Here is a 51,872-nt window from a genome sequence, read left to right as displayed (position 1 = left end):
GCACAGGATGCCTTGACCCGAAAAGTCGTGGCGCCAACCGCGCATGACTCCTTTCAGCAGTTCACACCGGCGATTTCCCCCGGATTCCGCGGGGTTCCCGTCGGTTCACCTCGGGTTCCACCCGGCTTCGATCTTCTCCCCCGGGTTCCCGGCGACTCGCCCGCCATGGTCGTGCCTGTCTCACAGCCTCCCTCGGCGAGCGATGAGCCGTACCAGGAGTGACGCGAACATAGACTTTGGCGCGTGAGCGACATGCCGCCTGTGGCGAAGAAGGTCCCGGTCGAGCGCACGCACCACGGTGACACCGTGGTGGACGATTACGCCTGGCTGTTCAGCAAGGACGATCCCGACACCATCTCCCACCTCGAGGCGGAGAACGCCTACACGCAGGGGATGACCGGACACCTCAAGGATCTCCAGGAGACGGTGTTCCAGGAGATCAAGAGTCGCACCCTGGAGACCGACCTGTCGGTGCCCAGCCGTAAGGGCGCCTGGTGGTACTACTCGCGCACCGAAGAGGGCAAGCAGTACGGCATCCAGTGCAGGGTCGCGGTCGACGGCGACAATCCGCCCGAGCTGACCCCGGGCGTGCCGTTGCCCGGTGAACAGGTCCTGCTCGACGGCAACGAACTGGCCGGCGACAGCGCGTTCTTCTCCATCGGGACAAGCGCGATCAGCCCGGACGGCACGAAGCTCGCCTACTCCACCGACTTCACCGGCGACGAGCGGTTCACCCTCAGGTTCAAGAACCTCGACACCGGGGAGCTGCTCCCCGACGAGATTCCCGGTGTCTTCTACGGCGGCGCCTGGTCGGCCGACGGCTCGACGTTCTTCTACTCCACCATCGACGAGGCGTGGCGGCCGTACCGCATCCACCGCCACACGCTGGGCTCCGACGACGACGTGCTCGTCTACCAGGAGGACGACGAACGGTTCTGGGTCGGGATCGGGCTGACGCGCAGCCAGCGCTACCTGATCGTGAGCGCCGGCAGCAAGATCACGAGCGAGATCCGCGTCCTGGACGCCGACGACCCCACGGGTGAGTTCAAGGTCGTCCGTCCCCGTCGCACCGGCGTCGAGTACGGCCTCGACCATGCGGGCGACCGCTTCCTCGTCCTGCACAACGACGGTGCGGTGAACTTCGAACTCGCCACCGCGCCCCTCGACGACCCGGCCACCTGGACGCCGCTGATCGAGCATCGGGACGACGTCCGGCTCCTCGACGTCGACGCGTTCAAGGACCACATCGTCGTGCACTTCCGGCGGGACGGCCTGTCGGGCATCCGGATCCTGCCGGGTGACGGGCGGGAGCCGTACGAGATCTCCTTCCCCGAACCGATCTACGACGTGGCGCCCTCGGGGAACGCGGAGTTCGAGACGGCCAGGCTCCGCCTCGGGTACACCTCGATGATCACGCCGACGTCCGTGTACGACTACGACCTCCGGACGAACGAGCTGATCCTGCTCAAGCAGAAGACCGTGCTCGGCGGTTACGACCCCGCGGACTACGAGCAGTTCCGCGCCTGGGCGCCGGCTGAGGACGGGACGAAGGTGCCGATCTCCATCGTGGCCAGGAAGGGCACGAACCGGCCCGCTCCGACCCTCCTGTACGGCTACGGCAGCTACGAGTCCTCGATCGACCCGTACTTCTCCGTGGCCCGTCTGTCACTGCTCGACCGGGGATTCGTCTTCGCCGTCGCGCACGTCAGGGGTGGCGGCGAGATGGGCCGCCGCTGGTACGAAGACGGCAAGCTGAACAAGAAGAAGAACACCTTCACCGACTTCGTGGCCTGCGCCCGGCACCTCCGGGCCGACGGCTGGTCCAGCCAGATCATCGCGCGTGGCGGATCCGCCGGAGGCCTCCTCATGGGCGCGGTCGCCAACCTCGCGCCGGAGGAGTTCGCCGGCATCGTCGCCGAGGTCCCGTTCGTCGACGCGCTCAACACGATCCTCGACCCGTCGCTGCCGCTCACGGTCATCGAGTGGGACGAGTGGGGCGACCCCCTGCACGACCCCGAGGTCTACGCGTACATGAAGTCGTACTCGCCGTACGAGAACGTGGACAGCCGGCCGTACCCGCCGATCCTGGCGATCACCAGCCTCAACGACACCCGCGTGCTCTACCACGAGCCCGCCAAGTGGGTCGCCAGGCTCAGGGAGGCCGCCCAGGGCGGCCCGTTCCTGCTGAAGACCGAGATGGGGGCGGGACACGGCGGGCGCAGCGGCAGATACGACGCATGGCGCGAGGAGGCGTTCACGCTCTCCTGGATTCTCGACCAAGTTGGAGTTGGCGAATGACCTACGTGGCGGCAGACGACAGGTACGGACCCATGCCGTACAACCGGACCGGCAGGAGCGGGCTCAAGCTGCCCGCCGTCTCGCTCGGCCTCTGGCACAACTTCGGCGACGACAAGCCGATCGAGACGCAGCGGGCCATCCTCCGCCGGGCGTTCGACCGGGGAGTGACCCATTTCGACCTGGCCAACAACTACGGCCCGCCGTACGGCTCAGCCGAGATCAACTTTGGGCACATCTATCAGCAGGATTTCGCGAAATATCGGGATGAGCTGGTCCTGTCGACCAAGGCCGGATACGACATGTGGCCGGGGCCGTACGGCGAGTGGGGGTCGAGGAAGTACCTGCTGTCCAGCCTCGACCAGTCGCTCAAGCGCATGGGTGTGGACTACGTCGACATCTTCTACAGCCACCGGTTCGACCCGGAGACTCCGCTCGAGGAGACCATGGGCGCGCTCGACCACGCGGTGCGCTCGGGCAAGGCCCTCTACGCGGGCATCTCGTCCTACTCGCCCGAGCGGACCCGGGAGGCCGCCCGGATCCTCCGCGAGATGGGGACGCCGCTGCTCATCCACCAGCCGTCCTACTCCATGCTCAATAGGTGGATCGAGAACGGGCTGCTCGACGTCCTAGAGGACGAGGGCGTGGGCTGCATCGCCTTCTCCCCGCTCGCGCAGGGCATGCTGACCGACCGCTACCTGGACGGCATCCCCGGGGACTCCCGGGCCGCTCAGGGCAAGTCGCTCGACCCGAGCCTGCTCACCGACGAGGCCCTCCACCACATCCGCACGCTCAACGAGATGGCCGGGCGGCGCGGCCAGTCTCTCGCGCAGATGGCCCTGGCGTGGGCGCTGCGCGACCGGCGGGTGACCACGGTCCTCATCGGCGCGAGCAGCGTCAGGCAACTCGACGACAGCCTCGACTCGGTGAACCGGCTCGACTTCTCCGCCGACGAGTTGGCCGCCATCGACAAGGACGCCGTGGATTCCGGCATCAACCTCTGGGCGGCCTCCAGCGACGGCTGATCCGTCAGATCGCGTCGTGCCGTTGGAGATAGGCGAAAGAGGCCCAGCCCGGGAGCACCGGCAACCAGAAGGTCAGCAGGCGGAAGAGCAGCACCGCCGACGTGGCGACCGTTCCGGGCAGGCCCGCCACCGTGAGGCCGAGGGACAACGACGCCTCGACCGCCCCCAGCCCGCCGGGTGTGGGGGCGGCCGAGCCGATCGCGTTGCCGGCCAGGAAGACGATCGCGACCGTCGTGAAGTTCAGGTCGCCGCCGAACGCGCGCACGCACGCCGTCAGGCAGGTGACGAAGGCGACGGTCAGCAGCAGTGTTCCGCTCACACCCTCGAGGATCTTGCGGGGTGACTGCACCACGTCGAGCAGCCGCGGGATCACTCCGGAGAACATCGCGCGGACGCGGGTCGTCAGCATCCGCCGGAGCGGCCGTACGGCCAGGACGATCAGGAACAGGACGGCCACGCTGAGGAGGGCGATCAGCAGTCCGCGCGACGGGGTGAGGGACGGCGCGGCCTGGGTGCCCGTGACATACCCGAAGAACAGCAGCAGCAGGATGTGCGAGGCGAGGCCGACGAGTTGCGAGGCCCCCACGCTCGCGACCGCGGGCCCGGGCGGGATCCCTCGCTTCTGCAGATATCGCGTGTTGATCGCCACCCCGCCGACCGCCGCGGGCGCGACCAGCTTCACGAACGAACCGGCGAACTGCGCCAGCACCGTCCGCCCCAGGGGCAGCGGCTCGGGCACGAAACCCCTCAGCATGATCGCCGCGGCGAGGTAGCTCGCGGCGGCCGTGACCAGTGCGACCCCGGTCCAGGCCCAGTTGGCGGTGGTGACGACCGAGACCAGGTTGATCTTGCTGAGCTGGGAGAGCAGGAAGTACACGGCGAGGGCGCCCGCGATGATCGTCACCAGGGTCCGCGGGCGGAACCGCTCGAGACGGACCTCCTCCACCGCGACCTGCGGCTTCAGCGCGACGATGTGCTCGCGGATGGCGGGAAGGAGTTCCCTGTCCTTGCGGGCCGCGGTGCGTGTGTCGCGGCTGAGGGCGATCCGCTGAAGCAGCGGCAGCGCACCGGCGAGCGCGTCGGCGCCGAGCACGGCCGCGGCCGACTTCACCGAACGCTCGGGCCCCACCCGGGTGGCGAGATAGGTCAGCAGCTGGGCGATGTCCAGCCGCAGCAGCAGGTCGCCCGCCGCGATCTCACCGCTGCGGGCGTCGACCAGGAACACCTGGCCTGCCGTGTCGACCTGGATGCTCTCCCCCGTCAGGTGACGGTGGGCGAGCCGGTGGGCGTGGAGGAGCCTGACCTGGCCCCACAGCTGGGCCAGCAACTCGTCGTCGAAGTCGTCGTCGGACAGGTCCTGCACCGGCCGGCTGTCGATGTGCTCGTAGGCCAGCATCGCCGCCTCGGTGCCGATCTCACTGGTGCCGAGCAGGCGCGGCAGGCTCGCCCCCGCGGCCTGTGCGGCGTAGGCCATCAGGGCCTCGCGTTCCAGCTCCGCCCGCAGGGACCGGATGGCACGGCGCCGCGTCTCGGTGTTGAGCCGCAGCCGCCGCCACAGGCGGTAGACGATCCCGGCGACCTGGCGGTCCCGGTCGAGCACGGTCACGTCCATGCGGCGCTGGTCGGCGAGGCCGATGAGGTAACGACGGCTGCCCGAGCTGTCGTCCTCGACCCGCCGGGCACTGACCGGCGAGAAGCCGAGCCGCCGCAGGGCCGCCAGCACCGCGCTGCCCGGCGGCCGGGTGTTCGCGCTGCCGATGCCGTACAACGTTCCGAAACCGACGGCCATGCCGACGAGATAGGTGAGGATCACGCCGAGTGCGGTGACCTTGGTGGCGGTGAAGAGCGCGAGCACGTCGAGAGCGAGCGCCGTCCACATGAGGGCCCGCCACTGCGGCCTGCGCGACATCCGCACGGCCGTCGCGTAGGCGATGGCCGGGGTCAGCACGCTGTTGAGCGGCTCGACGTCCCTGCTGCCGGTGAGCAGTTGCACGAGCTCGGCCGGGCCCGCGGTGACGAGCCACTCGTCCAGCGTGTAAGCGATCAGCAGGGCCAAGATGGCGGCGATGAGGCCCTGAGCGACGCGCATGCCGTCCCGGTGGAAGACCCGCTCGACGGCGAAGGCGACGGGGACGACCAGGACGGCGACCCCGCCGAGGAGCCCTGAGACGGCCGACAGCAGGGCGGGCGCCCTGCCGGTGCCGGCCTGCACGTCGGTCTCCAGGCCGTTGAGCGTGCGCTGCAGGGCGAGGGCCATCAGCACGACGGCGGCCAGGGCCAGCAGGGTCAGCAGGAAACGCAGGGCGTCGGAGGGGCGGCGGATCCGCTGCGGAAGCAACGGCTCGACGACAAGGACCACTCCCTGCTGTGGAGTGTCCAGCGCGTCCTGCTCCTTGATACCTCTCACCACCAGCGATTCTGTGCGATCTTCGCGCTCGGTGTCCACAATTGACGACATGCGTCTCTCTCTGGCCTCGGACAGTCTCGACGGGATTGCGGCCCGCCTGGTCGCCGAGGTGCAGCGGAGAGGGCATTCAGTGACACTCTATGGAGCCTTGGCCCCTGGTGGCCGTGCCGATTGGGCCTGGTGTTGCTCAGCCGCTGCGAAAGATGTCTCATCCGGACAATCCGATCTGGCCATCGTGTGCTGCTGGACGGGGACCGGCGCCTCGATCGCGGCCAACAAGATCGCCGGAGTCCGGGCGGCGCTCTGCGCCGACGCCGCCACGGCGGCCGGCGCACGTAGGTGGAACGACGCGAACGTCCTGGCCCTCAGCCTGCGCCTCACCTCGGACCGGCTTCTCGAGGAGATCCTCGATGCCTGGTTCGCCACCGCGCCGAGCGCGGACGACGAGGACCTGGCCAACATCGCCCACCTCACACATCTGGAGTCGTAGCCGAACCGTATGGTTGCGCCCATGGAGTTGCGGATTCTGGGGGCATGTCCGCTGGACTGCCCCGACACGTGCTCGTGGGAAGTCACCGTGAGGGACGGCCAGGCCGTCGGCCTCCGGGGCAACCGTGACCACCCGTACACGCGCGGGGCCTTGTGCGTGAAGGTCAACCGATACCTGGAGCACACCCGCGCGCACGACCGCATTCTCCACCCCATGCGTCGCGTCGGCCCCAAGGGGTCCGGCGAGTTCGAGCGGATCAGCTGGGATGAGGCGCTGACCATCGTCTCCGACCGCCTGACGGAGATCGTCCGTGAGCACGGCGGCGAGGCGATCTGGCCGTACCAGGGCACGGGGACCCTGGGGTACATCCAGGGTTCGGAGGGTGCGGCGGGCCGCCGGTTCTGGAACGTCCTCGGCGCGTCCAGGCATCATCTGAACATCTGCTCGACCGCCGGCAATGACGGGCTGCGCCTGACCAACGGGACGCCGGCCGGCATGGATCCCGAGACCTTCGCCCTGTCCCGGCTGATCCTGCTGTGGGGCACGAACACGCTCACGAGCGGGCACCACCTGTGGAAGTTCATCCAGGACGCCCGGGCGAACGGCGCGCACGTGGTGGCCATCGACCCGATCAGGACACGAACGGCCGACCAGGCCGACACCTTCCTGCCCATCCGGCCGGGGACGGACGCGGCGCTCGCCCTCGGGCTGCTCAACGTCGTCCTGGAGGAGGGCGCCGAGGACACCGCCTACCTGGAGGAGCACACCCTCGGCTGGGAGGAGTTCAAGGCCGAGATCCTGCGGTATCCCCCGGCCCGGGTCGCCGAGATCACCGGCCTCGCCGAGGAGGACATCCGGGCCCTCGGCGTACGGCTCGCGCACACCCGGCCGACGGGCATCCGGGCGACCATGGGCCTTCAGCGGCACGAAGGCGGCGGCGCCGCGCTGCGGATCATCGCCTGCATCCCGGGCGTGACCGGAGACTGGCGCCACCCGGGCGGCGGCGTCGCCTACTCGACCACCGCGCACGTCCCGCTGAAGGTGGACTCGGGCGATCATCTGCTGCGCGAACCTGTCCGCACGCTGACCATGACCCGGCTGGCCGGGCAACTCGACGAGTCGGTCAAGTGCCTGTGGGTCTACGGGGCCAACCCCCTGGGCTCCACCCCGGACCAGAACCGCATCCGCGCGGCGATGCGCCGGGAGGACCTGTTCACGGTGGTCATGGAGCAGTTCCCCACGGACACCGTCGACTACGCGGACATCGTCCTGCCGGCCACCATGCAGACCGAGCACATGGACCTCCATCAGGGCTACGGCCACATGTACCTGATGTGGAACGAACCGGCCGTGGAGCCCGCCGGCGAGTGCCTCTCGACGACCGAGACCTTCCGGCGGCTGGCGCGTCACATGGGCCTGACCGAGCCGTCGCTCTACGACTCCGACCTGGAGATCGCCGAAGGGCTTCTCTCGGGTACCCCGGGAATCACGCTGGACCGGCTGCGTAAGGAGGGCTGGGCCAGGCTCGACGTCGCCGACCCCTTCGTCCCCTTCACCGACGGCTTCCCCACGCCTTCGGGCAGGCTGGAGTTCGCGTCCGACCACGCCGCCGCGGCCGGGCTGCCACGCGTCGCGGGCTACGTCCCCTCCCGCACGGCCCGTACGGCCCGGGCCGACCGCGAGTACCCGCTCATGATGATCACACCGGCGTCGCACACGTCCCTGAACACGACCTTCGGCAACAACCCCGAGTTGCTCAGGCGGTCGAAGGGCCCCCGGGTCCTGGTCAACGCCGCCGACGCCGAGCCCCGCGGCCTGGTCGACGGCGAGCCCGCCCAGGTCTTCAACCGCACCGGCCGGTTCACGGCGTACGTCGAGATCAGTGACCGGGTCCGGCCCGGCGTCGTCGCCGCGCCCAAGGGCCACTGGCCCAAGCTCAGCCCCGGAGGCGCCAACCCGAACGCCACGGTGGACGAGCGTGACGCCGACATGGGCCGGGGAGCGATCTTTCACGACAACCTCGTGGACATCGCGCCCCTGTGATCAACCGCTGTGCTTCGCCAGGAACGCCATGATCGCGTCGAGCACCATCGCCCCCTGAGCGGTCCCGAAGAGCGCGGAGGCGTGCGCGAACTCGCCCTTGGCGACGATGAGAGAGCGGTCCGGTGACTTGACGGCGGCGTCGCCGGCCGCCTGGAGGGTGATCGGGGTGGCCCCCTGGTCGTTCTCGGCGGTGATCTGCAACAGCGGCGCGGTGAGCGGCGCCGCCTCCTCGGGGATCACCGTGCCCGCGAGGTTGACGACTCCCAGGGGCGGCTCCTTGAGCCTGGTGGCGGCGACGATCGACTCCGACCCGCCGATCGACCCGCCGACCAGGAAGATCCGCTCGGCGCCGTCCTTCCTGAGCCGCTCGGTCATCTTCACGATCACGGGGTTGACCGGACCTGAGAGGCCACGTTCGTAGAGTAGGACGCGGTAGCCGGCGGACGTGAGCCGTTCGGCGAGCGGCCGCCACGTGCAGGCGTCTCCGCCCCGCTCGTACGACACCACCACTCCGACGGGGCCGTCTCCCATGATCAGGCCGCCGAAAGTGACGCCGCCGCCGTCGTAGGTGAACAGGCGGCCGTCGGCCGGGCCGTAGCAGCCCTGGAGGTTCGGGCCGGTGAGGCTGGGTGACGGCGTGGCGGTCGCCGCGGGGGTGCCGGGGAGGCCGGGCGGACTCGAAGCGCCCGCTGCGCCCCCGACCGTGCCCCCGCAACCGGTCAGCAGGAGTAGTAGGGCGATCAGGGCTCGCTTCCCCGACATCCGCGACTCCTTTAACTATGTAAGAACTGACATAGTGGTGGGAATCGAAGAGTGAGTCAATAGGCTGGGTACACCATGAGCTCCACGATCCCCACGCTCGGGTTCGCGATCCTCTCCGTACTGGCCCGGGCCGACAGCACGGGCTATGAGATCGCCGGTCGGATGCGCAACCCGGTGGCCCGTTTCTGGACGGCCAGCCACAGCCAGATCCACACCGACCTCCGGCGCCTGCTCGCGGAAGGCCTGGTCGGGTACACGACGGCTCCCGGACCGGGCCCTCAGGAGAAGAAGATCTACTCGATCACCGGCGAGGGCCTCGAGGCGCTACGGGAGTGGGTGACGGAACCGCCGCGGCCCCAGCCCGAGCGGGACGAACTGGTGCTCAAGACCTACGCCGCCTGGCTGGCCGACCCCGCCGCACTGACCGAGATGTTCCGTACGGCACTGCGCGGCCATGAGAAGCGACTGGCCGAGTACGAGGCCGCATGGGCGTCGGTGGAGAAGGACGCGCCGGCCTTCGGAACCCCCCGGTTCGGGAACATGGCCGCGCTGCGCTGCGGCCTCACCTACGAGCGGCACCGCGCCGACTGGTGCCGCTGGATGATCGATCAGTTGAGCCGCAGTTTGAAGCCCTCGTGCGACGCCTCGTATCCGAGTGAGGAGTAGAAGCGGTGCGCGTCGGTGCGCGCCTTGTCCGAGGTGAGCTGGAGCAGCGTGCATCCACGCTCCCGGGCCCGGCCGGCGGCCCATTCCATCATCTTCCCGCCGATGCCCTGACTCCGATGTGTCGAGGCGACCCTGACCCCCTCGACCTGGGCCCGCTCGGCGCCACGCCGCGACAGGCCGGGGATGAAGGTCAGCTGCATCGTGCCCACGATCTCGCCGCCCGACTCCACGACGATCAGCTCGTTGCGGGGGTCGGCGTCGATGGCCGCGAAGGCGTCGTCGTAGTCGAGTCCCGGAGCGGTGTCGCGGCTCGCCGAGATCGGATCGTCGACCAGCAACGCCACGATGACCGGAACATCCTCACGCCGGGCCGTACGGAATGAAAGGGACATACCGGAGACCCTAGCGGGGCCGGGTCAGGGAGCTGTCAGGGACTTCCCCGATGCCTGCGACCCCCTGCGGAACACAGCATGTAAGCATGAAGGAACTCAGCAGAAGCGACGAGATGTCGCTGGCCGGAGCCGCCCTGCGCGGCGCCCCCTGGAAGCCCGCCGCGGTCTCCGGCGGCGCCGTGGCGGCCACCAGCCTCATCATGGGCGTGATCCTCCCGGGGCCCCCCGACATCAGCTGGGCGCTCTGCGTGGGCATCACCATGTTCGCCCTGGTGGCGAGCATCGGTGCGATAGCCCAGCCGCACGCGGGCGACCGGGTGACCCAGCAGGCCAGGGTGTGGGCCCTGGGCCATCCCTGGCGGTTCTCCCTCTACCCCGGGCTCGCGGCCGCCGCGCTGATGTACCCGGTACAGCTGATCTTCGACGGCGAGGGCATCTTCGGCGCCGCATGGGACGCGCTCTGCGGAGGCGCGCTGGTCTTCCTCATCACGGGCGTGCTCGCACTCGCGATGCGCAGCCGCGCCAGGACGAGGTGACTGTTCACTCGTCAGCGGTGCGGTCCCACCACATCGTGACGAAGGTCCGCCGGGGGGCGGGCCAGACCCCGAGTTCGGTGGCCACCTTGATCACCTCACCGGCCCTGCCGGGGTCGAGGCACAACCTCCGGCAGGCGCTCGCCGCCATCTCCTCGGCCGACGCGAACGGAGTGTCCGGGGACGGGTACCGCTCGGCGGCCACGTCGAATCCCAGCGCCTCGGCGATGGATACGGCGTCCGCCGCGGTCGGCGCCACCGGCCGCGGCAGACCATGGAAGTGCTCCCAGAGCGGGTTCAGCCAGCTCGTGGGATGAATCTCCGGCAACTCGAGCACGACCCGCCTGCGGGCGTGACGATCGAGGGCGACGAAGAACTCCGCCAGGTCGGGCACATTGAAGACGACATGCGCGCACACGACGACATCCGCCACGGGTGTGCGATCCGCGACGTCAGGCCACCGGCCCTCGACCGTCTGAACCGCCGTCCCTCGGGCCTGCCGGCCGAGTTCGGCCAGCATCCCCGCGTTCTCGTCGACGGCCACCAGCAGCGCGGGCTCCAGCGGCAGGCTCGCCGCTCCCGTTCCCGCGCCCACGTCGAGCACGGAGCCGCCGCGCGGCAGGGCCTCACGCGCCCGTTCGTAGGTCGGCCCCTTCGGATCGGCCAGTAGCGCGCCGGTCCTGCGCGCGAAGCGCTCCACCTGATGCGTCCAGGGATTCGCCGGCGCCTTCGCCAGGATCTCGTCCGGAATCGCCCAGGACTCCAGGTCCGCCCGCCAGCCCGCCGTCAGATCATCAAGGCCCATCCCGTAACGCTACGGCGAGCGGCCATTCCCCACCAGCCCATCCAGTGCCGGATGTGTCGGGTAAAAGATGCATGTAGGTGGTTACCGGCGGGTAGCATTCAGATAGAGTTACTGGCCAGTACGTAACCCCCGGGTCTGGTCCTAGGAGTGCACAGATGGGTCACTACAAGAGCAATCTCCGCGACCTGGAGTTCAACCTCTTCGAGGTCTTCGGCCGCAAGGAAGTCCTGGGCACCGGCCCGTTCGCCGACGTGGACGAGGACACGGCACGCACCGTGCTCGACGAGGTGAACCGGCTCGCGACAGGACCGCTCGCCGAGTCGTTCGAGGACGCCGACCGGCATCCCCCGGTGTTCGACCCCGCGACTCACAGCGTGACCATGCCCGAGAGCTTCAAGAAGTCCTACCAGGCGTGGGTCGACGCCGAGTGGTGGCGGCTGGAGTTGCAGCCCGAGCTCGGCGGCACGACCGCGCCGCGCAGTCTGGTGTGGGCGATGGCGGAACTGGTCCTGGGCGCCAACCCGGCCGTGTGGATGTTCGCCTGCGGCCCGGCCTTCGCCCACCAGCTGTACGAGTTGGGCACCGACGACCAGAAGCGGTTCGCCGCCATGGCCGTCGAGCGGCGCTGGGGAGCCACCATGGTCCTCACCGAGCCGGACGCGGGCTCCGACGTCGGCGCCGGCCGTACCAAGGCGGTCGAGCAGCCCGACGGCACCTGGCACATCGAGGGCGTCAAGCGCTTCATCACCAGCGCCGAGCATGACATGGCCGAGAACATCTTCCACCTCGTGCTGGCCCGGCCCGAGGGTGCCCGCGCCGGCACCAAGGGCCTGTCGATGTTCCTCGTCCCCAAATACCTCGTCGACCTCGAGACCGGCGAACTGGGCGAGCGCAACGGGGTCTACGTCACCAACGTCGAGAAGAAGATGGGCCTCAAGGTCTCCACGACCTGCGAGCTCACGCTCGGCGAGCGGCACCCGGCCGTCGGCTACCTCGTGGGCGGCGTCCATGAGGGCATCAAGCAGATGTTCATGATCATTGAGCACGCCCGGATGATGGTCGGCGCGAAGGCCATCGCGACGCTGTCCACCGGCTACCTGAACGCCCTCGACTACGCGCGCAACCGTGTCCAGGGCGCCGACATCACCCGTTCGGCCGACAAGGCCGCCCCGCGGGTCACCATCGCCCACCACCCCGACGTTCGCCGCGAACTGATGCTCCAGAAGTCGTACGCCGAGGCCATGCGGGCGCTCGTCATCTACACGGCGACCTTCCAGGACACGATCCAGATCGCGGAGTCCGAGGGTCGCAAGGACGCCGCCGCCGAGGCGATGAACGACCTGCTGCTCCCGCTCGTGAAGGGCGTCGGCTCCGAGAGGTCGTACGAACTGCTCGCCCGCTCCCTCCAGACGCTCGGCGGCTCGGGCTTCCTGCAGGATTACCCGATCGAGCAGTACATCCGCGACTCGAAGATCGACTCGCTCTACGAAGGCACGACCGCGATCCAGGGCCTCGACCTGTTCTTCAGGAAGATCCTCAGGAACCAGGGCGCGGCGCTGGGCACGCTGCTCGGCGACATCAAGGCCTTCGCCGGCTCCGAGGCGGGCAACGGCCGCCTCAAGGTCGAGCGTGCGCTGCTGGACGAGGCCGCCGACGAGGTCAAGGCCATGGCGGACACCATGGCGGGCTGGGCGATCTCCTCGATCGAGACCCCGAACGAGGTCCGCAAGGTGGGCCTCAACACCACGCGTTTCCTGATGGCCCTCGGCGATCTGGTGCTCGGCTGGCTGCTGCTCCGTCAGGCCGAGGTGGCGCTCAAGGCCCTCGGCGAGTCGGACGCCGACCAGGCGTTCTACGCCGGCAAGGTCGGGGCGGCCGCGTTCTTCGCCCAGACCGTCCTGCCCCGGCTGGCCGCGGAGCGGCGTGTGCTCGCCGCGACCGGCGACGACCTGATGGAACTCCCCGAAGAGGCCTTCTGAGGTAGTGGCAGCCGTGCGGATCTCCCTCCCGGAGATCCGCACGGCTTTCCAGTACTGTGATCTCGCGCGGCCGGGTATTACCGATTGCGCACGGGCTGTTTACCTTGCAACTACCAGCCTCCCGGAGGTCACGCGATGGGCATCGGGGTCAGCATCTTCTTCATCACGCTCGGTGCGATCCTGAAGTTCGCCATCGAGCCGGACGTCCTGGGCGACACCGTGCACATCGACGTCATCGGCGTCATCTTCATGGCCGTCGGAGTCGTGGGTCTGCTGCTGAGCATCGTGTTCGCCACCCGGCGCGGCCAGACCTCCGACAACCACCTGATGGAGCACGAGAACAAGCCGGACGCGTAACCCGCCCAGGCGTAAGGCCGATACCGCCGAACCGGCTCAGAACGCGTACTGGACGGCCGCCCGGGAGGCCACGATGGGCGCGATGAACTCGGCGATGACCGCCCGGTGCGTCGGGTGGTCGCGGTAGACGAGATAGTCCTCAGGCGAGTCGAAGTCGGCGACCACGGCGAAGTCGTAGTTGCCCTCGTTAATCCCGGCGTCCGCGCCGACCACGTAGTCCCGCAGTTCGCCGATGACGGCCGGCAGCTCCCGCAGGCGCGTGGCCACCTCGGTCTTCTGGTCCTCGGTCGCGGCCTCGGTCCAGGTGAACATGACGACGTGCCGGAACATGGTCTCCCCTTGTGCTGTGACGTTGCCCGCCACCTTCTCACAGCCCGCCCCGCCGACCTGACGCGGTGCCCGGCCTTCCCGGTCACCGCGTCCGATCGCGTACGGCTCAGCCCCAGGCGAGCATCTTGAGCGGGTCCTCGAGCATCGCGCCGATGTCCCGGAGGATGTACGACCCGATCTCGCCGTCGATCAGCCGGTGATCGAACGACAGGGCCAGCGTCGTCACCTTGCGTACGGCGAGCTGCCCGTCGACCACCCACGGCATGTCCCTGATCTGGCCGAGCGCCAGGATCGCGGCCTCACCGGGGTTGAGGATCGGCGTGCCCGCGTCGATCCCGAACACGCCCACGTTCGTGATCGTGATCGTTCCCCCGGTCAGCTCGGCCGGGGTGGCCTTACCGGAGCGGGCCCGCTCGGTCAGGTCGTTCAGCGCCACGGCCAGCTCGGGCAGCGACAGGGCGTGCGCGTCCTTGATGTTCGGGACGATCAGCCCTCGATCGGTCGCGGCCGCGATGCCGAGGTTCACGTAGTGCCTGACGATGATCGCCTCGTCGGTCCACGTGGAGTTGCCCATCGGGTGCCGCCGCACGGCGGTCAGCAGCGCCCTGGCGACCAGCAGCAGCGGGGAGACCTTGACCTCGGCGAAGTCGGGCAGCTGGCGCAGCCGCCTGACCGCCGCCATCGTCTCGGTCACGTCCACCTGGAGGAACTCGGTGACGTGCGGCGCCGTGAACGCGCTCGCCACCATGGCCTGGGCGGTGGCCTTCCTGACGCCCCTGACCGGGATGCGCTCCTCGCGGCCCGGCGCCGCCTGCCTGAGGGGAACCGCCTGCCCTGTCGCCGGCGCGGACGAGCCGACGGCGGACTGGACGTCGTCGCGGGTGATCGAGCCCTGCGGGCCCGTTCCTTCGACGGTCGCCAGGTCGACGCCCAGATCCCTGGCCAGCTTGCGCACCGGCGGCTTGGCCAGGACGCTGACGCGCCCGGCGGTCTGGGCGGGAGCGGTGACCACAGGGGCCGCGGGCGCCGGAATCGCCGCGGGAGCCGCGGTGACAGCCGCAGCGGCGGACTCGGTGACGGCCTCGACGGCGGACTTGCGGGGACGGCGCTTGGTGGAGCTGGCCATGACCCCGTAACCGACCAGGACCGGCTTGCGCTCCTGCTTCGGCGCCGGGCTGCCGTGGATTCCCGGCTCGACGGCGCCCTCGGCCGGCGGATTCGGCACGAGGTCCTCCGGGCCGCCCCCGGCCTCCTCCTCGGTCCGCACGGCGATGATCGGCGCGCCGACGTCGACCGTCTGGCCTTCGGCCACCATGAGGGCGGCGACGACGCCCTCGAACGGGCAGGGCAGTTCGACGACGGCCTTCGCCGTCTCGATCTCGACGATCGTCTGGTTGACCCTGACGGACTCGCCCTCGGCGACGTGCCACTTGACGATGTCGGCCTCGGTCAGGCCCTCACCCACGTCGGGGAGCTTGAACTCACGAAGCATGAGGATCCTCCCTCTCAGTAGGCGAAGGCGCGGTCGACGGTGTCGAGCACCCGGTCGAGGTCCGGCAGGTAGTACTCCTCCAGCCGGGACGGCGGGTACGGCGTGGAGAAACCGCCGACGCGCAGCACCGGCGACTCCAGGTGGTAGAAGCACTGCTCGGTGATCCGAGCCGCGAGCTCGGCGCCGTACCCGGTGAAGACCGGCGCCTCGTGCACCACGACGCAGCGGCCCGTCCGCTTGACCGACTCGGCCACCATGCCCATGTCCAGCGGGTTGAGCGAGCGCAGGTCGATGACCTCGATGTCGCGGCCGTCCTCCGCGGCCGCGGCGGCGGCCTCGAGGCAGGTCTTCACCATCGGCCCGTACGCCAGGAGGGTGATGTCCGCCCCGGGCCGGGCGACTCTGGCCTGGTCGAGGGGCAGGCCCGTCGCGGTCAGGTCGACCTCGGACTTGTCCCAGTAGCGGCGCTTGGGCTCGAAGAAGATGATCGGATCGTCGGCCCGGATGGCTTCCTGGATCATGCTGTAGCCGTCGGCCGGGTTGGAGCAGGCGACGACGCGAAGCCCGGCGGTGTGCGTGAAGTAGGCCTCGGGGGACTCCGAGTGGTGCTCCACCGCTCCGATTCCGCCTCCGCACGGGATGCGGACGACGACGGGCAGCTTCAGCGCGCCGAGCGACCTGAGCGGCATCTTGGCGAGCTGCGTGATGATCTGGTTGACGGCGGGGAAGACGAAGCCGTCGAACTGGATCTCGCAGACCGGCCGGTAGCCGCGCAGGGCCAGGCCGATGGCCGTGCCGATGATGCCCGACTCGGCGAGCGGCGTGTCGATCACGCGGTCCTCGCCGAAGTCCTTCTGCAGGCCGTCGGTCACGCGGAACACGCCGCCGAGCTTGCCGACGTCCTCGCCCATGACGAGAACCTTGGAGTCGTCCTCCATCGAGCGGCGCAGGCCCTCGTTGAGCGCCTTGGCGAGAGTCAGTGTGGTCATCGCTCGAATCCCGCCAGGTAGGTCAGGTACTGGTCGCGCTCCTCGTCGAGGAGGCTGTGCTGGGCCGCGTAGACATGCTGGAACAGCGCCTCGGGCTCGGGGTCGGGCAGCTCCAGGCACCTGCGCCGGACGTCCTTGCCCAGCGCGTCGGCCTCCGCGTCGACCTTGTCGAAAAACTCCTGGTCGGCGAGCTGGTTCTTGAACAGGTAGGCCTTCAGACGCTCGATCGGGTCCTTGAGCTTCCACGCCTCCAGCTCGTCGGCGACCCGGTAGCGGGTGGGGTCGTCGGAGGTGGTGTGCGCGCCCATGCGATAGGTGAACGCCTCGATCAGCGTGGGCCCCTGGCCCTCACGCGCGTTCTGCAGGGCCTTGCGGGTGACCGCCAGGCAGGCGAACACGTCGTTGCCGTCGACCCGCACGCCGGGGAAGCCGAAGCCGGACGCCCTCTTGTAGAGCGGGATCTTCGACTGCTTCTCCAGCGGCTCGGAGATCGCCCACTGGTTGTTCTGGCAGAAGAAGACCACGGGGGCGTTGAAGACCGACGCCCAGATGAACGACTCGTTCACGTCTCCCTGGGAAGTCGCGCCGTCGCCGAAGTAGGCGATCGTCGCCGCCTCCGCGCCGTCGCGCTGAATCCCCATGGCGTACCCCACCGCGTGCAGGGTCTGGGAGCCGATGACGATCGTGTAGAGGTGGAAGTTGTGCTCGGCCGGATCCCATCCGCCGTGGTTCACACCGCGGAACAGGCCGAGCAGCCGTACCGGATCGACGTCGCGGCACCAGGCCACGCCGTGTTCCCGGTAGGTCGGGAACGCCATGTCGGCGTCGGTGAGCGCACGTCCTGAGCCGATCTGTGCGGCCTCCTGTCCGAGGAGGGACGCCCAGATGCCGAGTTCGCCCTGCCGCTGGAGCGCGACCGCTTCGAGGTCGATGCGGCGGACCAGGACGAGGTCACGGTAGAGGGAGCGGACCTCTTCGTCGGTCAGCTCGATGTCGTAGTCGGGGTGCTCGACACGCTCCCCTTCGGGGGTGAGCAGTTGGACGAGCTCCGGAGGTGCGTCAACACCACGAGGGGCGTCGGATGTCACGTGCCACTCCTGTGCGTCGTGGGCCGTTCGTGGGCGGGGTCGCCACCGCGGTCGGGCCGGATCTTCTGGCATACGGCCGCTGGGGTGGTAGGCCGCACGCGTCTGCGGACATGGTGGCAGAGTCGGTACCCGCTTGCGCAAGACCCGCCATCACCGTCCACACCCTCCCCGATTCCCGCAGTGCCGGAGCCCAACACTCCCACTACGCGTTCCTTCGCCGGACACCCGGTCGGGGGCCTCGGGCCTGTCGCTAGGCTTGTCGCGAAGCGATCCCACCACCCAGCAGGAGGAACAACGTGGCGCGCGTCATCGTCGACGTCATGCTCAAGCCGGAGATCCTCGACCCGCAGGGGCAGGCGATCGCCAGGGCGCTGCCCCGTCTGGGTTTCTCCGGAGTCTCCGATGTACGGCAGGGCAAGCGGTTCGAGGTCGAACTCGACGGCCCGGCCGACGAAGCGGCGCTTTCGGATGTCCGGAAGATGGCTGAAACTCTCCTCGCCAACACGGTGATCGAGGACTTCACGATCCACGTCGAGAGCTGAAGTGGGATATTTCACACTACGAAAATTAGGACAAAATCCGCTATAGAGCACATCGTGCGAGCGTAAAGCCCCTCTTGGTCGAACCATGAATAACACGCACGTGATTACGTGGTTAGGCCTGATTCACCGGGGAAACCTACCTTGGTGACCTTCGACACCGGGGAGGGGTCCGGTGGATATTGAGTTTTCGCTTGCCATGCCGCGGGATGCCATCGGCATCCCCATGGTCCGCCGTGTGCTGGGAGACGCTCTCCGCTCACTGGGCGTGACCGAGGGGTGCGTGTCCGACATCCTGCTCGCGACCTCCGAGGCCTGCACCAACGCGGTGCGGCACGGGGGACCCGTGAACCGTTACGAGGTGATGGCCACCATCGGCCACGGCCGCTGTGAGCTGCGCATCGTCGACTGCGGACTGGGCCTGGAAACGATTCCCAAGCAGTACCCGCCGAGCGACGTCGAGAACGGGCGGGGCATTCTGATCATGCGGGCCGTCGTGGACGAGATCTCCTTCGACATCACGCCGGGCCAGGGCACCACCGTCCGGCTCCGCAAGGAGCTCGACTGGGACGAGGACGCCATCGCCCACCACCTCACGCTCGCCGGGCAACTCGCCGGCGTCTGATCGGCCGGTTCCGAGCGCTCCACCGAGCGGCCGATTTGGGTCCTTCGATAACCTGAGGTGTACCGCCACCGACCGCCATCCTCCAAGTAGATGGCGGTTCGAGCGTGCCTGTGCCCAGTTACGGCTTGGAGGGACCACTGTCATGAGCGCTGCCCGGGTGGGCGTCGTCACCTTCCCCGGAACACTCGACGACCAGGATGCCGCGAGAGCCGTACGGCTGGCGGGCGCCGAGGCGGTGCCCCTGTGGCACGCGGAGCGTGATCTCAAGGGCGTCGACGCGGTGTTCCTTCCCGGCGGGTTCTCCTACGGCGACTACCTTCGTTGCGGGGCCATCTCACGGTTCGCCCCGCTCATGGAGGAGCTCGTCCCCGCGGCCCGCGACGGCCTGCCCGTGCTGGGCACGTGCAACGGCTTCCAGATCCTCTGCGAGGCGCACCTGCTTCCCGGCGCGCTGACCCGCAACCAGGGCCTGCACTACGTCTGCCGCGACCAGCGCGTCCAGGTCGTCAACGCGGACACGGCCTGGACGGCCGAGTACGAGACGGGCCAGGAGATCGTCCTGCCGGTCAAGCACGGCGAGGGCCGGTACGTCGCCGACGCGCGGACGCTGGAGGCCCTGGAGAGCGAGGGCCGGGTGGTCTTCCGCTACCTGGGCGGCAATCCGAACGGCTCGCTCAACGACATCGCCGGGATCACCAGCGAGGCGGGCAACGTCGTGGGCCTCATGCCCCACCCCGAGCACGCTGTGGAAGAGCTGACCGGCGCGCCGAGCGTCGACGGGCGGGGTTTCTTCACCTCCATCCTCAAGAAGCTGGTGAACGCATGACCGTCGACAGCGTCAAGCTCGCCCTCGAGACCCCCGACGAGCGGCAGCCGTTCGCCGAGCTGGGGATGAAGGACGACGAGTACCAGCGGGTCCGCGAGATCCTGGGCAGGCGTCCGACCAGCTCGGAGCTGGCGATCTACTCGGTCATGTGGAGCGAGCACTGCTCCTACAAGTCCTCCAAGGTCCACCTGCGGCAGTTCGGCACCAAGGCGCCGAAGTCCGAGGCGCTGCTCGTCGGCATGGGCGAGAACGCCGGCGTGGTCGACATCGGCGACGGCTGGGCCGCCACCTTCAAGATCGAGTCGCACAACCACCCGTCGTACGTCGAGCCGCACCAGGGTGCGGCCACGGGCGTCGGCGGCATCGTCCGCGACATCATGTCGATGGGCGCCCGGCCGATCGCGGTCATGGACGCGCTGCGGTTCGGCGGCGCCACCCAGCCGGACACCCGGCGCGTGCTGCCCGGCGTCGTCGAGGGCATCAGCCACTACGGCAACTGCCTGGGTCTGCCCAACATCGGCGGCGAGGTCGCGTTCGACCCCTGCTACATCGGCAACCCGCTGGTCAACGCGCTGTGCGTCGGCCTGCTGCGCAAGGACCAGATCAAGCTGGCCACCGCTCCCGGGCCGGGCAACAAGGTCGTCCTCTTCGGGGCGCGGACCGGCGCCGACGGCATCGGCGGGGCCTCGGTGCTCGCGTCGGCGACGTTCGAGGACGAGTCGCAGGCCAAGCGGCCCGCCGTCCAGGTCGGCGACCCGTTCATGGAGAAGCTGCTGATCGAGTGCTGCCTGGAGCTGTACCAGGCCGACGTGGTGGTCGGCATCCAGGACCTCGGTGCGGCCGGCGTGTCGTGCGCCACGACCGAGCTCGCGGCCAAGGGCACCGGCGGCATGAGCGTCGACCTCAACCTCGTCCCGCTGCGCGACCCGACGCTGCGGCCCGAGGAGATCCTCATGAGCGAGTCGCAGGAGCGGATGATGGCCGTCGTCACGCCCGACGACATCGCGGCCTTCATGGCGATCTGCGAGAAGTGGGACGTCCCCGCGACCGTGATCGGCGAGGTGACCGACACCGGCAGGCTCGTCATGACGTGGGACGGCGAGACGATCGTCGACATCCCGCCGGGCACGGCGGCCGACGACGGCCCGGTGTACGAGCGGCCCTTCCACGAGCCCGCCGGCCAGGCGGCCCTCAACGGCGACGGCCCCGAGCGGCTGCCGCGCTCTTCTGATCTCCGTGAGACCCTCCTCACCCTGCTGGGCTCACCCAACCTGGCCTCCAAGGAGTGGGTGACCTCCCAGTACGACCGGTACGTCCGGGGCAACACCGTCCTGGCCCAGCCCGCGGACGCCGGGATGGTGCGGATCTCCGAGGTCATGCCCGGGGCCGAGGAGACCACCCGGGGCATCGCGCTGTCGACGGACGGCAACGGCCGCTACGCCAAGCTCGACCCGTACGCGGGGGCCCAACTCGCACTCGCCGAGGCGTACCGGAACGTGGCCGTGACCGGCGCCACGCCGCTGGCGGTGACCAACTGCCTCAACTTCGGCTCACCGGAGGACCCCGAGGTCATGTGGCAGTTCGCGGAGGCCACGCGTGGTCTCGCGGACGCCTGCCAGATCCTCGGCGTTCCCGTGACCGGCGGAAACGTCTCGTTCTACAACCAGACCGGCTCAGACGCGATCCACCCCACGCCGGTCGTCGGCGTGCTCGGTGTGATCGACGACGTCGCCAAGCGGGTCAGGTCCGGTTTCACGGCTCCCGGGCTGCGGGTCGCGCTGCTGGGCGAGACCCACGAGGAGTTCGGCGGGTCGGAGTGGGCGCACGTCGTCCACGATCACCTCGGGGGCCTGCCCCCGCAGGCGGACCTGATCGCCGAGCGCGGGCTGGCGGCCGTGCTGGCGGCCGCGGCGGCCGAGGGCCTGATCGAGGGCTCCCACGACCTGTCCGACGGCGGCCTGGCGATCGCCCTGGCCGAGTCGTGCATCGCCCAGGGGGTGGGCGCGTCGGTGAGCCTGCCGATCGAGGACGCCTTCGTGGGCCTGTTCAGCGAGACGGCCTCCCGGGCGCTGGTGTGCGTGCAGCCCGAGGCGTTCGACGCGCTCGCCGAGCTCTGCGGCCGCTTCGACGTGCCCTGCTACGGCCTGGGCACCACTGGCGGCACGTCGCTGACCGTCCAGGACGTCTTCGACATCCCCGTCGGGGAGCTCCGCGACGTCCACACGGGAGCCCTCCCGGCGATCTTCGGCTGACCCGCTTCACATCTGCCGCACGACGAAGGGCCCTCCCGGAGATGACCGGGAGGGCCCTTCGCTCATGTGACTACAGACCCACCGCGAGGCAGGTCGCGGTCGCCTTCTTGGTCGGGTCGCTCTCGGACGTCGCCGTCAGCTTGACGGTCGCCAGGTGGCTGGCACCCGCGGCCCGCTGAGCCGCGACCTCGACGGACTCGTGCTCGCCGAACTCCACGGCCGCGAGCGCGTTGGGCGTGGTGACGCTCCAGCCCTTGCCCGTGACCTCGGCCTTCAGCCGGTAGACGTCGCTGCCGAGGTAGGCCTTGACGTCCTCGGGGTGCTGGCCCTGGACGGCAGCCGCCTTGCCGGTGTTGAACAGCGGGAAGCTGCAGGTCGACACGCCCTTCTGCTCGGGCACTCCGACGCTGGGCAGGAGCTTGACGCCGCGCTTCTGCGGGCCCGAGCCGTCGAGGGAGCGGATTGCGACGGTGTAGGACAGGATGCCCTTCTTGTCGCGCACGACGTCGGTGATGTAGAAGTGCAGCCGGTTGACCTCGTCGACGTACTCGTACTCGCTGCCCGAGTCGGTGCCCGCGTGGAACAGGGCGTCGGCCAGCTGACGGTAGTCGCCGATGGTGATGGGGACCGCGGTGCCGTCCGGCAGGACGTAGTCGGTCATCCCGATGTCCTGCGGGTTGGCGTCGATCACCCACTCGAAGGGGGCGCTGTCGGTGTCCTTGGTCTTGGACAGGAGCACGCCGGAGTCGGACGTGAAGGAGTCGGTGCCCATCCGGTCGACGACCTCGACCGTGTAGTTGTTGTAGTTTCCGCCGTCACACATCGGGTCGGTCTGCGCGACGCACGAGCCGGTCGACTTGTCGCCCGCGTCGAGCACGACGTTGACGCCGGTCAGGCCGTTCTTGCCGGGCTCGACCTCCCGGGCGGTCACCTTGGCGACGACGAGACCCGACTGGGCGAGCGCGTCACGCGACAGGCGCAGGACGTTCTGCTCGTCCACCATGCCCAGCTTGATCTTGTTGCGGAGCATGTGCTGGGCGCCCATGGACGCGCCCGAGGTCGGCGGGATCAGCCAGCGGCTGTGCGGACCGCCCGGCCCGTTGAAGCTGCCGCGGCTGAGCATCTCCCACATGCCGGTGTAGTCCCGGCGCGCCGGGATGGAGTACGGGTTGTTGTAGTTGTCGCCGACGCCCATGATGTGGCTGAACTCGTGGGCGTAGGTCCCCATGCCGGAGCTCTCGGCCTGGACCGAGTCGACGCCGAAGCGGGCGTTGGGCCAGAACGTGGACCCCGCGGCCCAGGAGGTCCAGTCGACGTACCGGGTGCTGGCCCAGTTGGGGAGGTTGGGGTCCGGCGGGCCGAACTCGTCGGTGACGTCCTCCTTGTTCGGGAACTTCATCATGCCGAACTCCTGCCAGGTCGACGACTCGTCCTGGCCGGCGGTCACGTAGAAGACGAAGTCGTACTGGCTCGCCACGTCCTGACCGACGCTGTTGACCCAGGCGGCGTTGCCGTCCGTGCGCAGGTTCCTGTTGCAGGTGTCACCGGCCGGGCAGGCGGTGCGCTGGTACTCCATGCCGTACTCGTAGGACTTGCCCGGCATGGTGTAGGGACCGAAGCCCGTGAGGTCGACGCCGTAGCGGCCCCCGGAGTCCTCCATCCAGTACTCGTGGAGGGTGTGCCCCTTGTTGAGCTTGCCGGGGGTGTTGAGGAAGTCCTGGTAGAACTTGGCGACCTGGTCGCGCGGGATGTCGTGGGCCTCGGCGCTGGGGTTGCCGAAGACCGTCGCGCCCTGAGGCTGGGTCACCACGAACGGCTGGTTGGTGTAGTCGACCAGCACCAGCGCGCCCTTGAAGGTGTGCGTCGATCCCTTGACGCTCGGGTCGGCCCAGTCGGTTCCCGGGACCTTCTTGTAGTCCGCCCACGTCATGTGGTCGGGGTTCTTCCAGTTCTGCGGGTCGATGGGCTTGACCGCGGGCGTGGAGGGGGTGGTGAGCGCGCGCAGGTTCTGCGCCGCGTCCGGTTCGTCACGCTGCCAGGGCTGCGTCTGCGGCCATTGGTTCAGCCGCCAGGGGTAGACGGGATCGTCGGCGGGGGCTGCGGAGGCGGGAGCGGCCGCCAGGGCGGCCGGGGCGACCACGGCGGCCGCCAGGAGGATCTTGACGAGCTTAGAGAGGGGTTTCACGATTCGGACGCTATATACGGCCTTGACCGAAATCATCGTTCAGTTGTAGAGAAGATCGAATGACGGTTCTCCGACAACCGTAGGAACGTCCAGATAGGAGACCGGGTGGCGGATCTTCAGCGCATCGTGGAGAATCTCGCGGCGCGCCTCAGGCGGCCTCTTCTGCTTGAGGACAGTCGCCAGCGCGTGGTCGCCTACTCCGAGCAGGACGGGCAACTCGACGACATCCGCCGGGACTCCATCCTGCGCCGCCACACCACGTCCGAGGTCCGCGCCTTCCTCCGCGCGGCCGGCATCAACGACGCCGTGCGGCCACTGCGCACCCCTGGCGCCGCCGACCTCGGGCTGCTGCCCCGGGTGTGCGTCCCCGTACGGCACGACGGCCGGATGCTCGGGTTCCTCTGGTTCATCGACGTCGGCCCCGCCATGACCGACGCCGAGGTCGACGTGGCGGCCGCGACCGCCCCCGCGCTCGCGCTCGCCCTCTTCCACGAGAGCCTCGCGTCCGGCCTGACCTCGCACCGGGAACTCGAGGCCATCACCGGAGTCCTGCTCGGAGAGGCGGGCGCCGCCCGCGCGCTGATCGAGGCCGGAGCGTTCCCGCAGGGCGTGCCCGTCACGGTGACGGTCGCCAAGCCCGTGGCGGCGGAGGCCGACGAGGCGCTGCGACTGAGGCTCGAACGCGGGCTGCTCGCCCTGCGGCGGCGGCTGGCCGGTCACCAGCCCCTGCACCTCGTGCGCTACGACCACGCCGTCCTGCTCACCGCGGGCACGGCGACGTTCTCCGAGGAGATCCACTCCGCGATGGACACGCCGGTCCTGATCGGCATCGGCCGGTCGCGTCCGTCACTCGCCGGGGCGGCCGAGTCGTACGCGGAGGCCCTGCACGCGGCAGAGGTCGCGGCCAAGGTGCCCGAACTCGGGCGCTCGGTGGAATGGGCCAGGCTCGGCGTCTACCGGATGCTCACCCGCGTCCCCCATGACGACCTGCATCCCGGCCTCGAACGACTGCTCGGCGACGACCAGCACCTGCCCCTGCTCGAGACGCTGGAGATCTATCTGGACCTGGCGGGCAGCGCACTGGAGACCTCGCGCCGGCTGCAACTGCACCGCACCTCCCTCTACTACCGGCTGCAGCGGGTCGAGACTCTCGCGGAGACCGACCTGGCGGACGGCGGGGAGCGGCTGAGCCTGCACCTCAGCCTGAAGCTGGCCCGGCTGTCCGGTCGCTACCGCCCACGGACGTAGGCGTTCCCATAAGGTCGGCACATCGGGATAATCAGGCAGCAGGTGAGCGACCGTGGAGGACACCGTTGCGGCCCGACGACACGCCCACCGACACGGCCACCGACTCGACGACTCGCGGGACGGCACGGCGAACGGCGGTGACGCGCGAGCCCTACCTTCCCCCGGCGACGCAGCCGATCAGGGCGGTCGTGTGGGCCATCCACCTGGTCCTTCCACTCCTCGGCCTGTGGCTGCTCCTGGCCCAGCCCGCCCTCGACATCGAATGGCATGACAATCCCAGCCATTTCGCGCTCATCCTCGTCGTGGCCGGCGTCAACGTGGTTCTGGGCGGCCTCATCGCCCGCGCGTCCGCACGGCGCGGCGACGCGCGGTTGTTGCTGGTGTCCCTGGTCTTCCTCAGCAGCGCGGGCTTCTTCCTCCTTCACGGGCTGACCACGCCGGGGATCTTCATCGGCCTCACCCTCGGCTTCGAACTGGCCCAGCCCGTCGGCCTGACGATCGCCTCCGCCTTCGCCTTCGTGTCCGCCCTGCCCCTGGGAGCGGGCGCCGCGCGAACCGTCCTCCGCTACCAGGCCGTGCTGTGGGCGGGCCTCATGGCCGCGTTGACGGCCTTCGGGCTCGCGTGCCTGGTGCCCGGTCTCACGCCGCTGAGCGGGCCGCTGCCGCCCCATGGCGCGGGGCTGGGGCCGTACGCGCTCATCGGCGTCGGGCTCTACACGGCGTCGGCGGTCATGATGTTCCGGCTGCACCGCCGGCGGCCCGCGGCGGTCCTGATCAGCCTCATCACGGCGTACGCCCTGCTGGCGGAGGCGATGGTCGCCGGGATGTCCCACCGCCTGTGGCACCTGTCGTGGTGGGAGTGGCACCTGCTGCTGACGTTCGCCTTCCTCTTCGTCGCCTACAGCGCCTACCTCCAGTTCCGCCGCGAGGGCGCGGCCGGCGGCCTGTTCGACGCCGTGGCGCTGTCGGCGACCGCACGCCGTGTGCAGGCGCAGTACGAGGAGGCGCTGGAGGAACTCGTCGGGCACCTGCGCCGCAGGACCGAGTCGGGCGTCCCCGTCGTCACCCGGCTGGCGGGACGCTTCCGGCTGACCGAGGGCCAGGCGGCGGTGCTCGACCGGGCCGGAGCCGCGCTGGCCGCCGAGCGCGACCTGTCGGAACGGCTCGGCGCGCTGGTCGACGTGGGCCGCCAGACCCGTGTCGGGCTTCCGGAGCCCGATCTGCTCGCCGCCATCCTCGACCGGGTACGGCAGGCCTACGGGGACGTCCGACTGAGTCTCATGCGGGACGGCCGCCTCACCCTGTACGGCGCCGGCCCGCCAGAACCGCCGCACACCGCCCGGGCCCTCGCGGAGGGCCGGGTGGTCAGAGCGGACGGGCGGGCCGTCCATCCGGTGACCGTCAAGGGCAGGCTCGCCGGAGCCCTGTCCGTCCCGGCGGGGACGACGGCCCAGGACGAGGCGCTGGCGGCCGCCCTGGCCGGTCAGGTGTCCATCTCCCTGGAGAACGCACGGCTCTACCGCGAACTGAACACCCTGTTCCGGCAGTACATGTCGCCCGACGTGGCGGAGTCCCTGCTGGCCGACCCCGGCCAGGCCGCGCTCGGCGGCAGCCTCGTCGAGGTGACGGCGTTGTTCGCCGACCTGCGCGGGTTCACCGCCTTCTCCGAGCGGGTCGCCCCCGGCGAGATCGTCGAGATGCTCAACCGCTACCACTCGGCGGCCGTGCCGTGCGTGCTCGGCAACGGCGGCACGATCGTGCAGTTCGTCGGCGACGCGTTGCTCGCCCTGTTCAACGCCCCCGCGCGTCAGGAGGACCACGCGGCGAAGGCCGTACGGGCCGCGCTGGAGATGCAGGACGCGGCCGCCGAGGTGTCACGGCAGGTGGCGGCCGAACAGGCGGCGGGGCGCATCCCCGCGGTGGAGTGGCCGACGTTCCGCGTCGGCGTGAACACGGGCCCGGCCCTCGTCGGCAACATCGGCAGCCCGGAGTTCCGCGGCTTCAACGCGATGGGCGACGCGGTCAACGTGGCGGCCAGGCTCCAGGCGCTGGCCGAGCCGGGGACCGTGGTGATCGGGCAGCCCACCCGCGACCTGATCGGACCGGCTCATGTCGTGCCGCTCGGCGACCTGTCGCTGAAGGGGAAGGTGCGGACCGTCCGGGCCTACCGCCTGGTCGCGCTCGAATGGAGGAACGAGTGATCAGTCCGGAGCCGGGAGAGTTCCTCGACCTGCTGACCGCTGAGGAGATCGACGACCTGCGGGCGGCGGGGCGTACCCGCGGCTGGGAGCGCGGGGCGACCGTGATGAACGAGGGCGAGACGGCCGACTGGGTCCTCGTGCTCACCTCAGGCCGGGTCAAGGTGTCCTCCCACACCGAGAGCGGAACCGAGGTCGTCCTGGCCATACGCGGCCCGGGAGCGCTTCTGGGCGACATGTCGGCGCTCGACGGCCATCCGCGGTCAGGCACGGTTACGGCCCTGGAGCCCGTCGAGGGGATCGTGGTCGGCGACTTCCCCGGTTTCCTGAATCGGCACGGCCGCGTGGCGGTGCTGCTCATGCGGCTCATCGTGGCGCGGTTGCGGGACGCCGACCGCAAGCGGGTCGAGTACGGCGCCTACGACACCACGGGACGCGTCGCGACCAGGCTCGTCGAGCTCGCCGAGCGGTACGGCGAGCCGGTCGACGGCGGAGTCCGGGTGGCCCTGCCGCTTTCGCAGGACGAGCTGGCCGGCTGGACCGGCGCGTCCCGCGAGGCGGTCAGCAAGGCGCTGCGCACGCTCAGGGACCGCGGCCTGATCGAGACGGGCCGCCTCCGGGTGGTCGTCCACGACCTCGAAGAGCTCCGGAGGCACGCCCGTTAGCGACCGGTCATGAGGCGTCCTCGATCGTGATGCCCATGGCTCCGGCCAGGCTGTGGACGAGCCCCCACGCGTCCGAGCTCCTGATGATCGCCCCCCTGAGGCTGGTGACCCCGGCGATGCCCGCCAGCGTGCAGTCCGCGAACCTCGTGCCCGCCATCTTGGCGTTGGAGAACTGCGCGCCGGTCAGGTCGCACCGCTCGAACCGGGCCCCGCGCAGGTCCGCGTCCTGGAAGTTGGCCTCCAGGAGCGTGCAGTCGCGGAAGACGACGGTGCGGAAGGACGAGAACCTGAATCCCGCCAGGTCGGCCCTGCAGGTGTCGAAGACCACGTCGTGGAAGGCGCACTCCGACCAGGCCGCGCCCGTCAGCCGGCTGGCCGACACCACCGCCCGGTGGGCGGACGAGCTGCGGACCCTCATGTTCGACAGGTCGCAGCGGTCCAGCTCGACGTCGGTGAGCTCGGCCCGGTGCATCTCGGTGCCCGCGAAGGCCGTGTCGACGAAGCGGCAGCCCTCGAACTCTGCCGTGCGCGCACGCCGCGACGACAGGTCGATGCTCTTGAAGTGCATCGCGCGGTAGGCCCCGTCGTTCTCGAGATCGTGCTCGGGGAGCCCGGCGACGGTGAGGGAGACGGGCACCTTCGGGGCCGCCGGCTCCTTCTGCTTGCGCCTCGAGGTAGGGGTGGACATGCGGCCGGAGGGTGGCAGCTCACGTCCACGCCTGTCAAGCGACCGGGCGGCCGGTGATCAGCAGGGCACAATCGACGGCATGGCCGTCGTCCCCCCGCAGCCGGGTTCCCCCGAATACGCCCGTGCCCTGCGTTACGCCTGGCGGGTCACCTCGGTCACCGGGCTCGGCCTCGTGCTCATCGGCATGAGCGCCAGCACGCTCAACGTCGCGCTTCCCGAGGTCGTGCGGAACTTCGACGCGGGGCCGCTCGCGTCGAGCTGGATCCTGCTGGCGAATCTGCTGGCGAGCACGACCACGCTGGTCCTGTTCGGCAGGGTGGCCGACCTGCTGGGCAGGCGGGAGGTCTACCTCCTCGGGTTCGCCCTGTACACGGCGGCGTCCCTGCTCGCCGGGCTCGCCCCCGACGTGGGAGTGCTCATCGCCATGCGTGCCGTCCAGGGCCTGGGCGCGGCGATGATCCTCGCCAACGGCACCGTCATCATCACCGACGCCTTCCCGGCCGATCGGCTGAGCCAGGGGATGGGCGTCTACATAGGGACGTTGTCGGTGGCCCAGCTCATGGGACCGACACTGGGCGGCCTGATCGCCGACACGCTGGGCTGGCGCTGGATCTTCTGGGTCAACGTGCCGCCGGGGCTGGCCGCGCTCGTGTGGGGCGCCCTGATGCTCAGGAAGGTCCCCCGCAGCCGCCGGGAGCCGGTGGACGTGCTCGGGAACCTGATCGTGTTCGCCGCCCTCTCCGCGGCGCTGATCGCGATCAGCCAGGGCGACCTGCTGCCCGGCCTCCTCGCGGCCGCGCTCGTTCCCGTGCTCGTGCTGGTGGAGCGGCGGGCGAGCCATCCCGTGCTCGACCTGACGCTCCTCGGCGGCCGGATGCTCGCCTTCGCCAACCTCGCCTCGCTCTGCAACGCGCTGGCGCGGGCGTCCCTGATCCTGCTGGCCGGCCTGTACTTCCAGGCGGCCCGCGGCGTGGACGCGCTGACCGCCGGGCTCGGCGTGCTGCCCGTCCCGATCGGGATGACGCTGGCCTCCCCCATCGCCGGCGCGCTCGGCCGCAGGACGAGCCCCGCCGTCCTCGCCATCGGCGGGGCCGCGGCCTCCGCCGCCGGCCTCCTCGTCCTGGCCCTGTCCGCCGGTACGGCCACGCCGTACTGGGTGATCGGGATCGGGCTCTTCGTCGCCGGGTGCGGCAGCGGGACCTTCCTCACGGGCAACACCACCCAGGTGATGAGCGCGCTGCCTCCAGGAAGCCTCGGAGTCGTGAACGGGTTCCGGCTCATGTTCATGAACGTCGGCGTCGTGCTCAGCGTGGCCACGACGCTGAGCGTGCTCACCGCCTCGGTCGCGCCGGAGTTGCGCCGCCAGGTGTACGCCGGGACCCTGTCCAGGGTGTCCCCCGTCGCCCTCCAGCAGCTCATGACGGGGTTCCGGCGGACCTATCTGGTGCTGCTCGGAGTGGCCGTACTCGGCGTCCTCTGCGCCGCCGTCGCCTCGATGCCGGAGAGCAGGAGGTCGACCCCGAAGGCGTAGTAGTGCTCGACGTCCCGCTCGGCCTCGAAGGTCTTTCCGAACGCCACCATGCTGGGGAACCGGTCCTGGGGCAGCGACTCGAGAGCGAGCCGCTTCTGCCGGCGCCATTCCACGGCCTCGCCCGCGTTCAGGGTCCGCGGGCAGCCGGGATCGTCGCCCACCAGCGCGAGGACTCCGTGGAGCAGGTGGGACGAGATCAGGAAGCCCTCCTCCAGCGTGAATCCCGCCTGGCTGAGAAGCGTGAGGGCGGTCTCCGTGGCGAGGGTGAAGCTGCTCACCTGCTCCTTGTGGATCATCGGGAACACCCCGACCATCGAGGGATGCCTCCGCAGGACGCGGACGAGCGCCTCGACCATCGCCCGGAGCCGGACGTTCCACGGGGACGCGGGATCGAAATCCGGCGTCACCTCGGCGAGCACGTGATCGGCCACCGCGTGGAGCAGTAGCTCCTTGTTCTTGAAATGCCAGTAGAGCGCCATCGGCGTGACGCCCAGCTCCTGCGCGAGACGTCTGATCGTGACGGTCTCGAGCCCCTCGTCGTCGGCGAGCTCGAGTGCCTTCTCGATCACGGTCAGTCGGGTCAGTTTCTCCGGTGCCATAGGCCGTCCAGTCCTCTTCCTCGCGGCGCTTGACAACTATACGCCGTACAAGGTCTCCTATTCACCGTACATGTACGACGTACAGGTACCGCGTATAAGTGTTGTGCCGAGAGGGGATCCCAATGACCGGACGATGGTGGGCGCTGGTCGCGGTGGCGCTCGCGACATTCATGACCTATCTGGACAACAACGTGGTCAACGTGGCGCTGCCGACCATCCAGCGCGACCTCGGGCTGACCATGTCGGGGCTGGAATGGATCGTGAGCGCCTACATCCTGGTGTTCGCGGGACTGCTGCTCGTGGGCGGACGACTGGCCGACGTGCTGGGCCTACGGACGATGTTCTTCGCCGGGCTCACGATCTTCACGCTCGCCTCCGTCGCGGCCGGTCTCGCCGGCGGCCAGGAGACGCTGATCGCGGCGAGAGCCGTACAGGGTGTGGGGGCCGCGCTGCTCGCCCCGACCTCGCTGGCCCTCCTGCCGGCGATCTTCCCCGACCCGCGCGAGCGTGGCATGGCCGTCGGCATCTGGAGCGCCGTCGGCGCGCTGGCGCTGGCCGTGGGCCCGCTCACCGGCGGCTTCCTGAGCGAGAACGCCCACTGGGGGTGGATCTTCCTCATCAACGCGCCCATCGGCGTCGTCACCGCGGTCATCGGACTGCGGTCCATCCGGGTGCGGCGCGGTTCCGCGGCACGTTCCGGCCTCGACCTGCCGGGCCTGGTCGCGTCCGCGCTGACCCTTTTCGCCCTGACCTACGCGCTGATCGAGGGGGAGTCGCGCGGCTGGTCGTCGGCGCCCATCCTGGGGTCCTTCGCGGTGGCCGCGGTCGCGGCCGTCGCCTTCCTGACCATCGAGTCCCGTACGGCCCGGCCCATGATCGACCTCACTCTCTTCCGGGAGCGGATCTTCAGCGGGGGCCTGCTCTCCATGGGGTTGTGGTCGTTCGGCGTGTTCGGCATCTACTTCTTCACCGCGCTCTACCTCCAGAGCGCGCTGGGCTTCACCCCCATCCAGGCCGGCGCGGGCTTCGTGCCGATGGCCCTGCTGATGGCGGTCATCGCGACCCTCTCGCCCCGGATCGCGGACCGCTTCGGCACCGCCCGCACGGTCGCCGCGGGACTCGGGCTGATGGCCGTCGCGATCGGCGGCCTGTCCAGCGTGGGAGAGGGCGACGGATACCTCAACCTGCTCCCCTGGTTCCTCCTCTACGGAGCCGGCGCCGGGCTGCTCGTCCCGCTGACCAACGTGGTGCTCAACACGATGCCCACCGCCAGGGCGGGCGTCGCGTCCGGTGTGCTCAACGTCTCACGGGAGGTGTTCGGCCTGCTCGGGATCACGATCCTCGGCGCCATCCTCAGCGCGCGGGAGAACGTCGCCACGGGAGCCCCCCTCCACCGGTTCCTGGACGCCTACCAGTTCACCCTGGTGATCGCGGCCGCCATCGTCCTCGTGGGCGTCCCCGTCAGCCTGTACGCGCTGCGGCACAGCCGTACGGCGGGAACCCCGGCGGCCGGGGCCGAAGCCGAGCCCGCGGTCCCCGAAGTGGTCGCCTGACCGTTTGCACGACAATGGGCGGATGCCACGCAGACTGGACCCCGCACAGGCAAGAGCGGCACTCGACGCCCAGCTCGTCGATCTCGGGCGGCCGCGGTTCGAAGGTCCCGACGACGCCGTCGCCGACACGTGCGTGCGGGTCGTCCTCGGGGCCTACGAGGCGGGACTGACGCCGCTCAAGGAGGCCGCCCGCTTCGCCGTACGGAATCTGCTGGAACGGCTCGTCGCCCGGGCACCCGGACGGACGGTGGAGGTCCGGGTGCCGCCCTATGCGGCCGTGCAGTGCGTGGAAGGGCCCCGGCACACGCGCGGAACCCCTCCGAACGTCATCGAGACCGATCCCGCCACCTGGCTGGAGCTCGCGACCGGCGGGCTCTCGTGGCCCGACGCCGTCGCGGCGGGGAGGGTCTCGGCCAGCGGATCACGCGCCGATCTCTCGGAGCATCTCCCGCTGATGTGATCCTTCGGCGATCAGACGGCGTTCTCCGGCTGGGTGCCGCCCAGCTTCTCCTCGACGCACCGCTGGGCCGCCTCCTGACTCGGGTAGAGCGAGGGGTCGAAGCACTCGCCGAGGTTCTTGCTGTGGTACCAGTTGTAGATCAGGACCCCGGCGATCAGGCCCAGCAGCAGGGTGAGCGCGCTCAGGCAGAGCCCGACGATCGCCCTGCGCTTGTTGGACCGCTTGGTGATCGCGATGATGCCGACGATGATGCCGGCGATCGCGGTGAGCGTTCCGACGCCGCAGACGAGCAGCAACACGAGGCTGACGATGCCGAGGACGAGCGCCGCGGTTCCGAGCCCGCCGCCTGACGGCTGGTGCTGCCACGGACCCCCCGGTGGCGGGGCCTGCCAGGGGCCGCCGCCACCCGGAGGAGGCCAGGCGCCGCCACTGGGCGGCCACCCCCCGCCACCCGGCGGCTGTCCGGGCGGCGGCTGCCCAGGACCGTGACCGCCGGGCGGTGGAGGCTGCCAGGGGCCTCCGCCTCCGGGCGCCTCCCAGGACGGCCCGCCAGGCGTCCCTGAGCCCCCTGGCGGCGTCTCGCCGCGTGGCCCTGCCCCCTCGGAGAGCCGGGCGTCGCGTGGATCGCTTCTGGGACTCTCCGGGGAGCTCGGGGTCTGGTCGTGGTCATCGAGTGCCGCCACGGTCGCTGTGTCCCCCACCTCAATATCTGGGCATGCCGAAAGCCCTAGGTTTCCGGGAATCGGGGCGTTGAACAGGCGTGACACGGCAAAGCGCCATCGATCGTTCACCCGTGACTTCGCCACCCGCGTGTCCGAGCAGCATCGGGGCCGACCTAGACTCAAGTACGTGTTGAAGGGCGACGGCCGTCTCGGCCATGACCTCGACCCCAGGGATCGTGCACCTCAAGACGCCTGTGGCGTATTCGGTGTGTGGGCTCCCGGGGAGGACGTCTCCAAACTCACCTACTACGGCTTGTACGCGCTGCAGCACCGGGGCCAGGAGTCCGCGGGCATCGCAGTGAGCGAGGGCAGCCGCATTCTCGTGTACAAGGACATGGGCCTGGTGGCCCAGGTCTTCGACGAGTCGATCCTCGGGACGCTGCGCGGCCACCTGGCCATCGGGCACTGCCGCTACTCCACGACCGGATCGAGCGTCTGGGAGAACGCACAGCCCACGCTGAGCTCCTCCGAGGGCAATGGTCTCGCGCTCGCCCACAACGGCAACCTGATCAACACCGCCGAGCTCTCCGCTCGGCTTCCCGCGGGCACGATCAAGGCCACGACCGACACCGAGGTGCTGACCGCCCTGCTGGCGCAGGACGGCTCCCGCCCGGTGGAGGACGTCGCCGCGGAGCTGTTCCCCGAGGTCAAGGGCGCCTACTCGCTGGTGTGGATGAACGAGACCACCTTGTTCGCCGCCCGCGATCCCCAGGGCATCCGTCCTCTGGTGCTCGGCCGGCTGGCAGGCGTGTCGGGCCCCTCCGGTCCGGCGGCTCAGGAGAAGACCGGCTGGGTGGTCGCCTCGGAGACGGCGGCGCTGGACATCGTGGGCGCCTCGTTCGTCCGCGAGATCGAGCCCGGCGAACTGCTGACGATCGACGAGCGCGGCGTGCGGTCGCGCCGGTTCGCGGCTCCCGAGCCCAAGGGCTGCCTGTTCGAGTACGTCTACCTCGCGCGGCCCGACACCACGATCGCCGGGCGTGGCGTGCAGGCGACGCGGGTCGAGGTGGGCCGCGCCCTGGCGCGGGAACACCCCGTCGACGCCGACCTCGTGATCCCGACGCCCGAGTCGGGCACGCCCGCCGCCATCGGCTACGCCGAACAGAGCGGCATCCCCTACGGCCAGGGCCTGGTGAAGAACTCCTACGTCGGCCGGACGTTCATCCAGCCGTCGCAGACCATCCGGCAACTCGGCATCCGCCTCAAGCTGAACCCGCTCCGCGAGGTCATCGAGGGCAAGCGGCTGGTCGTCGTCGACGACTCCATCGTCCGCGGCAACACCCAGCGGGCGATCGTCAAGATGCTCCGCGAGGCCGGCGCCCTCGAGGTCCATGTACGGATCTCCTCGCCGCCTGTGGCCTGGCCCTGCTTCTACGGGATCGACTTCGCCACCAGGGCCGAGCTGATCGCCGGCTCGCTGTCGGTGGAGGAGATCCGCACCTCGCTCGGGGCCGACTCCCTCGGCTACATCTCGCTCGACGGGCTCACCCGCGCGACCACGATCCCCGCGGACCGGCTCTGCCGCGCCTGCTTCAACGGCCAGTACCCCATCGCGATCGACCAGGATCGGGTCGGAAAATACGTCCTGGAGGCCCAGCGATGACGAGCTACGCCGCCGCCGGCGTCGACATCGACGCGGGCGAGCGGGCCGTCGAGCTGATGAAGTCGCGGGTGGCCCGCTCGCACCGTCCCGAGGTCGTCCATGACGTCAGCGGTTTCGCGGGACTCTTCGACGCCTCGGCGTTCCTCCGCTATCGCCGGCCGCTCCTCGCCACCTCGACGGACGGCGTGGGGACCAAGGTCATGCTGGCCCAGCGACTCGGCAAGCACGACACCATCGGCATCGACCTCGTGGGCATGGTCGTCGACGACCTCGTCGTCTGCGGGGCCGAGCCCCTGTTCATGACCGACTACATCGCCTGCGGCAAGGTCGTCCCCGAGCGCATCGCCGACATCGTCGGCGGCGTGGCCGAGGGATGCCGCCTCGCGGGGTGCGCCCTCATCGGCGGGGAGACCGCCGAGCATCCGGGGGCGATGGGGCCGGACGAATACGATCTGGCCGGCGCGGGGACCGGGGTCGTCGAGGCCTCCGAACTGCTGGGGCCCGACCGCGTGAAGCCGGGCGACGTCGTGCTCGCACTGGCGTCGAGCGGGATCCACTCGAACGGGTACTCCCTGGTCAGGCATGTCATCGCGAGCGCCGGGCTGGGCCTCGACCAAGAGATCCCCGAGCTGTCGCGAACGCTGGGCGAGGAACTGCTCGAGCCCACCCGCGTCTACGCTCTCGACTGCCTGGCCCTCATCCGCGAGGCGGAGGTGCACGCCTTCGCGCACATCACCGGCGGAGGCCTGGCGGCCAACCTGGCCCGGTCGCTTCCCCCGACGGCCGACGCGTTGCTCGACCGCGGCTCCTGGACCCCTCCGGCGATCTTCGGTGTCCTGGCCGGCCACGGCGCGGTGCCGCAGGCCGAGATGGACAAGACGTTCAACCTCGGCGTGGGAATGTGCGCGATCGTCCCGGCCGAGGAGGCCGACAGGGCGACGGCGCTGCTCTCCGGGCGCGGAGTGCCGACCTGGGTGCTCGGCGAGATCGTCGAAGGTTCCGGCGAGGCCCGGTTCGCCTGATCACGATTGATCACGAGCTGACATGACCGGCACGACGAAACCGCGTCCCTGGCACGTGTGCCGGGGCACTGCCCTAGACGTGTGCCCAGGCACGGTGCCCGGCTCCGCACAGGACGAAGGCACCCGGCGGGAAGGTTCTCCCGCCGGGTGTCTCACCTGGCATTCAGAGCGGAATCAACGGCGGCCGGAGCGACCGCTGTCGCCGTCATCCTCGTCATCGTCGACGTCCGCATAATCGGCATAGCGATCAGCCAGCTCGTCGTAAGGGTCATGCTCGTCGCTGTGGCCGGAATCGTCCTCATCCACGACTCCGAGCTCCGCGCGCAGGCGCTCAAGATCCGTGCCGCCGCTGTTGTACTTCAGCTGGCGGGCGACCTTGACCTGCTTGGCCTTGGCTCGGCCGCGCCCCATTGGCTCGACCCCCTCATGCGGGGTCGTGCCCGACCCCTCGTCGCTAACGCACCGCGCACCGACGCCACCTGACTTCAGGCGCCAGTCTCTCGTTCGCCTATTACCGTACCTGTTTTGCGCGCTGCTCGGTACGTCGTACGGACGTCGCCGGTCAGCGCCGGAGCCAAATACCCCTCAGACGTCCCATTTCGGACATTCTGCGCTCGGCCAGCCTATCCGCTGCGGCGCTCGGGGGAACGCCTTCCTCATCGGCCAGCTTAAAGATCTTCGATGTGGTGTCGAAGATCTTTTCCGCCCTCGCGCGCGCCCTGGCCATGTTGAAGCCTTCGATCTCGTCGGCGACCTGGATGACCCCACCGGAGTTCACCACGTAGTCAGGGGCGTAGGCGATCCCACGCTCGGCGAGCTGCTTGTCCACACCGGGGTGGGCGAGCTGGTTGTTCGCGCCGCCGCACACGATTTTGGCGTTGAGCCGGGCCACGGTGGCATCATCCAGGGCGCCGCCCAGAGCGCAGGGGGCATAGACGTCGATGTCGGCCGAGGAGAGCGCGACGGCGTCCGCCACGACGTGGATCGAAGGGTGGCGGTGCCGTACGCGATCGACGGCGGTGTCGTTCACATCACAGATCACGACCTCGGCGCCTTCTTCGATCAGGTGGTCGACCAGCCGGTGGCCCACTTTGCCCACGCCCTCGACCCCGACGCGCCTGCCCTTCAGCGACGGTGCGCCGTACACGTGCTCGGCCGCGGCGCGCATGCCCTGGAAGACGCCGAAGGCGGTGAGGATCGAGGAGTCGCCCGCGCCGCCGTGCGCCTCGGTGCGCCCGGTGACGTAGGAGCTCTCTCTGGCGACGACGTCCATGTCCTCGCTGTAGGTGCCCACGTCACAGGCGGTGTAGTAACGACCGCCGAGCGACTCGATGAACCGGCCGTAGGCCCGGAGCAGGGCCTCGCTCTTGTCCGTCGCCGGATCTCCGATGATCACGGCCTTGGCGCCGCCGTGGTCGAGCCCCGCGAGGGAGTTCTTGTACGCCATGGCACGGGAGAGATTGAGCACGTCGGCTAGAGCGGCCTGCTCATCGCCATAGGGATAGAACCGGGTACCCCCCAGTCCCGGCCCGAGGGCGGTGCTGTAGATCGCGATGATCGCGTGCAGGCCGCTGCGCTCATCGGAGCAGAACACGACCTGCTCATGCTTGCCTGATTGGACGACCGGGCTGGGGTCCTTGTGAGAAAGCCCGAAGACGTCAGTCACGGTGGTGACTCCTGATCGCCTATGTACGCCGCCTCGTTGCGGCGATTCCCGCTCAGCTTACCGACGCCATTGCAAAGTGATCATGGAAAATCAGGACAGTGCGCCACATCTTCGCGCCGACGTGGCACGATTCTCGTGTGCTCCCCTACGCCGCCTACCTCCGTGTGTACGAACCGTTGACGGCCTTCGCTCCACGAGACCAGGAGGCGTGGACCGGTTACGCCGAGTCCCGGGACCGGCCGCGCCGAGCCCATGCACTGGAAGTCGAGCACGGGGAGTCCGTACGGAGGCTCATGTACGTGCCGCCGATGCCGGCTCCCGAACAGGAGAGCGCCAACGCCTACCTCCGCCGCCTGGGCGACACGCTCTACGTCTGCCCGTGGCAGAGCAGGCTGCGGTCCTGGCTGGCGTTCACCACGTTCCGCGGCAGCATGTCGATCAAGCTCGCGGACCGGTTCGTCCCCCAGACCGTCGCCGAACGCACGGCGGACGCCTTCGACCGGTTCAAGCGATACGAGCACTCACTGCGGACCCACATCCGGACGAACACCTGGCACGTCCCGACCTCGTGGTTCGTGCCGTTCGACTCGGCCGAGCGCTGGCTGGTCCTCGGCGCCGACCAGGGTGAGACCACGGAGCCCACCGCGCAGACGACGACCGCGCCACCCCGGAACATGCTCTACGTCACGTCGATGGCGCAGGCAAGGCGCAGGGTCGCCAGGGCGCTGGTCGTGATCCGGCGGCACGTCGGCCAGGTCACCACGCTCGGCGAGGTGGAGGAGGTCGGCCGGTGGCTCGAGGAATTCCACCCGCACTCGCTCGTGGAACTCGACTACGGCGGGCTCGTCCATCTCATGGACGACGAGACTCTGCAGAACGACCAGTCCGTCGCCGAGGTGGCGACCGCCCTCGGCGGTTTGGACAACGGTCAGGAAGAACTTGCCTTCGCGATGTACCAGCGAGTGATAGTCCGCTGGAGATCAGTCCAAGCTCTGCAATTCGCAAACTGACGGTAAAGACAGGTCTGTGACCTGCCAAATCAGGTCACGGAACCTTCGATCTCACATCTACGAACTGAGTAGTTTGCCGTTTTCACTGCGATACCACGAAACGTGTCGCTAGAATCACCGAGCGTGACAACAACACGTGGTCGAGACGTTGCGCCCAGAGGGCTCGCCAATCGCACTACGTGGCTGTATGGTCACATCGGGTGATACCGCAAATGATCCTGAAACCGCACCTTATGGATCATTGGGGGACATCCGTGACAAGCGCAGAAAAGTCGCAGGATCGCTGTCGCCGGTCCACACGGAGGAGAGGCCGCACAAATGTCAGCTCGTACACCCGAGGCCGAGCCATTGCTGACCCCGGCGGAGGTCGCAACCATGTTCCGCGTCGACCCCAAGACCGTCACCCGGTGGGCGAAGGCGGGCAAGTTGACATCTATCCGCACGCTCGGCGGACACCGGCGCTACCGGGAGACCGAGGTCCGGGCGCTGCTCGCGGGGATACCGCAGCAGCGCTCCGAGTAGACCACCCGGTCGTCGCCGAAGCAGGGGGGAAGAAAAGACGCGCTCGCGTCACAGATGTGAGCGCGTCGACCACACGCCCGTGGCCACCATGGGTCACGGGAAGGTGTGGGGTCGGCGCCGCCCGCCCGGCGCCTCCCCGGCACTGTGCTCACTGATCGTCAGGCGTCACCCGGTCGGTCCCCCGTCTTGGAGATTCGAGCAGGTGTTCCGCGTCCTGATCACGACGTGCCGCCACCTCGAGCAGGGCGACCATGTGGTCCATGAGCAGCCGCTCCAGCTCGGGCCGGTCGATGTCCCGATGCTCCAGCCAGTCGAGGCCGGCCGTCTCCACTGATGCGATCCACGATCTGAGGGTGATCCGCAAGACGGGTCCGGGCACGCCGACACGCAGCCGGTTCATCACGAGCCGGAAGAGGCGCTGCCGTACCCCGTCGACGATCTCCCCGATCTCCCCCGCCCGGTTCGCCGGGCCGCCTCTGAGCAGCGCCGCGAAGCCGGCCGCGTGCTCTTCCACGAAGTCGAAGTATCGCGCCAGCCCGCGCGACAACTCATCGAGAGGGTTTCCGCCTTCCTGCGGCCTGAGCCGGGCCTCGAGTTCCTTCGCCGCGCTGCGCAGCGCCGCCACGTAGAGCTCCTGCTTGCCACCGAAGTAGTGGTAGACGAGCGCTCGAGAGGCACCCGCCGCAGTGGCGACGTCGTCTATCGAGACATCCTCCGCGTCGTGCCTGCTGAACAGCTCCAGCGCGGCCGCGATCAGTTCCTCGCGCCTGCGGTCGACGCTGAGCCGGCGCCGCGCGGGCCGCGCTCCGGCCGCCCGTTCCGGGTCGTTTTCGGCCTGGGATGTGGCACCCACAGATCGCACACTATCGGGTCGTCCCGGCGTGACGGCGCTAGTTGATCAAGATGCGAATGTGGAAGGATCCACATTTTCCTCGGATGAACATTTGCGCCGATCAGGGGTAGTGCACGGACCTGAGAGCGCTCTTTGGGAGATGCGAACAGACCGGAAAGAAGCAACACAACTGTGAGCGGCCCGTACCCTACGGGCAACTCGATCGTTTGTTGTGTCAGGTGCACGTCCACGCATCGTGGGGAGAACCATGTCAGGACCGTCCATGCAGACCACTGCCCGGAACGACGTCGCGGGCTCGCTGCCCGACGGTGGCTTGTCCGAGGGGTTCAGTCCGCGGCCACGGCCGACGATCCGCAACGTGGCTGAGCGTGCCGGCGTCTCGAAGTCGCTGGTGTCCCTCGTGCTCAGAGGTTCGTCACACGTCAGCGAGCATCGCCGGGAGGCGGTGCTGCAGGCCGCCAGGGAGCTCGGTTACCGCCCCAACGCCGTGGCCCGCAGCCTGGTCGAGGGCCGGACCCACCTCGTGGGCGCTCTGGTGGCCGACCTCCACAACCCCTTCTACGCCGAGTTTCTCGACGGCCTCCAGGAGAGCCTGCACGGCGACGGCCTTCGGCTGTTGATCGGCAGCGGGCGCTGGGACCCCGCGTTCGAGGACGAGGCCGTTGAGGCCTTTCTCGAACTCCGGGTCGACGGGCTCGTCCTGCTCGGCGTCGCCCCCTCAAGCTCCACCCTCGCGGAGGCCTCCGCGTACACGCCCACGGTCGTGGTCGGCGAGCGCGACGTCTCCCTCGGGGGCGTCGACATCGTCGTGGACGACGACCAATTAGGCGCCCGCCTCGCGATCGATCACCTGGTCGAGCTCGGCCACCGGCGCATCGCCCACATCGAGGGCACCCCCTCTTCCGCGGCCCGTTACCGCTGTGAGGGTTATCTGGTGGCCATGCGCCGTCACGCGCTGGCGCCGTACATCATGGTCGAGCACGGAGACTTCACCGAAGAGGGCGGACGGCGCGCGGCGCGTGCGCTGCTGGCGCGCGACCCACGCCCCACCGCCATATTCGCGGCGAACGACATCGTCGCCATGGGCGTTCTCACCGCGGCGAGCGAGTTGGGCCTGCGCGTCCCCGAGGACCTGTCCGTCGTCGGATACGACAACACCCACCTCGCGGCGGTCAACCACATCTCGCTGACCAGCGTCGACCAGCCCCGCAGAGCGATGGGCCGCTCGGCCGCCGCACTGCTCAGCGACCGCATCACCGAGCCCGGCAAGGCCGCCCGCCTGCGCCAGGTGACCCCTCAGCTGATCGTCCGCCGGAGCACCTGCCCCGTTCCAAGCGATTCCCAAAGCTAGGTCAACCGCCGACGTGTCGAATCGCGGACGGTGTTGACTCCGACTGTGACGCCGACCCCCGGCGGGTCGCAGACATCGGGGGGACCCGCCAGGTCGGCGACTATTTCCACGAAAATCGGGGGGATTCATGCGTGATCCGGAGTTGGTCTCCTGCGCCCAGCGCGCCGCGGGTGAGCTCGAGCGGGCGTGGGCCTACTGGCGCGAGGCTCGTGGGCTGCACGCCGAGGACATAGCCGAGTCCGTGGCGAGCTACGTCGCCCATTCGATCGACCATCCATGGGGACGGCCGCGCGTGGTGCTGGGGCTCGACGCGGAAGATGCCCGGGAATTGGCCGCCCTCTTGCACAAGCAAGACGTCGCGGAGCCTGTTTGGGAATCTCGTTTCACGGCATAACGGTCTGATTACGCCCCTTCTACACGTAGGTTGGGAAGCGACAGACCTCCGTGAAGGGATCTTGCCGTGACCAGTCGCAAACTTGCCGCCGCAGCTCTCGTCCTGGCCGGACTGGGAGCCGCCTCCTGCGGCGGTACGGCGAACTCGGACGCGACCCAGGCTGTCACGGAGCCTGCGGCCGCGACCTCCCAGGTCACAGGGATCACCGCGCCGAACGTGAACCCGGCCGACGTCGTGCCTTCGAAGGTCGCCAAGAAGAGGCCGACACGCCCCCTCGCCGGCAAGGTCATCGTGATCGACCCCGGCCACAACGGGGGCAACTTCAAGCACCCTGAGATCATCAACAAGCAGGTCAACGTCCTCACCCAGTGGAAGGCCTGCGACACCACCGGGACGGCGACGAACGACGGGTACTCCGAGGCCTCGTTCACCTGGGACGTCTCGAATCGGCTGGCCGCACTCCTCAAGGCCAAGGGCGCCACGGTCAAGCTGACGCGCAAGAACAACACCGGCGCGGGCCCGTGCATCACCCAGAGGGCGGCGATCGGCAACCAGGCCAAGGCCAACGCCGCGATCTCCATCCATGGAGACGGCGCCCCGGCGAGCGCGCACGGCTTCCACATCATCATGCCGCAGAAGATCCACGGGCCGGTCGACCCGGTCGTGGGCGCGTCCAAGAAGCTCGGCATCGACGTCAGGGACGCGTTCCACTCCGGAACGGGCCTGCCGTACTCGACCTACATCGGGAAGAGCGCGCTCGACTACCGGAAGGACCTCGGCGGGCTCAACCTTTCGACCGTTCCCAAGATCTTCATCGAGTGCGGGAACATGCGCAACGCGAGCGAGGCGGCCAAGTTCAAGAGCGCCGCATTCCGTCAGCGCATCGCCGAATCCCTCGCCAAGGGCCTCCAGAACTACCTCACCTGACCCCTCCCTCGCGCGTGATCATGCATGGGTTCGTGAGTATGCGGCCCTACCTGGGTTTTCTCGAGTCGTGATCATGCACAGGTTCGGTCACATGAGCCCCGACCTGGCACTTTCCGTTTCGTGATCATGCGAGGAAGCGGGTGTCAAGGCGATTCGGGCCGTTTGGCATGATCTGGGGTATGGATTACCTGCTTCCCCGTCCCAAGCTGGCCGAAAAGGCGCCAGGATCGTTCGAGCTCACGCCCGGCGCCGGCGTCTCCGGTCCCGCTCACCTCGTCGACTCCGTACGGCTGGCTCTGGCCGTACTGGACCTGCGACCTGCTGAGACGGCGGCGGTACGGGTGGAACAGGACCCCGGCCTGGGAGACGAGGCGTACCGCGTCACGATCACGGCGGAATCGGTGCTGATCGTCGCGGGCGGGTCCGCGGGCGCCTTCTACGCGGGGCAGACGCTGAGGCAGCTTCTGCCCGCCGAGGCGTTCCGGTCCGCACAATTGCCCGGAACTTCATGGACGCTCCCTGCAGGCCGCATTGAGGATGCTCCGGGGTTCTCATGGCGAGGCGCCCACATGGATATCTCCCGACATTTCCTTCCTAAGCGTGATGTGCTCCGGATGATCGATCTGCTGGCGCTCCACAAGCTCAACCGGCTCCATCTCCATCTGGTCGACGACCAGGGGTGGCGGGTCGAGAGCCGGGCGTTCCCGCTGCTCCACGAGGTCGGGTCCCACCGGGCGCAGACCACGACCAGCCCCTTCGGCGAAGAGTCCACCTTCGACGGACTGCCGCACGGCGGCTTCTACACGCTGTCCGATCTGGCGGAGATCTCCGCCTACGCGCGAGCCCGGGCGGTCACGATCGTCCCGGAGATCGACGTGCCCGGACACGCTTCAGCGATCCTGGCCGCCTATCCGTCGCTCGGCGCCAAGCCCGGCGAGCCGTACGAAGTCCTCGACCGCTGGGGCATCTCGCCGGCGATCCTCTCTCCGCTGCCCGCCACCGTCGAGTTCCTGGCCACGGTGTTCGACGAGATCATCGGGGCACTGGGCCCGGTGCCGTATTTCCACATCGGCGGGGACGAATGCGTGCTGGACGATTGGGCCGCCTCGCCTGAGATCTCCGCGTACCAAGCGGAGCTGGGCCTGGAAACGCCCAGTGACCTGCACGCCTGGTTCCTGCGACGGCTCGCGGACGTGCTGGCCGAGCGCGGCAGCCGTGCCGTCGTATGGGACGAGGCGTTCGTCAGCGGCATGTTGCGGCAGGACACGGTCGTCATGCCATGGCGCGGCCAGGGAGTCGGCCGCCGCGCGGCGGCCGCGGGACACGACGTCGTGGCGACGTCCGTCTTCCCGATGTACTTCGACTACGCCGAGGCCGCCTCCGATGAGGAGCCGGTGGGGATCGGCGACACGGTCACCGTCGAGGACGTCGCCGGCTTCGCTCCGGCGCCCGCCGAATGGACGCCGGACGAGCGTGCCCGGGTGATCGGCGCGCAGTTCCAACTGTGGAGCGAGCGCATCCCCGACAGCCGCACTCTGGACTATCGTGCGTGGCCTCGCGGGTGCGCCGCGGCCGAGATCACCTGGGCGGGAGAGCCTGCCGCAGGCGCGGATTTCCTGCGGCGCCTCGACGTCCATCTCGTACGGCTGGACGCCTTCGGCGTGGAGTACCGGCCCCTGGCGGGCCCCCATCCCTGGCAGCGGGGCGGAACGGGGTGGCGGCGGCACCGGCCGGAGGTCGTGCTCGTGCATGAGGTGATGAACCACCTCGACGAGATGACCCACTCGGCCGAGTCCACCCGTCCCAGCATGTGACCCGTACGTGCATGATCATGGCGAGGGTTCGCACAGGTTGTGAGGCAGGTTCACGAACCTGTGCATGATCACGGCCAGCGTTGGCGCACGTCACACCGCATTCCAACGAACCTGTGCATGATCACGGCCGGAGTTGGCGCAGGCCGGGCCGTGGTTCCACGAACCTGTGCATGATCACGCGCGAGGGTGGGGGTGGAAGTGGCGGAGGCGGAGGCTGTTGGTAACGACGAACGCGCTCGACAGGGCCATGGCGGCACCGGCGATCATGGGGTTGAGCCATCCGGCCGCCGCCATCGGGAGCGCGGCCACGTTGTAGGCGAAGGCCCAGAAGAGGTTACCCCTGATGGTCCTCAGCGTCCGGCGGGACAGGCGGACGGCGTCCGCGGCCACGCGGAGGTCGCCTCTGACGAGGGTCACGTCTGCGGCCTCGATCGCCGCGTCGGTCCCCGTGCCCATGGCCAGGCCCAGGTCCGCCTGGGCCAGCGCCGCGGCGTCGTTGACCCCGTCGCCGACCATGGCCACCACACGGCCCTCGGCCTGGAGCCGCTTGACCACCTCGACCTTGTCCGCGGGCAACACCTCGGCGATCACGTGCTCGATGCCGACGGAGCCCGCCACGGCGTCGGCGGCGGCCCGGTTGTCCCCGGTGAGCAGGATCGGATCCAGGCCGAGGTCCCGTAGATCCCGTACGGCTCTCGCCGACGTCTCCTTGATCGTGTCGGACACGACGAGGACGCCTCGGGGGACGCCGTCCCAGCCGACGGCCACGGCCGTGCCGCCTGCGGCCTCGGCGGCGGCGAGCGCCTCCTCGACCGCGGGCGGCAGGTGCCGTGTCCCCGCGAGCAGCGCGCGCCGGCCGGCCAGCACGACCCGGCCCTCCACGACACCCCTTACACCGAGCCCGGGAAGGCTCTCGAACTCCTCGACCGCGGGGAGCCGGTGATCCGCCTCACGGGCGGCGGCGACGACGGCCTTGGCGACGGGATGCTCGGACGCGTGCTCGACGGCCCCCGCCATCCGCAGCACGTCCTCGGCCGACTCACCGTCGGCGGCCATGACCGCTGTCAGGGACATGCGGCCGGTGGTCACCGTCCCGGTCTTGTCCAGGACCACGGTGTCGATCTTCCTGGCCCGTTCGAGCACCTCCGGGCCCTTGATCAGGATGCCGAGCCGCGCACCCCGGCCCGTGCCGACGAGCAGGGCCGTGGGGGTCGCGAGGCCGAGCGCGCACGGGCAGGCGATGATCAGCACCGCGACGGCCGCGGTGAAGGCGTGCACCACCCCGCCGCCCGCGGCGAGCCAGGACACGAGCGTGGCGGCCGCCAGCACGATCACGACGGGCACGAAGACGCCGGAGACCCGGTCGGCGAGGCGCTGGACCGCGGCCTTGCCCGACTGGGCCTCGGCCACGAGAGCCGCGATCCGCGCGAGCTGGGTGTCCGAACCGACCCGCGCGGCCCGGACGACGAGCCTGCCGCTCTCGTTCAGCGTTGCGCCGGTGACCATGTCACCCGGTCCGACCTCGGCCGGCACCGACTCGCCGGTGAGCATGCCCGCGTCGACGGCCGACACCCCTTCGACGATGACGCCGTCAGTGGCGATCTTCTCGCCTGGCCGTACGACGAACTCATCGCCGACCTGCAACATCCCGATCGGGACGCGGGTCTCGGCGCCCCGACGGATCACCGTGACGTCTTTGGCGCCCAGTTCCATCAGCTCGCGTAGCGCGCTTCCGGCCAGGCGTCTGGCCCTCGCCTCGAAGTACCGCCCCGCCAGGATGAACACCGTCACGCCCGCCGCCACCTCGAGATAGGTGTGGCCCGACGGGGGCCCGGCGAGCAGGGCCCACGACGACCAGGCGTACGCGGCGAGGGTGCCGAGCGAGATCAGGGTGTCCATCGTCGCGGCACCGTGCCGGAGGTTGACCCAGGCGGCCTGGTGGAACGGCCGGCCGCCGTACGCGACGACGGGCGTGGTGAGCGTCAGGGAGAACCACTCCCATCCGGGGAACCGGAGCGCCGGGACCATGCCCACCGCGATGACCGGGACGGCCAGCAGGAGCGACAGGATCAGGCGGTCTTCCAGCGTGTCGCGCGGAGCCACGGGCTCGGCCTCGGGCAGCGCGGCCGAGTACCCGGCCTTCTCGATCTGAGCGATCAGCTCACGGTGGTCGAGATCATCCGGGAAGACCACGCTGGCCTTCTCCGTGGCGTAGTTGACCGCGGCGTGCACGCCGTCGAGCTTGTTGAGCTTGCGCTCGATCCTGCCCGCGCAGGAGGCGCAGGTCATGCCGGCGATGTCGAGCTCGATCCGCGCTGTCATGTCTCCCCCGGGACCCGCGCCGCGTGAGACGGCTCAGGCGACGATCTCGTAACCGGCCTCCTGGACGGCCAGCCGTACGGCGTCGTCGGTGACGCCCTCACCGACGACGTCCAGCCGCCCGGAGGCGAGGTCGACCTCCACGCCGGTCACTCCGGCGAGCTCGCCGACCTCCTCCTTGACGGAGCTGACGCAGTGGCCGCAGGTCATGCCTTGGACGGTGTAGGTCTTCACGCTCATGTCCATCCTTCCGGTACGGGTACCCCCAGAGGGTATTCCATGACTCAGACGGATGTGCCGATGACCTCGCCGATCGATGTGTGACCGTGTCGCCGGACGCGGCGGGCCAGCTCGCGGTGGATCCTCGACGCCCACAGCGGGCCCTCGTAGATCATTCCGGTGTAGCCCTGGACGAGGCCGGCCCCCGCGCACAGCCGGTCCCACACGTCGTCGGCGTTCTCGACGCCGCCCACGGACACGATCGTGAGCCGGTCGCCCACCTTCTTGTGCAACCGCCGCAGTACCTCGAGCGACCGCTCCTTGAGCGGCCGGCCCGACAGGCCCCCCGTCTCGGTGCTGGCGACTCCGGCGCGGCTGATCGTGGTGTTGGTGGCGATGATCCCGGCCAGGCCGAGATCGACGGCGAGATCCGCGACCGCGTCGACGTCCTCGTCGGCCAGGTCGGGGGCGATCTTGACCAGCAGCGGGGTCCGTCCCGCCACCTCCTTGACCGCGGTCAGGAGAGGCCGGAGGAGCTCGACCGCCTGCAGGTCGCGCAGCCCGGGCGTGTTCGGCGAGCTCACGTTGACCACGAGGTAGTCCGCGAGAGGCGCGAGCAGCCGGGCGCCGGTCACGTAGTCCTGTACGGCCTCGGCCTCCGGCACCACCTTGGTCTTGCCGATGTTGACCCCGACGACGGCGGGGATCACCCGAGGCCTGCGGAGCCGTACGGCCGCCGCCGCCGCGCCGTCGTTGTTGAAGCCCATCCGGTTGATGATCGCCCGACTGTCCACGAGCCGGAAGAGCCGCGGCCGGGGATTGCCGGGCTGCGCCCGGGCGGTGATCGTGCCCACCTCGACGTGACCGAAGCCGAAGGCGGCGAGCGCCTCGACGCATCGGGCGTCCTTGTCGAACCCCGCGGCGAGCCCCAGCGGCCCGGGGAACCGGACGCCGAAGGCCTCGACCCTGAGGGAGTCGTCGCGCGGGGCGAGCAGGGCGTGCAGCACCCGCTTCAGGATGGGGAGCGCGGAAAGGACGCGGAGCAGTCTCATCGTCAGATGGTGGACCGCCTCCGCGTCGAAGCGGCTCAGGACCTGCGTGAACACGAATCGATACATCGCGGCCCAGACTATCGCCCGCGTCAGTTGAGACCGGGGTTCGCCTCCAGGCTCATGGGTGTCGTGTCCTCGGGCGTGCTCCGGATGGTCAGCTCACGGTCGAACTCCAGGAGCCGCAGCAGGCGCAGAACCAGCGAGGACGGGCGGACGAGGGTCGCCGTCCCCCCACGCCCGCGCATCCGCTGCTGGACCCAGAGCAGTGTCCTGCAGCCCGAGCAGTCGATGAAGGCGACGCCCGAGAGTTCGAGATCGATGTGCCCGGGACGATACGTCTGCAGGGCTTCGGAGACGCACACGCGCAGCTCCCCTGCCCCCTCCATGTCGAGATCGCCCCGGACCGCCATCGAGATTCCGCCGTCAGACGGCGTGATCTGGATTCGCAACATCATGCGGGCCCTGTTCGCCCAGCAGTTCGGCCGCCAGGTCGGAGACTCTCCGCCTGCTGTCCCTCGCCTGCTTGCGCAAGCCGGTGAACGCCTGTGTGGCCGTCAGATCGTGCTTTCCCATGAGGTAGCCGATGGCGCGCTCGATGACCACGCGGTAGTCCAGCGCGTACTGCAACTGGTCGGCGAGCACCGCCTTCTCGTCCGCCTCGATCGAGGCCACCAGGACCTGCTCGATCACATGCGCGTACGCGTGGAGCGCCTGGACGTCGGAGTCCTCCCACTCATGGGGGCCGTCCTGATAGACGTTCAGCGTGCCCACGGGCACTCCGCCCAGCCTTATCGGGACGCCCGCCACCGCCCGCACCTCCGGGTGCAGCAATTCGGGCAGTTCGGGCCAGCGTGGATCGCTCCTCACGTCCACGGTGGTCACCTCGGTGTCACCCGCGTACGCGGCGACGCAGGGCCCCTGGCCCGTCATCGCCTGCGCGTGCTCCAAGCTGCGGCCACGCTCGTCGGTCGCGAAGAGATACCGGAGAGTGCGATCCTCCTCGGCGAACATCAGACCGGCCCCCGAATATCCGAAGATCCGATCGACGACCTGCACGATGCGCTCGAGGTGCTGCACGATCCCGGTCGCCGTCGTGCTCTTCTGCAGACGGCGCAGACTGGCGACGAGCGCCTCCGGATCGATATGGGTCATTCCATTTCCTCTCGTGAACCTCACCTCAGCGCCGGCGCGGTCGCGGAGAGTCGGCGACTCGGCCATCACATCTGCCCAGACGGGGAGGAATCAGTCCTGCTCTCGGCGAGGACCCGCAAGACGATCACCATGAGCTCGCCGAGACACGAGCCCGTCTGCGCCGCCGCGGGGTCCCACTCCCGGCCGATCCGGGCGTAGAAGTCGAGGACACCGATGAGTTCCGATTCCTCGACGAGCGGCACGGACATGACGGCCCGCACCGGTAGGGCGTGCGCCGCCACGTGGGGGAATCCCAGTGGGGTCGCCGCGTGAAGATCGTTGATCGCGACGAGGTCGCCGCGTACCGCGCTCGCTATGGCCGGGCCGTCCCCGACCGACTCCTGTGCGGATTCCAGCGCGATGCCGTCGTCGTCGGAGGCACCGACCGCCCGGAGGCGATCCTGCCCGTCGAGCAGCATGAGAGCGGCTCCGTCGACCCCGAAGAGGTCGGCCATGCCGACGAGAACGTTCTCGAGAACCACTGGCGCCTGTGCCATGACATGCCATCTCCATGTAGAAACGGCCGCGGACACAGGGCGGACTGACAGCTAAGCCTAGTGGGCCGCCGACAGCGCAGGCGAGGCGAACCCGACTTTGTTTCACCCTACGACGACGACCGCCCCGGAGCGCGAGTGCGCTCCGGGGCGGTCGTGATGCCGTGCCGGACCCGGTCGGGAGACCGGGGCCGTGGAGTCGTCCGGCGAAAGCCGCGGCGAGGGGTCGGACCGCGAGCCGGGAGGACCTGGCTAGTGCTTGGCCTTCTTGCCTTCCGGCGTCACGGCGTGCCAGTCGCCGCCGAAGTCCTTGGCGTCCTGACCCTTGACGTCGCCGGCCTTCTCGTCCTTGGCGTAGTAGTACAGCGGGTGGTCGTTGTAGACGACCTGGGTCATGCCGTCGTCGCGCTTGATCGTCTTGAGGAGCTCGGGCTTGACGCTCGTGCCGGCCGTGGGCGCGCCGAGGGTGAGAGCCGGCGGCCACGCGGTCGCGCAGGCGCCGGTGCACATCGATGTGCCGGCTTTGTCCTTCGTGAAGAGGTAGAGCGTGCGGCCCTCAAGGCCCACGAGGACCTTGCCGAGCTTCGTGTCCGCTACCTCGATCTTCGCGGGGCCCGTCGGCGCCATCATGATGGGCGAGGTCGGGGATGCCGAGTAGCCCGGCGACATCATGCCGGACTCGCCCTCTGACGGGTTCGCCGGTGAGGTCGGCGACGCGTTGTACTCGTCCGCGGCGACGGGGCTGGAGGAGTTGTTCGATCCCCCGCATCCGGACGCCAGCAGGCCGGCCATGACCGCACCGGCGCACAGCAGTTTCTTCATCTTGTGGTCTCCAGGGAAATAGGCGAGCACCGCGTCCAAGGAGACACGCGGCGACGATAGAGCGTCGCTCCGACACGGACCGTGGCGACATGACTTTGCCCGGTCTTGGCCCGCGCCTGGCCCAATCACCGTCCTGGCCGGGGAAGGGAGGGCGGAACAGGAAGACGCGGGCTGACGCGAAGTCGGACTGGGAGGACGTCATGCGCATGACCAAACTTCCGTCGGGCGAGGAGGTCTCCGTCCTGGGTCAGGGCACCTGGCGCATGGGCGAGAACCGCTCATCACGGGACGAAGAGATCGCGGCGCTCCAGGTGGGCCTCGACCTGGGCATGACGCTGATCGACACCGCCGAGATGTACGCCGAGGGCGAGGCGGAACGGCTCACCGGTGAGGCGATCGCCGGACGCCGCGACGAGGTGTTCCTGGTCGGCAAGGTGCTGCCGCACCACGCCACCCTGAGGGGCACGGCCGCGGCCTGCGAGGAGAGCCTCCGGCGCCTCGGCACCGACAGGATCGACCTCTATCTGCTGCACTGGCGGGAAGGCGTGCCGCTGGAGGAGACGATGTCGGCCTTCGAACGGCTCACCGCCTCCGGGCACATCCGGCACTGGGGGGTGAGCAACTTCGACGTCGGCGACATGACGGAACTCGTGGCTCTCGCGGGCGGCCAGGCCGTACAGAGCGATCAGATCCTGTACAACCTGGCCCGGCGCGGGTCCGAGTTCGAGCTCGCCCCCTGGTGCCATGAACGCGGCATCCCGATCATGGCGTACTCGCCGGTCGAGCAGGGCCGGCTGCTGGGGCACCCGGCGCTCCGCGGAGTGGCGGAGCGGCACGAGGCCACCCCGGCTCAGGTGGCCCTCGCGTGG

49 protein-coding genes (1 of these 49 cut by a window edge) are annotated in these 51,872 nt (G+C 69.4%); 27 read left to right on the top strand and 22 right to left on the bottom strand.

The window, feature by feature from the left end; all coding sequences use genetic code 11:
* Positions 1-252 precede the first annotated feature (252 nt).
* Both Psi02_RS26815 and mgrA read left to right on the top strand, forming a co-directional pair.
* On the top strand, positions 253-2,298 hold the full coding sequence (locus tag Psi02_RS26815) for a S9 family peptidase (protein WP_203978436.1): 2,046 nt from the start codon (positions 253-255) through the stop codon (positions 2,296-2,298).
* Positions 2,295-3,320 carry an L-glyceraldehyde 3-phosphate reductase gene (gene mgrA / locus Psi02_RS26810; RefSeq protein ID WP_203978427.1) on the top strand — a complete coding sequence of 342 codons (1,026 nt, stop codon included), beginning with the start codon at positions 2,295-2,297 and terminating at the stop codon, positions 3,318-3,320. The genes Psi02_RS26815 and mgrA overlap by 4 nt, the downstream gene beginning before the upstream one ends.
* 4 nt (positions 3,321-3,324) lie before the next feature.
* Here the strand turns inward: mgrA and Psi02_RS26805 are convergent, their stop codons facing one another.
* On the bottom strand, positions 3,325-5,727 hold the full coding sequence (locus Psi02_RS26805; protein ID WP_239095180.1) for a lysylphosphatidylglycerol synthase transmembrane domain-containing protein: 2,403 nt from the start codon (positions 5,725-5,727) through the stop codon (positions 3,325-3,327).
* Between the two features lie 49 nt (positions 5,728-5,776).
* On the opposite strand from Psi02_RS26805, the gene Psi02_RS26800 reads away from it, so the two are divergent.
* Both Psi02_RS26800 and Psi02_RS26795 read left to right on the top strand, forming a co-directional pair.
* Positions 5,777-6,217 carry an RpiB/LacA/LacB family sugar-phosphate isomerase gene (locus Psi02_RS26800; protein WP_203978425.1) on the top strand — a complete coding sequence of 147 codons (441 nt, stop codon included), beginning with the start codon at positions 5,777-5,779 and terminating at the stop codon, positions 6,215-6,217.
* 21 nt (positions 6,218-6,238) lie between these two features.
* Entirely contained in the window at positions 6,239-8,260 is a 2,022-nt protein-coding gene (locus Psi02_RS26795) for a molybdopterin-containing oxidoreductase family protein (protein WP_203978424.1), read from the top strand.
* Here the strand turns inward: Psi02_RS26795 and Psi02_RS26790 are convergent, their stop codons facing one another.
* On the bottom strand, positions 8,261-9,022 hold the full coding sequence (locus Psi02_RS26790; protein ID WP_203978423.1) for an alpha/beta hydrolase: 762 nt from the start codon (positions 9,020-9,022) through the stop codon (positions 8,261-8,263). It lies immediately after the preceding gene.
* A gap of 75 nt (positions 9,023-9,097) precedes the next feature.
* On the opposite strand from Psi02_RS26790, the gene Psi02_RS26785 reads away from it, so the two are divergent.
* Positions 9,098-9,688 (top strand): PadR family transcriptional regulator, encoded by a 591-nt coding sequence (locus tag Psi02_RS26785; protein WP_203978422.1) that lies wholly within the window; start codon positions 9,098-9,100, stop codon positions 9,686-9,688.
* Here Psi02_RS26785 and Psi02_RS26780 read toward each other — a convergent pair.
* The gene (locus Psi02_RS26780) at positions 9,631-10,080 is read right to left on the bottom strand and encodes a GNAT family N-acetyltransferase (protein ID WP_203978421.1); all 450 of its coding nucleotides are present in this window, start codon (positions 10,078-10,080) and stop codon (positions 9,631-9,633) included. The genes Psi02_RS26785 and Psi02_RS26780 overlap by 58 nt on opposite strands.
* Positions 10,081-10,166: 86 nt before the next feature.
* Here Psi02_RS26780 and Psi02_RS26775 point away from each other — a divergent pair, with 86 nt between their 5' ends.
* Entirely contained in the window at positions 10,167-10,616 is a 450-nt protein-coding gene (locus Psi02_RS26775) for a hypothetical protein (RefSeq protein WP_203978420.1), read from the top strand.
* A gap of 4 nt (positions 10,617-10,620) precedes the next feature.
* Here Psi02_RS26775 and Psi02_RS26770 read toward each other — a convergent pair whose 3' ends face one another.
* Positions 10,621-11,418 (bottom strand): class I SAM-dependent methyltransferase, encoded by a 798-nt coding sequence (locus Psi02_RS26770; RefSeq protein WP_239095179.1) that lies wholly within the window; start codon positions 11,416-11,418, stop codon positions 10,621-10,623.
* 155 nt (positions 11,419-11,573) lie between these two features.
* On the opposite strand from Psi02_RS26770, the gene Psi02_RS26765 reads away from it, so the two are divergent.
* Positions 11,574-13,397 (top strand): acyl-CoA dehydrogenase, encoded by a 1,824-nt coding sequence (locus tag Psi02_RS26765; RefSeq protein WP_203978419.1) that lies wholly within the window; start codon positions 11,574-11,576, stop codon positions 13,395-13,397.
* Positions 13,398-13,532: 135 nt separating this feature from the next.
* A complete protein-coding gene (locus Psi02_RS26760; RefSeq protein ID WP_203978418.1) occupies positions 13,533-13,754 on the top strand; it encodes a DUF6458 family protein in 222 nt (73 codons plus the stop codon).
* A gap of 36 nt (positions 13,755-13,790) precedes the next feature.
* Here the strand turns inward: Psi02_RS26760 and Psi02_RS26755 are convergent, their stop codons facing one another.
* From Psi02_RS26755 to pdhA, 4 genes are all read right to left on the bottom strand, one after another.
* The gene (locus Psi02_RS26755) at positions 13,791-14,084 is read right to left on the bottom strand and encodes a Dabb family protein (RefSeq protein WP_203956533.1); all 294 of its coding nucleotides are present in this window, start codon (positions 14,082-14,084) and stop codon (positions 13,791-13,793) included.
* 106 nt (positions 14,085-14,190) lie between these two features.
* On the bottom strand, positions 14,191-15,576 hold the full coding sequence (locus tag Psi02_RS26750; protein ID WP_203978417.1) for a dihydrolipoamide acetyltransferase family protein: 1,386 nt from the start codon (positions 15,574-15,576) through the stop codon (positions 14,191-14,193).
* Between the two features lie 14 nt (positions 15,577-15,590).
* Positions 15,591-16,565, bottom strand: a complete 975-nt coding sequence (locus tag Psi02_RS26745) for an alpha-ketoacid dehydrogenase subunit beta (protein ID WP_203978416.1) — start codon at positions 16,563-16,565, stop codon at positions 15,591-15,593.
* On the bottom strand, positions 16,562-17,653 hold the full coding sequence (gene pdhA / locus Psi02_RS26740) for a pyruvate dehydrogenase (acetyl-transferring) E1 component subunit alpha (protein WP_239095178.1): 1,092 nt from the start codon (positions 17,651-17,653) through the stop codon (positions 16,562-16,564). The genes Psi02_RS26745 and pdhA overlap by 4 nt, the downstream gene beginning before the upstream one ends.
* A 296-nt stretch (positions 17,654-17,949) precedes the next feature.
* Here pdhA and purS point away from each other — a divergent pair, with 296 nt between their 5' ends.
* The 4 genes from purS to purL all read left to right on the top strand — a co-directional run bounded on the left by purS (position 17,950) and on the right by purL (position 21,895).
* Complete coding sequence (gene purS, locus Psi02_RS26735) at positions 17,950-18,195, top strand: phosphoribosylformylglycinamidine synthase subunit PurS (protein WP_203978414.1); 246 nt, start codon at positions 17,950-17,952, stop codon at positions 18,193-18,195.
* A gap of 172 nt (positions 18,196-18,367) precedes the next feature.
* Entirely contained in the window at positions 18,368-18,817 is a 450-nt protein-coding gene (locus Psi02_RS26730) for an ATP-binding protein (RefSeq protein WP_239095177.1), read from the top strand.
* A gap of 142 nt (positions 18,818-18,959) precedes the next feature.
* A complete protein-coding gene (gene purQ, locus Psi02_RS26725) occupies positions 18,960-19,643 on the top strand; it encodes a phosphoribosylformylglycinamidine synthase subunit PurQ (protein ID WP_203956504.1) in 684 nt (227 codons plus the stop codon).
* Positions 19,640-21,895 carry a phosphoribosylformylglycinamidine synthase subunit PurL gene (gene purL / locus Psi02_RS26720; protein WP_203978413.1) on the top strand — a complete coding sequence of 752 codons (2,256 nt, stop codon included), beginning with the start codon at positions 19,640-19,642 and terminating at the stop codon, positions 21,893-21,895. Before purQ ends, purL begins: the two co-directional genes overlap by 4 nt.
* 70 nt (positions 21,896-21,965) lie before the next feature.
* Here the strand turns inward: purL and Psi02_RS26715 are convergent, their stop codons facing one another.
* Positions 21,966-24,080, bottom strand: a complete 2,115-nt coding sequence (locus Psi02_RS26715; RefSeq protein ID WP_239095176.1) for a M6 family metalloprotease domain-containing protein — start codon at positions 24,078-24,080, stop codon at positions 21,966-21,968.
* Between the two features lie 105 nt (positions 24,081-24,185).
* Here Psi02_RS26715 and Psi02_RS26710 point away from each other — a divergent pair, with 105 nt between their 5' ends.
* The 3 genes from Psi02_RS26710 (at position 24,186) to Psi02_RS26700 (ending at position 28,191) form a co-directional block, all read left to right on the top strand.
* Entirely contained in the window at positions 24,186-25,328 is a 1,143-nt protein-coding gene (locus tag Psi02_RS26710) for a PucR family transcriptional regulator (RefSeq protein ID WP_203978411.1), read from the top strand.
* Between the two features lie 65 nt (positions 25,329-25,393).
* On the top strand, positions 25,394-27,529 hold the full coding sequence (locus tag Psi02_RS26705; protein ID WP_239095175.1) for an adenylate/guanylate cyclase domain-containing protein: 2,136 nt from the start codon (positions 25,394-25,396) through the stop codon (positions 27,527-27,529).
* Positions 27,526-28,191, top strand: a complete 666-nt coding sequence (locus Psi02_RS26700) for a Crp/Fnr family transcriptional regulator (protein WP_308442273.1) — start codon at positions 27,526-27,528, stop codon at positions 28,189-28,191. Before Psi02_RS26705 ends, Psi02_RS26700 begins: the two co-directional genes overlap by 4 nt.
* 7 nt (positions 28,192-28,198) lie before the next feature.
* On the opposite strand, the gene Psi02_RS26695 is transcribed toward Psi02_RS26700, so the two are convergent.
* Positions 28,199-28,879: a pentapeptide repeat-containing protein gene (locus tag Psi02_RS26695; protein ID WP_203978409.1), complete on the bottom strand. Its 681-nt coding sequence runs from the start codon at positions 28,877-28,879 to the stop codon at positions 28,199-28,201.
* A 79-nt stretch (positions 28,880-28,958) separates the two neighbouring features.
* On the opposite strand from Psi02_RS26695, the gene Psi02_RS26690 reads away from it, so the two are divergent.
* Positions 28,959-30,410 carry an MFS transporter gene (locus Psi02_RS26690; protein ID WP_203978408.1) on the top strand — a complete coding sequence of 484 codons (1,452 nt, stop codon included), beginning with the start codon at positions 28,959-28,961 and terminating at the stop codon, positions 30,408-30,410.
* Here the strand turns inward: Psi02_RS26690 and Psi02_RS26685 are convergent.
* Positions 30,317-31,009: a TetR family transcriptional regulator gene (locus tag Psi02_RS26685; protein WP_203978407.1), complete on the bottom strand. Its 693-nt coding sequence runs from the start codon at positions 31,007-31,009 to the stop codon at positions 30,317-30,319. The two genes, Psi02_RS26690 and Psi02_RS26685, sit on opposite strands and share 94 nt — an antisense overlap.
* Positions 31,010-31,131: 122 nt before the next feature.
* Between Psi02_RS26685 and Psi02_RS26680 the strand changes: the two genes are divergently transcribed.
* Both Psi02_RS26680 and Psi02_RS26675 read left to right on the top strand, forming a co-directional pair.
* Positions 31,132-32,562, top strand: a complete 1,431-nt coding sequence (locus Psi02_RS26680) for an MFS transporter (protein WP_239095174.1) — start codon at positions 31,132-31,134, stop codon at positions 32,560-32,562.
* Positions 32,563-32,584: 22 nt separating this feature from the next.
* Positions 32,585-33,022: a sterol carrier family protein gene (locus tag Psi02_RS26675; RefSeq protein ID WP_203978406.1), complete on the top strand. Its 438-nt coding sequence runs from the start codon at positions 32,585-32,587 to the stop codon at positions 33,020-33,022.
* An 11-nt stretch (positions 33,023-33,033) separates the two neighbouring features.
* On the opposite strand, the gene Psi02_RS26670 is transcribed toward Psi02_RS26675, so the two are convergent.
* Positions 33,034-33,705 carry a hypothetical protein gene (locus tag Psi02_RS26670; protein ID WP_203978405.1) on the bottom strand — a complete coding sequence of 224 codons (672 nt, stop codon included), beginning with the start codon at positions 33,703-33,705 and terminating at the stop codon, positions 33,034-33,036.
* Positions 33,706-33,871: 166 nt separating this feature from the next.
* On the opposite strand from Psi02_RS26670, the gene purF reads away from it, so the two are divergent.
* Positions 33,872-35,347 (top strand): amidophosphoribosyltransferase, encoded by a 1,476-nt coding sequence (gene purF / locus Psi02_RS26665; RefSeq protein ID WP_203978404.1) that lies wholly within the window; start codon positions 33,872-33,874, stop codon positions 35,345-35,347.
* On the top strand, positions 35,344-36,369 hold the full coding sequence (gene purM, locus Psi02_RS26660) for a phosphoribosylformylglycinamidine cyclo-ligase (RefSeq protein ID WP_203978403.1): 1,026 nt from the start codon (positions 35,344-35,346) through the stop codon (positions 36,367-36,369). Before purF ends, purM begins: the two co-directional genes overlap by 4 nt.
* 174 nt (positions 36,370-36,543) lie before the next feature.
* On the opposite strand, the gene Psi02_RS26655 is transcribed toward purM, so the two are convergent.
* The gene (locus tag Psi02_RS26655) at positions 36,544-36,780 is read right to left on the bottom strand and encodes a DUF3073 domain-containing protein (RefSeq protein ID WP_203956491.1); all 237 of its coding nucleotides are present in this window, start codon (positions 36,778-36,780) and stop codon (positions 36,544-36,546) included.
* A 151-nt stretch (positions 36,781-36,931) separates the two neighbouring features.
* Positions 36,932-38,035, bottom strand: coding sequence for a Leu/Phe/Val dehydrogenase (locus Psi02_RS26650; RefSeq protein WP_203978402.1), 1,104 nt, complete (start codon positions 38,033-38,035; stop codon positions 36,932-36,934).
* A gap of 137 nt (positions 38,036-38,172) precedes the next feature.
* Between Psi02_RS26650 and Psi02_RS26645 the strand changes: the two genes are divergently transcribed.
* Positions 38,173-39,045, top strand: a complete 873-nt coding sequence (locus Psi02_RS26645; protein WP_203978401.1) for a DUF8083 family protein — start codon at positions 38,173-38,175, stop codon at positions 39,043-39,045.
* Positions 39,046-39,363: 318 nt separating this feature from the next.
* On the top strand, positions 39,364-39,567 hold the full coding sequence (gene bldC / locus Psi02_RS26640) for a developmental transcriptional regulator BldC (protein ID WP_013133571.1): 204 nt from the start codon (positions 39,364-39,366) through the stop codon (positions 39,565-39,567).
* A 148-nt stretch (positions 39,568-39,715) separates the two neighbouring features.
* On the opposite strand, the gene Psi02_RS26635 is transcribed toward bldC, so the two are convergent.
* The gene (locus tag Psi02_RS26635; RefSeq protein WP_203978400.1) at positions 39,716-40,420 is read right to left on the bottom strand and encodes a TetR/AcrR family transcriptional regulator; all 705 of its coding nucleotides are present in this window, start codon (positions 40,418-40,420) and stop codon (positions 39,716-39,718) included.
* 247 nt (positions 40,421-40,667) lie between these two features.
* Here Psi02_RS26635 and Psi02_RS26630 point away from each other — a divergent pair, with 247 nt between their 5' ends.
* The 4 genes from Psi02_RS26630 to Psi02_RS26615 all read left to right on the top strand — a co-directional run bounded on the left by Psi02_RS26630 (position 40,668) and on the right by Psi02_RS26615 (position 44,906).
* Positions 40,668-41,771: a LacI family DNA-binding transcriptional regulator gene (locus Psi02_RS26630; RefSeq protein WP_203978399.1), complete on the top strand. Its 1,104-nt coding sequence runs from the start codon at positions 40,668-40,670 to the stop codon at positions 41,769-41,771.
* A gap of 127 nt (positions 41,772-41,898) precedes the next feature.
* Entirely contained in the window at positions 41,899-42,165 is a 267-nt protein-coding gene (locus Psi02_RS26625; RefSeq protein ID WP_203956486.1) for a hypothetical protein, read from the top strand.
* A gap of 66 nt (positions 42,166-42,231) precedes the next feature.
* Positions 42,232-43,092 (top strand): N-acetylmuramoyl-L-alanine amidase, encoded by an 861-nt coding sequence (locus Psi02_RS26620; protein ID WP_203978398.1) that lies wholly within the window; start codon positions 42,232-42,234, stop codon positions 43,090-43,092.
* 179 nt (positions 43,093-43,271) lie between these two features.
* Entirely contained in the window at positions 43,272-44,906 is a 1,635-nt protein-coding gene (locus Psi02_RS26615) for a beta-N-acetylhexosaminidase (RefSeq protein WP_203978397.1), read from the top strand.
* A gap of 174 nt (positions 44,907-45,080) precedes the next feature.
* Here the strand turns inward: Psi02_RS26615 and Psi02_RS26610 are convergent, their stop codons facing one another.
* The 7 genes from Psi02_RS26610 to Psi02_RS26580 form a co-directional block, all read right to left on the bottom strand.
* Positions 45,081-47,228: a heavy metal translocating P-type ATPase gene (locus tag Psi02_RS26610; protein ID WP_203978396.1), complete on the bottom strand. Its 2,148-nt coding sequence runs from the start codon at positions 47,226-47,228 to the stop codon at positions 45,081-45,083.
* Positions 47,229-47,261: 33 nt separating this feature from the next.
* Entirely contained in the window at positions 47,262-47,465 is a 204-nt protein-coding gene (locus tag Psi02_RS26605) for a heavy-metal-associated domain-containing protein (RefSeq protein ID WP_203978395.1), read from the bottom strand.
* A 44-nt stretch (positions 47,466-47,509) separates the two neighbouring features.
* Positions 47,510-48,562: a quinone-dependent dihydroorotate dehydrogenase gene (locus tag Psi02_RS26600; protein WP_203978394.1), complete on the bottom strand. Its 1,053-nt coding sequence runs from the start codon at positions 48,560-48,562 to the stop codon at positions 47,510-47,512.
* A gap of 23 nt (positions 48,563-48,585) precedes the next feature.
* Positions 48,586-48,906, bottom strand: coding sequence for an STAS domain-containing protein (locus tag Psi02_RS26595; protein ID WP_239095173.1), 321 nt, complete (start codon positions 48,904-48,906; stop codon positions 48,586-48,588).
* Between the two features lie 13 nt (positions 48,907-48,919).
* Positions 48,920-49,648, bottom strand: a complete 729-nt coding sequence (locus tag Psi02_RS26590; RefSeq protein ID WP_203978392.1) for a GAF and ANTAR domain-containing protein — start codon at positions 49,646-49,648, stop codon at positions 48,920-48,922.
* A 65-nt stretch (positions 49,649-49,713) separates the two neighbouring features.
* Positions 49,714-50,184: a GAF domain-containing protein gene (locus Psi02_RS26585; RefSeq protein WP_203978391.1), complete on the bottom strand. Its 471-nt coding sequence runs from the start codon at positions 50,182-50,184 to the stop codon at positions 49,714-49,716.
* Between the two features lie 249 nt (positions 50,185-50,433).
* Entirely contained in the window at positions 50,434-51,003 is a 570-nt protein-coding gene (locus tag Psi02_RS26580; protein WP_203978390.1) for a COG4315 family predicted lipoprotein, read from the bottom strand.
* Positions 51,004-51,209: 206 nt separating this feature from the next.
* On the opposite strand from Psi02_RS26580, the gene Psi02_RS26575 reads away from it, so the two are divergent.
* A protein-coding gene (locus tag Psi02_RS26575) for an aldo/keto reductase (RefSeq protein ID WP_308442272.1) crosses the window boundary here: on the top strand, positions 51,210-51,872 show its 5' portion. 165 nt of this gene lie beyond the right edge of the window; 663 of the gene's 828 nt are visible here — the first part of the coding sequence; it begins with the start codon at positions 51,210-51,212; its stop codon lies off the right edge, out of view.

Source organism: Planotetraspora silvatica, from assembly GCF_016863315.1.
GTDB classification, from domain to species: Bacteria; Actinomycetota; Actinomycetes; order Streptosporangiales; family Streptosporangiaceae; genus Planotetraspora; species Planotetraspora silvatica.
Note: the sequence above shows the minus strand (reverse complement) of the source record. Positions and strands in the feature narration are given on the sequence as shown.

What these genes read in the sequence shown, in the direction of transcription:
- Psi02_RS26760 (WP_203978418.1), top strand. Translation starts at nt 13,533, where the DNA reads ATGGGCATCGGGGTCAGCATCTTCTTCATCACGCTCGGTGCGATCCTG.
- Psi02_RS26770 (WP_239095179.1), bottom strand. Translation starts at nt 11,418, where the DNA reads ATGGGCCTTGATGATCTGACGGCGGGCTGGCGGGCGGACCTGGAGTCC.
- Psi02_RS26765 (WP_203978419.1), top strand. Translation starts at nt 11,574, where the DNA reads ATGGGTCACTACAAGAGCAATCTCCGCGACCTGGAGTTCAACCTCTTC.
- Psi02_RS26755 (WP_203956533.1), bottom strand. Translation starts at nt 14,084, where the DNA reads ATGTTCCGGCACGTCGTCATGTTCACCTGGACCGAGGCCGCGACCGAG.
- Psi02_RS26745 (WP_203978416.1), bottom strand. Translation starts at nt 16,565, where the DNA reads ATGACCACACTGACTCTCGCCAAGGCGCTCAACGAGGGCCTGCGCCGC.
- Psi02_RS26680 (WP_239095174.1), top strand. Translation starts at nt 31,132, where the DNA reads ATGACCGGACGATGGTGGGCGCTGGTCGCGGTGGCGCTCGCGACATTC.
- purL (WP_203978413.1), top strand. Translation starts at nt 19,640, where the DNA reads ATGACCGTCGACAGCGTCAAGCTCGCCCTCGAGACCCCCGACGAGCGG.
- Psi02_RS26605 (WP_203978395.1), bottom strand. Translation starts at nt 47,465, where the DNA reads ATGAGCGTGAAGACCTACACCGTCCAAGGCATGACCTGCGGCCACTGC.
- Psi02_RS26630 (WP_203978399.1), top strand. Translation starts at nt 40,668, where the DNA reads ATGTCAGGACCGTCCATGCAGACCACTGCCCGGAACGACGTCGCGGGC.
- Psi02_RS26815 (WP_203978436.1), top strand. Translation starts at nt 253, where the DNA reads ATGCCGCCTGTGGCGAAGAAGGTCCCGGTCGAGCGCACGCACCACGGT.
- Psi02_RS26685 (WP_203978407.1), bottom strand. Translation starts at nt 31,009, where the DNA reads ATGGCACCGGAGAAACTGACCCGACTGACCGTGATCGAGAAGGCACTC.
- Psi02_RS26625 (WP_203956486.1), top strand. Translation starts at nt 41,899, where the DNA reads ATGCGTGATCCGGAGTTGGTCTCCTGCGCCCAGCGCGCCGCGGGTGAG.
- Psi02_RS26695 (WP_203978409.1), bottom strand. Translation starts at nt 28,879, where the DNA reads ATGTCCACCCCTACCTCGAGGCGCAAGCAGAAGGAGCCGGCGGCCCCG.
- Psi02_RS26750 (WP_203978417.1), bottom strand. Translation starts at nt 15,576, where the DNA reads ATGCTTCGTGAGTTCAAGCTCCCCGACGTGGGTGAGGGCCTGACCGAG.
- Psi02_RS26790 (WP_203978423.1), bottom strand. Translation starts at nt 9,022, where the DNA reads ATGTCGGGGAAGCGAGCCCTGATCGCCCTACTACTCCTGCTGACCGGT.
- Psi02_RS26780 (WP_203978421.1), bottom strand. Translation starts at nt 10,080, where the DNA reads ATGTCCCTTTCATTCCGTACGGCCCGGCGTGAGGATGTTCCGGTCATC.
- Psi02_RS26595 (WP_239095173.1), bottom strand. Translation starts at nt 48,906, where the DNA reads ATGGCGGTCCGGGGCGATCTCGACATGGAGGGGGCAGGGGAGCTGCGC.
- Psi02_RS26675 (WP_203978406.1), top strand. Translation starts at nt 32,585, where the DNA reads ATGCCACGCAGACTGGACCCCGCACAGGCAAGAGCGGCACTCGACGCC.
- purM (WP_203978403.1), top strand. Translation starts at nt 35,344, where the DNA reads ATGACGAGCTACGCCGCCGCCGGCGTCGACATCGACGCGGGCGAGCGG.
- Psi02_RS26600 (WP_203978394.1), bottom strand. Translation starts at nt 48,562, where the DNA reads ATGTATCGATTCGTGTTCACGCAGGTCCTGAGCCGCTTCGACGCGGAG.
- Psi02_RS26615 (WP_203978397.1), top strand. Translation starts at nt 43,272, where the DNA reads ATGGATTACCTGCTTCCCCGTCCCAAGCTGGCCGAAAAGGCGCCAGGA.
- Psi02_RS26580 (WP_203978390.1), bottom strand. Translation starts at nt 51,003, where the DNA reads ATGAAGAAACTGCTGTGCGCCGGTGCGGTCATGGCCGGCCTGCTGGCG.
- Psi02_RS26590 (WP_203978392.1), bottom strand. Translation starts at nt 49,648, where the DNA reads ATGACCCATATCGATCCGGAGGCGCTCGTCGCCAGTCTGCGCCGTCTG.
- Psi02_RS26690 (WP_203978408.1), top strand. Translation starts at nt 28,959, where the DNA reads ATGGCCGTCGTCCCCCCGCAGCCGGGTTCCCCCGAATACGCCCGTGCC.
- Psi02_RS26785 (WP_203978422.1), top strand. Translation starts at nt 9,098, where the DNA reads ATGAGCTCCACGATCCCCACGCTCGGGTTCGCGATCCTCTCCGTACTG.
- bldC (WP_013133571.1), top strand. Translation starts at nt 39,364, where the DNA reads ATGTCAGCTCGTACACCCGAGGCCGAGCCATTGCTGACCCCGGCGGAG.
- Psi02_RS26795 (WP_203978424.1), top strand. Translation starts at nt 6,239, where the DNA reads ATGGAGTTGCGGATTCTGGGGGCATGTCCGCTGGACTGCCCCGACACG.
- Psi02_RS26655 (WP_203956491.1), bottom strand. Translation starts at nt 36,780, where the DNA reads ATGGGGCGCGGCCGAGCCAAGGCCAAGCAGGTCAAGGTCGCCCGCCAG.
- purQ (WP_203956504.1), top strand. Translation starts at nt 18,960, where the DNA reads ATGAGCGCTGCCCGGGTGGGCGTCGTCACCTTCCCCGGAACACTCGAC.
- Psi02_RS26775 (WP_203978420.1), top strand. Translation starts at nt 10,167, where the DNA reads ATGAAGGAACTCAGCAGAAGCGACGAGATGTCGCTGGCCGGAGCCGCC.
- mgrA (WP_203978427.1), top strand. Translation starts at nt 2,295, where the DNA reads ATGACCTACGTGGCGGCAGACGACAGGTACGGACCCATGCCGTACAAC.
- Psi02_RS26800 (WP_203978425.1), top strand. Translation starts at nt 5,777, where the DNA reads ATGCGTCTCTCTCTGGCCTCGGACAGTCTCGACGGGATTGCGGCCCGC.
- Psi02_RS26610 (WP_203978396.1), bottom strand. Translation starts at nt 47,228, where the DNA reads ATGACAGCGCGGATCGAGCTCGACATCGCCGGCATGACCTGCGCCTCC.
- Psi02_RS26585 (WP_203978391.1), bottom strand. Translation starts at nt 50,184, where the DNA reads ATGGCACAGGCGCCAGTGGTTCTCGAGAACGTTCTCGTCGGCATGGCC.